A 44298-nucleotide genomic window follows, 5' to 3' on the forward strand; every position below is an offset into this window, starting at 1 on the left:
TTCAGGGATCACTCCGCCCCGCGCGGGGCGGGAGAGAACCGGGCGACGCCACAATCGCGATCAAAACCACGTGCCATCCCGGCCGGATGCCCGGACTTGTTCCGGGCCCCTCTTTACTCAGGAGCAGGCCCCGAGCCGGGGCCCACCCGCTGCTCCAGCTGGTCTTGCGGGTAGGTCCCGGATCTGCGCCCCGCTTATGCGGGGCATCCGTCCGGGATGACAAATGTAATTTACTTCATGTGGTTACAAGGAACTGCCACACCGCCACATCAACGCAAAGTCCGGCAATATTCCCCGCTCTGAACCGCGCCGCCATTGGTCACCGTCCGCGTCGTGAAATCGTAGCAGCCGGGCGTGTCGGACGGGGTGTAGCGGATATAGTGATCCTGGCCCTGATAGCGGTAATCCATGCTGCGGCTGCCATCGGGGTTTTCGGTGAAGACGAGGTTTTCGACCCCGCCCTGGGGTGGGCGTCCCGGCGCGGCGCCGCGGCCATCGGTGGCGGTAAGCGGGGGGACGCGCGGCAGGCGGTCGAAATCGGTGACGACGCCCATCAGGCATTGCACGATATAGGGCGCGTCCGCGGAGGTGTGGTAGCGATAGCCGAATTCCGCGTCGGGCTGGCCATTGCAGACATCCAGCGCGCCGTCGGGGATGGGTGAGCCGTCGGGGTTGTTGTCGCCATAGATCGGGAAACCGTCGAAGGCCCAGCCGAGCACGGCGTCATCGCCGGCATTGGCCATCTGCGCGATCATGCAGGTCGGCTTGACGTGGTAGTGATAATCATCGCCGCGCCCGGCATGGCCGCCGCAGACATCAAGCTGTTGGGTCTGCAGCGTGTCATGATGCGCCTGGTAGTGCGCCAGATCGGCCTGGCTCATCTCGCCGCCACCGGTGTAATCATAGATCGGCACGCCATTGACGGCGACGCCGAGCGCCGCGTCACGGGTCAGCGGTGTTGTGCCCAAGCTCGGCTCCAGCAGGACCGGGGCGGCATAGAAGGCCGGAACCGGGACCTGTTCATTGGTGCCGACAATGCCCGTCATCAATTCATGGTCCGGATAGGTGTCGGAGCTGATGATCGCATGGCCGTCGGTGCAGGTGACGGTGACGCTATCGTGAAACCCGGCCTCGGCGACGGAGCGGGCAATGGCTTCGCAGCGCTGCTGCGGCGAGGCGTCAGCGGCAAGGTCATGGTGATCATCATGCGCGAAGGCGACCGGCGCCGTGGCGACGGTCATGATCAGGGCAACAAGCGGCAGGGCGGAAAAGCGGGGCACGAAGCGGGTTCCTTTCATGGCGGTCTACTCGACGGTCAGGCGGCAGAGCAGCGTATTGCTCTGCTCGAGATCAGGGCCCCAGATCAGGCGCGCTGACGCGTCCCAGTCGATGCGGTCATAGCCCTCCTTGGGCCTCACCTCCTGTTCGGAATATTCGACCGCCTGCGGCCAGTCGCTGGCGTCGAAATCCGCCAGGTCCCAGCCCTGCAGTTCATCCATCGCCTCGAAGGCGCAGGCGCCCTCGCCTGCCACCGGATTGGCCTCGCTCTCGCAGGACTTGTCCAGCGGCGCGGTATGGATCACCAGGCATTGCCAGTCGGCATTGCTGACGGCGACCGGCTCGCCCGCCGCATCACGGATCTGCACGATCACGCCGCCATCACCCATCTGCTGCCGGCCGGTACCGATATATTCCAGACCGCTGTCATTCTGGCGGAAATCCATCGCCACCAGCGCGATCACAAAGGGCCGCTCGGCCAGGAAGCGAAAGCTCTCGGCATTGAAGGAGCGCTCGGTGGTGATCGGCACGCTGTCGACGGCGACCGGAACACCATCAATGCGCATCTCGAACCAGTTATCGGCCCAGACATCCGCGGAATAGGTCTCGGCGAGAAGCGGCGACGTGAAAGCCAGCTACAGGGCCGAGGCGGCGAGAAGACGTTTCATGGCGGGATCCTTGAGGGCTGTTTGTAAGTTAAACGCACCGGGTGGGGAAAACCGTCGATTGGGATGGGGGCGTTGGCGCAGCGGCGAATCGGTCCGGTTGTCGTTTTGCCAACGGATTATCGGGCCCGGCGAGGGGCCGGCCGCCGCCCTGACAGCCAGGCCGTCACCAGCCTCAGGCTTCCGCGCCCACCCGCCGCCGGTTGCCCCTCACCTCCATGCCCTTCGACAAGACCCTTCCGCTGGCATCGACGATCAGTCGCAGGGCGCGGGTCTGGTAGTGGAAGGTGAGTTGGAAACGGCCCTCATCCTCGCCAATGCCGGTGGCGCAACGGCTGGTGATCTCGCCGGCGCGCATCCTGGCCTGGACGCCGGCCTGGTCGAGCGCGAAGGCGGCGGCAATGAGATTGGCGTCGACGGTGAATTCGCCGGCATTGACGGTCACATGGCTCATGGCCCCTACTCCTGTCGCGGCTCAGCTACATTTCGAATAGCCGCAACTGGTGCAGGTGTTGCAGCCTTCCATCTTCACGATGGAGGGTTGATGGCATTTCGGGCAGAGCAGGCCCCGGTCCGGCATGCTGATTTCCTCGACCTCCGCCTTGCCGGCGGCAGCGCGTGCGCTGTCGGGCACGATCTTCAACGCCGGCGCACTTGCGCCATCCAGTGAGTCGAGATGGCGCTCAATGACGCCGCCGATAATGGCCAGCAGGCTGGGCTCGTAGCGGCCACCGACAAAGGCACCGCCCTGCGGGTCGAACACCGCGCCCAATTCCTCGGCAACGAAGCGGACATCGCCGCCGCGCCGGAAGACGGCAGAGATCATCCGCGTCAGAGCCAGGGTCCAGGCGTAATGGTCCATATTCTTCGAATTGATGAAGATCTCGAACGGTTTGCGCGAGCGCACAATCTCGCCATCGGCGCCGGCACTGTCCTCGATGATGTCATTGATGGTGACATAGATGGCGTGCTCGCTGTGCGGCCAGCGGATCTTGTAGGTCTGGCCCGGCAATTCCTCGGGCCGGTTGATGAAGCCGGCCGGCTTGCCCGCATCGGTTGGCGCGGGGGCAGCGGCCGGGGCCGCCGTCTTGGACAGGACCGAGCCGGTCACCTCATTGGGCCGGTAGGTCGTGCAGCCCTTGCAGCCGAGATCATAGGCGAGCCGGTAGACATCCTTGAAGGCTTCGAAATCGATATCCTGCGGCAGGTTGATCGTCTTGGAGATCGAGCTGTCGACCCATTTCTGCGCCGCCGCCTGCATCACGACATGCTCGCGCGGGCTCAGCCCGTCGGCCTCGACGAAATAGTCCGGCAGCGCAGTGTCCTCACCGAACACGCTGCGGAAGGTCAGATAGGCAAAATCCTGGATTTCCTCTTCGACATGCGAGCCATCGGTCTGCAAAACCTTGCGGTTGAAGACATAGCCAAATACCGGCTCGACGCCGCCACTGGTATTATTGGCGTAAAGCGAGATGGTTCCGGTCGGGGCGATCGAGGTGAGATGGCTGTTGCGGATGCCGTGCTCGGCGATCAGGGCCTGAACATCGGCATCGAGCGACTGGACCATCGGCGCCTTGAGATAGTGCTCGGCCTCATAGAGCGGGAATGGGCCCTTCTCGGCGGCCAGCAAGGCGCTGGTGCGATAGGCTTCATTGGCGATGGCGCCGAGCCAGGCATCGACGGCATCGACGGCTTGCTGCGAGCCATAACGGATACCGCACATGATCAGCGCGTCGCCCAGCCCGGTCACACCGAGGCCGAGCCGGCGCTTGTTGAAGGCTTCCTCGCGTTGCTGCTCGAGCGGGAAATTGCTGGAATCGACGACATTGTCCATCATCCGCACCGCGGTCGCGACGCAGGACTTCAGGGCCTCGAGGTCGAGATGCGCCGCGTCGGTAAAGGCATCCGCGACGAAACGGCTGAGATTGACCGAGCCGAGCAGGCAGGCGCCATAGGGCGGCAAGGGTTGTTCGCCGCACGGATTGGTCGCGGCAATCGTCTCGAGCCAGGACAGGTTATTGGTCTGGTTGATCCGGTCGATGAAGATCACGCCCGGCTCGGCATAATCATAGGTCGCGCGCATGATCGCATCCCACAGATCGCAGGCGCGAATGGTGTTGTAGACCGTGCCGTCGAAATGCAGCGGCCAGTCGGCGTCGGCGTCGACCGCTTCGATCAGCGCATCACTGACCAGGACGGAGAGATTGAAATTGCGCAGCCGCGCCTGGTCGCGCTTGGCTTCCACGAAGGCCAGCACATCGGGGTGATGATCGCGCATCACGCCCATCATCGCGCCGCGGCGTGAGCCGGCGCTCATGATGGTCCGGCACATCGCGTCCCACACATCCATGAAGCTCAACGGCCCGCTGGCATCGGCATCGACACCGGCGACGCGGCTGCCCTTGGGGCGGATGGTCGAGAAGTCATAGCCGATCCCGCCGCCCTGCTGCATCGTCAGCGCGGCTTCCTTGAGCATGTCGAATATGCCGCCGAGGCTGTCGGGGATGGTGCCCATCACGAAACAGTTGAACAGGGTCACATTGCGGCCGGTGCCGGCGCCCGAAACGATGCGGCCGGCGGGCAGGAAACGGAAATCCTCCAGCGCCTTGCGGAATTCGCGCTTCCAGTGGGCCGCCTTCTTGCCCTCACAGCGTGACAGAGCATGGGCGATCCGGTCCCAGGTGTCCGCGATCGTCTCGTCGACAACGCCGCTCTCACCGCTCTTGAAGCGGTATTTCATGTCCCAGATATCGGTCGAAATTTTCTGCAGGGCGATCATGGCGTTCTCGGTCAGATGTTGGATGTCAAAACTTCATGCGCCCGCAGATCCGGGCGCCGGACAGGGCTGTGAGACGATTCGTCGGGTGAAGAGTGAACGCGCCGGCCGGCGATTCCACCAGCGCCCATCATGCCGCACCCCGTGCACCGGCCGCCGGCCGGTCACGCTCGCCCGCTCACGGCCTGGCCCAATGTCCATTGGCGGCAGAAATGGTCGCAAAATGGGTGGCGACGACGGCACTCACGGCAATCAGGGAATCGGCATTCTCGGCATAATCCGGCCGCAGACGGTCACGGGTCGCCGCGTCGGCCTGGGTTTTCTTGACGGTCATCCGGGCCAGTTTGAGCGCCAGCTCATAGCCCTCACTCGGGGTCGCGGTCTGCAGGGTGGGAAGCCAGTTATCCATCGGGGGAATCTCCTGTTCAAAGGGCGGGGATTGATGCGTGCGCCAGCGGCGGCAAGGCCACTTCGGCGAGCGTGGAGCGGTCCAGCTCGGCCAGAAACGCCGTCTCGGCGCTGCCCAGGCGGGCCTTGAGACGGCATTGCGGGCTGATCGAACAGCTACCGCCATCGGCCGCGAAGCAATTGACCAGCGCCTGGTCGCTCTCCAGCACGCGGACAATATCGCCCAGGCTGATCTTGTCGGCGGCCCGGCCGAGCCTGGCGCCGCCACCGCCGCCGCGCCGGGTGACAACAATCCCGGCCTGCGCCAGGGCGGCCATGATCTTGGTCAGGTGATGGCGCGAGAGGTCAAACTCGCCGGCAAGCTCGGCCGTGGAGAAGGCGCGGTCCGGCTCCGACGCCATGCGCATCAGCGCCCGCAGGCCAAAATCGGTAAAGGAGGTCAGGCGCATCGGGTTACGACTCACAATTGGTATTTACAATACCTATTAGCAAGGTCTATCGATGATGCAAGTCCTCGATACGGAATCCGCCGCCATGCCCGCCCCTGTCTCGCCGCCCGTTTCCAGCGCCCGTCCGCAAATGACGGCCGATCTGATGGCCCGGACGGGTCTCGATGAGGCGATGCTGGAACGCCTCGTTCACGGCTTCTATGACCGCGTGCGCGCCGACGCGCTGCTGGGCCCGGTCTTTGCCGAACGTATTGATGACTGGGGCCCGCATCTCGAACGCATGGTGGAATTCTGGTCATCGGTCGCGCTGATGACCGGCCGCTATCATGGTGCCCCCATGCCCAAGCATCTGCCCTTGCCCGTGGCGGCGGAACATTTCGTGCGCTGGCTTGAGCTTTTCCGCCTCACCGCAGGCGAGGTCTGCCCGCCGGCCGGGGCCGACTGGGTGATCGAGCGGGCCGAACGCATCGCCACATCCATCCACATGAATATCGAAACGGCGCGGGACCGCGATGGCCGAGCCGCGCCGCCAACCCCGTCTGAACCGGAGAGACTGTCATGACCGAAGACCTGCCCCCCGACGACCCCGCCGCCCTGACCAGCTTCATCGAAGCGCGCTACCATGCCAGGCACCGCGAAGACCTGCCTGATCTGACCGCCATGGCGCTTCGGGTCGAGCGCGTCCATGCCGATGCACCCAAGGCCCCGCTGGGACTGGCGGCCATATTGCAGACCATGATTGGCGAGCTGGAGGTCCATATGAAGAAGGAGGAGTTGATTCTCTTCCCGGCCATACGCCGCGGCGGCGCCAGCGGGCTTGAAAACCCGATCGCCGTCATGCGCGCCGACCACAAGGACCATGAGGCAATGATCGCGCAAATTCGCGCCCTGACCGATAATCTGACCCTGCCCGAAGGCGCCTGCCGCACCTGGACCGGGCTGTATGAAGGCCTGGCGCGTTTTCTCGATGATTTCGACGCCCATCTTCAGCTTGAAAACGAGGTCTTGTTTCCGCAATTCGAACCGGCGACGGCCTGACACTGCGATGGGCATGGCCGCCGCGGGGCCATTTGCCGTGTCGATCGCGCATTGCGCCGCATCGCAAATTGTAATGGTGATTTTGCGGACGCAAATCGGGATCGGGCCAGGATTGCGCTTTGCCAGCCGGCCCGTCCAAACCGCCTCGTGCGGCTGCAGCGCCTGATTCTCGACGGCGCCCTCGCGCTCATCGCGGTCAACCGGTTTGCCTATGGCCTGCTGTGAACGCTGAGGATTGTCCGCGCGCTGCCGGATCAATATCGGCGCGGTCGCGATCACGCCGCTTGTATTTCGCGAATGGACGCCGGAAACCGTGATGGAGCGGGGTTTCTGGAATATTCCCGTCCCGGCATCCGGCCATGCCCTGCTGCCCGACCTGATCCTGTCGCCACTGGTCGGCTGGGATAGCGGCGGTTACCGCCTGGGCTATGGCGGTGGCTATTTCGACCGCACACTGGCGGCCCTGACACCGCGCCCGCCAGCGATCGGCATCGGCCTCGACGCCGCCCAGATCGCGACCATTTTTGCCCAGCCCAATGATATCGCCATGCAGGCCATCGTGACCGAGAGCGGGATCGCACCGCTGCAGTCCAGCGCCTGACGGGCTGGGCAGGTGACGAGCCATCATCAATCCGGACGCCAAGCCGGGCATACTTTGCCACTGCGCCTCGAACCCGCGGCGCGCTACCATTGGGCGCCGGGTTTCACCGGTCCACTTTTCAGTAGCGCGCGAAGTGAACAGCGTTCACTATGGCGCTTCACTTTCAGGATGCCCCGATGACCACCCCGCACGCCGCCAAGACCACCCCCGATGATCTCACCATCACCCCGCGCGATATCCATTTCGCGACCCAAGCCGCCCATAACAAGGCCTGGCTGGGCGGCGATCCGGTGGCGACGGCGGTGTTCAATGCGATGTCTTTGACCTTCCCTGATGGCGAGCGCCTGTTCATGGATGCGGTGCGCCACTACCGGGGCGAGCTCTCGGGCAAGCTGCTGGAGGATGCCCGAGCCTTCATCAAGCAGGAGGCGATCCATTCGCGTGAGCATGTCGCCCTCAATGGCGGGCTCGACCGGGATCACTATCCGATCGATGCGATCGAGGCAGAGATCCGCGACCGGATCCGCATCACCCGCGAGCGCGGGCCGATCGCCATGCTTTCGGTGACCATCGCGCTGGAGCATTTCACCGCGATGATGGCCGATGTGACGCTGGAGGATGGCAGCGTGTTCGAGGGCACGCATGAGGACATATTGCGCCTGTGGCAATGGCATGCGCTGGAGGAGAGCGAGCACAAGGCCGTCGCCTTTGACGTCTTCCAGCAGGTCACGCAAGACTGGACGCCGCGTCAGCGCTATTTTCTACGCACCCGGGTGATGGCGCTGGTGACCCTGCTCTTCACCTCGAATATCAGCCGCTATGCCTCGAAACTCCTGATCGCCGACGGCGTCAGCCCCTGGACAGCGCGGGCGCGGGTCTTGTGGTATCTGCTGTTCAAACCGGGCCTGTTCCGCAAGGGCTGGCGCACCTATTGGGCCTGGTACAGGCCGGGCTTTCATCCCTGGGACCATGATAATCGCGCCACGATTGCCGCCTGGCAGGACAGGTTTTCCCCGGAAGGTGCCGAGGCCGGGACCGCCTGATTAGCGCTTGCCCGCCCGCACCGTGCGTGCTGTGCTTTCCCGGCAGGCAGCACGGGGAGCGCCATGATGCGGATACTGGCCATTGTCGCGGCATTGATCGTCGCCATCGAACATGCCGGCTTTCTGGTGCTGGAGATGTTCCTCTGGCAGGAAGAAGCCGGGATGCAGGTCTTCGGCCTCACCGCCGAACAGGCCGCACAGACCGCCACGCTCGCCGCCAATCAGGGCCTGTATAACGGTTTCCTCGCCGCCGGACTGGTCTGGAGCGTGCTGCGCGGCAATCGCGAATTCCTGCGCTTCTTCCTGCTCTGCGTCATCGCGGCGGGCGTGTTCGGGGCGATGACGGCGAGCCCGGCGATCCTTTACGTCCAGGCGGCCCCGGCGGCGGTGGCGCTGCTGCTGAGCTTTGGCTGGAAGCCGCGGCGACTCAGTTTTCGCGGGGCGTAGCCGGGAGCCGGGATGGCCAACGGCCCGCAAAGTCCGGCGATTTTAATACAAACAACAACCAACTTCCCCCGGACCTGTTCCGGGGTCTGCCGGAGAGGAATCCAGCCAGGCTCCAATCCTCCGGCAGGCCCCGGAATTCGCTACGCTCCTCCGGGGAAAATAGTGTGTTGGTGTTGAGGGTTGTGCCTGACGGAAGCCGGCCAATGCCGGGCAGAGCCCCCCCTCTCACCCCTCAAGCCGCATAGCTCACCACCTCAAACTCGATGCCGTTGCCGTCGTAGAAATAAAACCGCCGGCCCGGCTCGTAATTGCCATGGTTTTCGCTTTGATAGCCGGCGGCGAGGACGCGGGCCTCGGTGGCGTCGAGATCATCAACGACGATGGCGACATGGTTGAGATTGGCCTGGCGGGCGGCGCTGCGTGCGTCGGCCGGCTCGGGCGTTCTGGCGCCGTAGAGCGCGAGATACTGGTCATCCGTGCCGACATGGACGGTGTGGCCGCCATTGGCCGAGGGGCCGCTCCAGCGGATGTGCCAGCCGAACAGGTCGCACAGCATGGCGGCGGTTTCGGGCGGGTTGGCGACGGTGAAATTGACGTGTTCCAGCAGGCCTGTCGTCATGGGGTTTCCTCTTCTGACGCGTGCAAATGCCGGCCCCCGATTCAAGCAATGGATTCGAGCGATGGGCCGGTCGATTTGCCAAGCCTAATTGCTCAACCTAAGTTGAGGTCAAGCTATTGTTTGCAGCGAGACCCGGGGGCGAAAACCATGCGTGCAACAGATCTGATTCCGATCGGCAAACTCGCCGCCCGGGTCGGCGTCTCCGTTTCGGCGGTGCGGTTCTATGAAGCCAGGGGACTGATCCGCGCCGGACGCAATGCCGGCGGCCAGCGGCGCTTTGTCCGCTCCGATGTGCGCCGCCTCTCCTTCGTGCTGATCGCGCAGCAATTGGGCTTCTCGATCCAGGAGATCGGCGAGCGCCTCGCCACCCTGCCCGAGGGCCGCACGCCCAATGCGGCCGACTGGGCGAAGATCAGTGCCAGCTTCCGCGACGCCCTGGAGGAACGCATCATGCGCCTCACCGCCCTGCGCGACCGGCTCGATGGCTGTATCGGTTGCGGCTGTCTCTCACTGGAAAAATGCGCCCTCTACAATCCGGATGATCGCGCCGCCCGGCTTGGCGCGGGGCCGCGATATTTGCTGGGGGATGCGCCGAAGATTTGAGCTTTGAAAGCGGCGGCGATCTCTCCCCTCAACATCAAATTTTGTCATCCCGGCCGGGATGACAAGCCATTTGATTTATTGAAGAAAACTGCTGGCTCCGCGCTCGTGAATTTCAGCCTTTAAACCCCATCGCGATCAAAAATGTCTCGGCGCTTTCTGAGCGGCTTGAGGCCGGTTTGAAATGGCGGACCTTGGCGAATTTTTGCTTGAGCTGTTCGAGCAGTTCGCCCTCGGCGCCGCCCTGGAAGACCTTGGCGATGAAGAAACCGCCCGGCTTGAGCGTCTCAAATGCAAACAGCGTCGCCAGTTCAACCAGGCCGACAATGCGGACATGGTCGGTATTCTTGTGGCCGGTGGTCCAGGGTGCCAGATCGGAGATGACGCCATCGGCGGGACCGCCCATCGCCGCCTTGACCATGTCGGGCGCGTCGTCCTCGGTGAAATCCTTCTCGAAAATCGTCGCGCCATCGATCGGGTCGATGGGGAGGAGATCGATGCCGATCACCTCGCTGACGCCCTTCTTGACGCAGACCTGCAGCCAGCCGCCCGGCGCCGAGCCGAGATCGACAATGCGCATGCCCGGCTTGATGAAGTGGAAGCGCTCATCGAGCTCGATCAGCTTGTAGGCGGCGCGGGAGCGATAGCCCTCCATCTGGGCCTTCTTGACATAGGGGTCATTGAGCTGGCGCTGTAGCCAGTTCTTCGACGAGGTCTTGCGGCCGCGCGCGGTCTTGACGCGCTCGAACATCTGTTTCGAGGCGCGGCTGTCACCGCCCTTGGTGACCGGCCCGCCGACCCGGCGGCGGCGTTTATTGTCGTCAACCGGCGGTGTATCACCGGCGGGCTTGTTGTCGTCTTCGTCCGAAGGTCCACTCATGTGCTGGTCTCTCCCGGCGATTTCTTCCTGCGGCGGCGTGATTTGTTACGGCGCATCAGATTGAGCAACAAGCCCTCGCGCAGGCCGCGATCACCGACGCGCAGGTTTTCCGCCGGCCACAGCTCGGCGACGGCTTCATAGATCGCGCAGCCCGCCAGGACCAGCTCGGCCCGGTCATGGCCGATCGTCGGCTCCTTCGAACGGCCCGCCAGATCGAGCAGGCGCAACCGGGTGCAGGCGGCCTCGGCCTCGGCGCAACTCATCCACAACCCATCGACCTTGGCGCGCTCATAGCGCGGCAGGCGCAAATGCACGCCGGCGATCGAGGTCACCGTACCGGATGTGCCGACCAGATGCGCCCGGCCTTCCGAGAAAAGCGAGCGCATGGAACGCGCGCCGCGCGGCGTCTTCATCAGCTGGCGCGCATAGGATTTCATATCATTATACCAGGCTTCGCGATCCTCGCGCTCGGGGAAACGCTCTGCCAGCGTAACGACGCCAACCGGTGTCGAGGTCCAGGAGCGCATCGGCGGACGGCCGCCGCTCTGCAGCCCGCCGCGCTCGCGCCAGGCGGCCAGATCGACCCAGGACAATTCGGTTGAACCGCCGCCAATATCAATCACCAGCGCCGCATCCTTCTCCTCATCGAGCAGGTCGAGACAGCCATGCAAGGCCAGGCGCGCTTCCTCCTCGGGGGTGATGAGGTCGAAGGCGATACCGGTCTCCGCCTTCACCCGTTCGAGGAATTCAACGCCATTGCTGGCCTCGCGGCAGGCCTGGGTGGCAATCGCCCGGTGGCGGATCTGGGCGTGACGGCCGAGTTTGTCGGCACAGACCCGCAAGGCATCAACGGCCCGGTCCATGGCACCCTCGGAGAGCACGCCATGCGCATTCAGCCCCTCGCCGAGACGAACGACGCGTGAAAACGCATCAATGACCTGAAACCCGCCGCTCGTGCGTTGTGCGAGCAGCATGCGGCAATTATTCGTACCCAGATCGATCGCGCCGTACACTGGAATGGTCGGCCGACGCCGTCCGCTCCGCTTGCGTGCGGCGGATCCAGTCCCCGGATCGTCCGGGGGCGAAGGCTCCGCCATGTCAGTCCTCTCGCCAGTACGGTGCGCCGGCAAAGGCTGGTGCAACACGATCTGGCCCAATTTTTTCTTCATGATCAGCATACGCGTCTTCCACAAGGCCGCAAGGCGGCGTAACGCAAGCGGGCCCCGACCGGGGGCTGGGCCCCCGCCGCACCGACTGCGATTGGCCTACAGGAAATTAACCGGCAAGGTTCAGAGTGTTGTGATGGAAATGCGAGAAGCAAAATTCGGGCTCGGCGATATCGTCCGCCACCGCCTCTACCCGTTTCGCGGCGTGGTCGTTGATGTCGACGCCGAATTTTCCAATACCGAGGAATGGTATGAGTCGATCCCGGCCGAAGTCCGGCCCGATCGCGACCAGCCCTTCTATCACTTGCTGGCCGAGAATGAGGACAGCTATTACGGCGCCTATGTCTCGGAGCAGAACCTGCTGCCGGACGCCGAAAACGGCCCGATCAGCCACCCGCAGATCGACGAGGCTTTCGAGGCCTTCGACGGCACCCGCTACATTCTGCGCGACCTGCCGCAAGTCTCCAATTAACCAGGCATAAACCCTGTTTTCACCGGGTTCGGGCCTGCTGCCCTCGCACGCCCCGTCTGGCCCGTGACTTGCTGTCATCGGGGTCTATGCCCGGATTGGCACATCCGGGACCGGAACGAGGAGCACGGCCGATGACTGACAAGCGGAATATGGGGATCGATACGCTGCGCGGCCTGGCCTGCGTCCTGCTGGTGGCCTTCCACGTCATTGGTGAAGCGCCCGAGCACGGCCTGCGTCTCGACTGGGATCACCCCTTCGCCATGTTCTCGGCCCTGTTCTTCCATCTGCGCATGCCGCTGTTCGCGATGCTGTCAGGCTTTGTCTATGCCTATCGTCCGATCCACCGCGGTGAAGGCGGCAAATTCCTCACCGGCAAGGCGCGCCGCCTGGTCCTGCCCTATCTGTTCGCCGCCACGGCCTTCGCGGTGGTCAATACCGTGCTCGGCGGCGCTTTCGCCGTGCCGCTGGGCGAGTTCTGGCAGGTCTATCTGGAACCCTATGCACATTTCTGGTTCCTGCACTCCATCCTGACGATCTTCCTCGTCATCGCCGCGCTGGACTGGATCTGGCCGCGCGCACCACTGCAGGTCGCGATCGGCTTCCTGGTGGTCACATCCCTGCTTTTCCTCACCCCGTTCGGCGGCGAGATCAAACTCTTCTCCTTCTTCCAGACGCCCTATCTGGCGCCCTTCTTCGCGCTCGGCCTGGTGATCAACCGGATGGAAATGGCCAAGGTCGAGGGGCTTTCGCGCCAACTCGTCTCGACCGTGCTGGTCGGCGGCCTGGTCACGATGTTCGCGGTGCACGCCTATATCGTACTGTCAGATCCGGGCCATGAACTGCTGCGCCGCGACTTCGTCGCGCTGGGCCTCGGCCTGTGCTTCTCCGGTGCGCTGATCATGCACCGCTTCACGATCGCGCCGCTGGCCTGGGTCGGCCAGTATTCCTTCTCGATCTATCTCTACCACATGTTCGGCGCGCTCGGCCTGCAGATGGTCTATAATTTCATCGGCATGCCCGACGCCTCGCTGGGCCTGGCGCTCGGCATGATTGCCGGCCTTGGCGCACCGATTGTGTTCCAGATCGTGACACTTCGTGTGGGTGGCGTCGCGCCCCTGCTGGCGCTGGGACTGAAGTCACGCCGCAAGGCAAGCCCGCGTGCCGCCGCCATCCCGCGTCCGGCCAGCGCGATCTGACAGCGCCGGCAAACGACATGAAAAAGGCCGGGACCGGTAACGGTCCTGGCCTTTCTCATTGATACCGGCTGCGTCAGGGCTCAGGCCTTGACGACTGTCTGTTCAATCGCGCCGAAGATGAGATGTCCGTCGGCATCCTTCATCGAAATGCGGACCGTATCGCCATATTTCATGAAGGGTGTAGAGGGTTTGCCGGTCTTGATGGTCTCGATCATGCGGATTTCCGCGATGCAGGAATAACCGACCCCGCCTTCACTGACCGGCTTGCCGGGGCCGCCATCAAGCTTGTTGGACACGGTGCCTGAACCGACAATCGTGCCGGCGGTCAGCGGGCGCGTCTTGGCCAGATGAGCGATCAGCTGGCCGAAATCAAAGGTCATGTCGGTGCTGCACTCGGCCTTGCCGAACAGTTCGCCATTGTATTTTACCAGCAATTCGCCCTTCAGCTTCTTGCCATCCCAGGCCGTGCCGAGCTCGTCGGGCGTGACCGCAACGGGTGAGAAGGCCGATGGCGGTTTGGACTGGAAGAAGCCGAACCCCTTGGCCAGCTCGCCCGGGATCAGACCGCGCAGGGACACATCATTGACCAGCATCACCAGACGGATCGCCTTGGCGGCTTCGTCGGGCGAGCAACCCGCCGGGGCATCGCCGGTGATGACGGCGATCTCGCCTTCCATGTCACAACCCCAGGCCTCGTCGCCGAGCGGGATATCCGCGCGCGGCGCCAGGAAGGCGTCAGATCCACCCTGATACATCAGCGGATCGGTCCAGAAGGTGGCCGGCATTTCCGCATTGCGGGCCTTGCGCACCAATTCGACGTGATTGACATAGGCCGAGCCATCGGCCCACTGATAGGCGCGCGGCAGCGGCGACAGGGCGTCGCGCTCGTGAAAGCGTTCCGACGGCACCGTCTCGCGCTCAAGCTGCTCGGCCAGCGAGCGCAGTTCCGGCTCGCAGCGTTCCCAGTCATCGAGCGCCGCCTGCAGGGTCGGCGCGATCAGGCTGGCATCGGTGCACCAGGCCAGATCCTTCGATACAACAACAAGCTTTCCATCGCGATGGCCGTTTTTGAGCGAGGCGAGTTTCATGTGCGTTGACTTCCCTTCTTGTGAATTCCCAAAGGCTTGCCTGCGGCCAGTGTGGCCCAAGCCGCGTCAGTTCGCCAGCACTGGATGCGGCATGCCTCCCGCGCGTGGCGAGGCCGGAAACAGGCCATAACTCCATTGGATGACCGCATCGAGCGCCGGCCCGAGCGCCGCCGCTGCCTGCTCAGCTTCCGCAGCCCGGCGCTCGGCACTATAGGCCTGCGCCTGATCCTTGGAGTCCCGCGCGAAGATCGGGCCCGACGCCATCTGGCGTGCGTGCTCGCCGCCCAGGCCAAGGCCAAGGAAATCATCAACCGCAATCAGGGCCGGTTCGGGCGCGTGCAGAAAACGGTCGCCATCGAGTGAGGCGACATGTTCGGGGCCATGTGTGCGGGCCGCTTCGAGAAAGCTGGCCACCTGCATGTGCCAGACCAGGGCTGCGATCTGAAGGTCGGTAAGCTTGAGCAATTCGCGCGGCTGTGTCCGGGCGATCGGATGGCCATCCATCGCGAAAATCGTGAATAATTGCCGCGCAAAAGCCCGCCCCGGTTCTCCCTTCTTGGCGATCGAGAGGAGGAAGGCACGCAGCTCGGAATAGAGCAGCAAATGCCGCGCATCCGGCAGGAGGGCAGCGACATCACCGATCAGATTATTGACGGTATTGGTCGGCTTGATCGTGACATGTTCGCGCCGCACGAAGGGGCGTGCCAGGAGCGCCAGCACCGGTCCAAGCTCGCGCTGCAGCGCCTCGGCACCCTGGGTGCGTTTCATATTGGCCAGGCTCATCAGCACGGCCGGCTCTCTCAGGCTGAGATTGCTGCCAGGCTTGTCGAGGCAGCGCGCCAGCAGGGTCGAGCCGCAAAACGCCGTGTGCCAGATGAAGCGCGGCGCCCGTTTCGGTGCCACGAGGCTGGCGAAATCGCTGACGGGGTGTGCCGCCTGCGCGGCTCCCGACCGGTCCCAGCGATCATCGAGAAAGGCTTCCTCGACCAGCGCCTTGCGGCTGATCCGGCTCAAGCGCAATGCATGGCTATTGGCGTCGTGCGCATCGGGAAACCAGAGCGGATCGGCGGCGATCTGCGGTGGTTTGCTCACGGCGCCACCGGCAGGAATACACCATCATCACTCATCCATTCCAGAATGCCCGAAGCGATCGAGAAGCGGGCACCGTGCAATTGCATGCCGCGATTCTTGATCGCCTCCGTGACAAAGGGGAATTGGTGCAGTCGCCGGACCGAATGCTCCACCGCCAGCAATTCCATATGGTCACACACCATTGCCAGATTTGCATCGCCAACCTTGGCGATCACCTCGGCGCGAGCCGGTTCGAGCGGCTCCAGCCAGGGGCCGAGAAACTGGCTCTCCAGCTTTTCGAGCCCGATGGCGCAGGCCTCGATTCCGCCACACTGACCATGGCCCATCACCACGATATGCTCGACCGCCAGGCGCCCGACTGCGAATTCAAGCGCCGCGGAGACGCCGTGGCGCCCACCATCGAGATCGATTTGCGGCACGAGATTGGCGACATTGCGCACAACGAAAAGATCGCCCGGATGGGCACCGAAAATATGCACCGGATCGACGCGGCTGTCGGAGCAGGCGATCACGAGCGTGTGGGGTTTCTGGCCCGCGCTCAGCGCCTGGTAGAGCGCGCGTTCCTGCGGATAGCTCTGGGCCCGGAAGCGGCGATAGCCTGCGGCGAGTTTGGGTGGAGGGCCTTGGGTCATCAGTCCTCATTTCGGCTCTGCGCCCCGCATGCGACGGGGCTGGCGGCGATTGTTCACAGGCCTGGCACAGCACTGCAGACGGCGCGAACCGATGTTTTACTGGCAAAACCGAGTTTTTAGAAGACAGCTGTGTCAGCACAAAAACGGGCCGGAGCGGTGGCTCCGGCCCGTTTTCAGGCGGTGATGTGGCCCGTGGCCCGTAGAGGGGCGTTCAGGCCTAGTTACATTGTGCGAGCGCAAGATTCGCCCGGACTTCATCTTCATTGCCGGCCAGGGCTGCGGCAGCCGTGAAATCGAGGCTCGCAGCGGCATGATCGCCGGCCAGCCATCGGGCCGCACCGCGATTATTGACCGCACGCCAGGCGTCCGGCGCAAGCTCGACGGCCGCATTGCAGGCCTCGGCGGCCTCAGCCAGATCGCCATTGGCCGCATAGGCATAGCAGAGATTGCTCAGAGCGGCGCCGCGATGACGCGGTGAACCGCGGGACTCCGCCAGGTCATTGCCGAAATGGATCGCCTCACGCCAGTCGCTGCGGCTGAGGGCATTATACTGGGCCCGCACGGAACCATTCGCAGTTCTGTGGGCCGCGAATTGTGGCTCGGCATCGCAGGCCTGGGCCTGGGCACCAGCCGTTACGCCGGCGAGCATCACGGTCGCGAGAAGGATTGAACGAAACATTGGAAACTCCATTTATGAACACTGTTCAGTTTGCAAACTAAGTTCTTCGAATGGAATTGACGAATTCAGGATCATCGATATACGTATTTGAATGGAAGATTGGTCCGACTATCTCGTCTGCCTCGCGATTTCCGAAGCAGGCAGCCTCACCGCCGCGGCGCAGCAGCTCGGCGTCAGCCAGCCAACCGTGACCCGGCGCCTGCAGGCGCTGGAACAACGGCTTGGCGAACCGGTGTTTGAACGCGAGAACGGGCAATCGCGATTGACGCCCCTTGGGCAGAAAATCATCGCCCATGCAGCGCGCATGCGCGAAGAGGCCTCGGCCATTGAGCGCGCCGTCATCGCCCAGGACCAGAGCCTGTCGGGGCTGGTCATCATTTCTGCCTCTGAAGGCATTGGTGCCGACTGGTTGCCGCGCGCCCTCGCCAGCTTTCACCACAAGAACCCCGGGATCGGTATCGAGATATCGATCAAGAATCACCCGGCCAATCTCGCGGACCGCGAGGCCGATATTGCGCTGCGCTGGAATGGACCGGGCAGCCAGCAGAGCCTGGTCGGCCGCCGCGGCGCGACAGTCGGTGCCGGTCTCTATGCCTCAAAGGCCTATCTGGAACGGAAAGGCTGCCCGACCCGTGTCGAGGACCTCGCCGACCACACGTGTGTTGGCTGGTCGATGGGCGATTATTTCGGTTGGCCGACCACCGATGAGGGCGCACCGGTCGTGCCCAATCATGTTGCCTTTCGCGCCGGCAGTCCGGCCACCCATGTCCGCGGCATTGAGGCCGGGTTCGGGATCGGCGTAACCTCGCACCGGCTGGCGCGTCAGCATCGCGGGGTTGAGCGCGTCCTGCCGGATTTCAACTCATCGCTCGATCTCTGGGTGGTGGCGCATGAAACCGTGCGCAAGAGCGCGCGGATCCGCGCCGCCTTTGATCACATCATCGAACAGATGACCGCCGACAATGCCTATTTCAGCCGCGGCGCGGCTTCGGTGCTGTGACGGCGGCGGGTCCTATTCCTCATCGCCATAAATTGCCACCAGCGCGTCGCCGCCAGCGCTCAGGCGCGCGCGGTACATGCCCGGCGTATTGAAGCTCCAGGCAATCTCGCCGCCCGGTGTCAGGGCCACGATCCCGCCATCGCCGCCCATCGCGGTCAGCTCGTCCTGGATTACCTGATCGGCGGCCGCCTGCAGGGCCATTCCCTCGAATTCCACCAGGGCGCAGATCCGGCTGGCCACGGTCAGACGGATGAAATACTCGCCTGTTCCGGTCGCCGAAACACCGCAGGACTGATCATTGGCATAGGTGCCGGCACCGAGGATCGGACTATCGCCAACCCGGCCCCAACGCTTGGCGGTTGTACCCCCGGTCGAGGTTCCGGCCGCGATATGACCATCGGAATCAAGCGCGACGACGCCGACCGTTCCAAAGCGGTGCTCACGGCCATCGCGCAGCAAGGCGCCTTCGTCGACCGGCTCCGGGGCCGGTGCCCCCTCGGGACGCGCCGGGATGGGCAGTCCAAGCCGCCCCAATTCCCGCTCCAGCGAAGCCCAGCGCCGCTCGGTAAAGAAATGGGCCGGGGCAACAAGCTCCAGCCCCTGCTCGCCGGCAAAGGTCTCCGCGCCCTCCCCCTGCAACATCACGTGCGGCGAATGCTCCATCACGGCGCGCGCCAGCGAGATCGGGTGACGCACCGAGGTCACGCCGGCGACCGCGCCGGCATTGAGGTCACGGCCATCCATGATCGAGGAATCCAGCTCATTGCGGCCTGCCGCGGTAAAAACCGCTCCGCGTCCGGCATTGAACATCGCATCGTCCTCGAATTCGCGGATGATCGCCTCCACGGCATCGATCGCCGTACCGCCGGCCTCGAGCACGCCCTGCCCGGTGGCCAGCGCCCGCGCCATCGCCGCGCGATAGGCGGCATCGGTTTGCGGTGTCATTGCACCGCGCTCGATCACGCCAGCGCCGCCATGCACGACCAGCGCCCAGCGCGGCGCTTCGAGGGCCAGCGCGGCGGGTGCCGCGAGGGCAGCGGCCAGGGCCGCAATCAGGAAATGACGCATGTTATTAAACTCCCCATATCACCGTCAGCTTTGCCTCAATCGAGCCGGCATGCAAGCGGCCGCCGGTGATCAGAGGGCGGCGCGCGCGGTGCACAGGGGCCGCAATCCCTGCAGGCTCGGTTGTGGCCGCAGCCAGCTGGCACCGCCGAAGTATAATTGCACGCCCTGCACCACCCAATCGCCCTGGCACCAGACCTGCTGAAAGCGGCCCGTGCAACGCCCCGCCTGTGCTGTCACTTCCTCGCCGGCGCGGGTGTAGAAGCGCACCGCCATGATCCGGCGATCACCTGATACACACGCGCCCACCCCTTGCACCGCCTCGCCGACGCCCAGCACGGCGACGCCCGAGCGCGCAACCTGGCGGCCGGTAACCCGCCCCGAGCAAAAACGCGCCGTACGCGGTGGTGCGCCGCGAAAGAAGGCGCGCACCTGGCACAGACGATTATCCCGGGTCGTCAATTGCAGGGCGTACAGGCCCTCGGCATCTTCGCTGAGCAGCGTCTTGCTCTGGCGCGTCTCCAGTCCGAGCAGCATGGACGGGGCAGCGGGATCGACCGCGCCGCCACTGAAGCTGGCGAGAAACAGGAGGCTGGCAATCAGCAAGAGACAACTCCACGGCAGATATCCGGTCACTCAAGCATAGGCGCATGATCACGCCACGTCGCCGGTCTCGCGATCACAAGCGCGTGCGCGCATCCGGCGGGCCGCGTCAGCTATCCATCCGGATGCGCACCCGCGCCCGTGAACGCCGGCCCTCATGATCAACCACTTCGACCATGTAAAAGCCCGGCCCGTCAGGATACCAGACCGCATCGCCGAGTGCATTGCGCCCGACCGGTTCTCCATCGGCATACCAGCTCACCGCGCTCTGGCCTTGTGCCGCCAGCACGAAGCCGCGCCCGCGACGTTCGGCCCAGACCTCGGAACCGTCCGGCGGAAACAGGATTTGCGGCGCCGGATCGAGCTGGAAATGCGCCAGGGTGAGCGGCGCCGGCGGTAGTTCGCTTTCATCGCGGCCGGGCTGTGCCGGAGCCGGCTCCAGGCTCTCAATCAGGTCGTAGACGCGAAAGAGAAGCGGCAATGCGCCCTCGCGCCCCGTCACCCCCTCACGCGGGACGCCATCGGCCCGCCCGGTCCACACCACCACCGTATAACGACCTGAAACACCCGCCGACCAGGCATCGCGAAAACCGTAGGATGTTCCAGTCTTGAAGGCGACTTCCGGAGCCTCCATCGTCAGGCTCGCCGGCATGCGGCCGCCCGGATGCGGTGCCCGGCGCAATATGGTCAGGATTTCGTGCGCGGACTCCGGGCTGACCAGGGCAAAGCCGGTCCCGTCTTCTGCCGCGTCTTCGGTTTCCAGCCAGCGCAGCGGCCGGGCATGGCCGCCATCGCCGAGCGCCGCGTAGAGCACAGCCAATTGGCGAACACTCAGCCCGGCACCGCCCAGCGCCACGGCCAACCCGTCATCGCGATCCGCGCCGTGCGGGCGCTCCGGCCGCGCTCCGGCAAAACCCAGCGCAGCGGAGAACCGCCGCGCGCCGACATCATCGAGCGTTGTGACGGCCGGGATGTTGAGTGAGTGCTGCAAGGCTTCGGCAATGGTGACATCACCGCGGAAGCGGCGGTCGAAATTGTCGGGCTGATAACCGGCGAAGCGCCGCGGCAAATCAGCGATACGGGTATCCGGCGCGGCCAGGCCATCATCGAAAGCCATGGCGTAGATAAAGGGTTTGAGGGTCGAGCCGGGCGAGCGCGGCCGCGTCGTCAGATCGATCCAGCCGCCGGGCCGCTCGCGCCCGGCCGAACCGACGGCAGCTCGCACGGCGCGGCTTTGAGTTTCCACAACCATCACCGCGATCTGGGCCGAATTATCGCCCATCGGGAGATTGTCGCGCACTTGCTGTTCGAGCGCCCGCTGCAAACCGGCATCGAGAGTCGACACCATATCGGTGCGATCGCGATATTGCCGCGCCAGTGTCTCGGCAACCTGCCAGGCATCGCCGGGAAAAGCGCGGCGCTGCGGTGCAGGATCCTGGGCCGCATCGGCCTGCGCCGTCGACCGGGCCAGCCCCACCCCGGCAAGCCGGTCGAGCACGCGTCCCCGGGCCGCGACGGCCGCTTCGGGATGACGGTCGGGACGGCGCGCCTCGGGCGATTGCGGCAGGGCGATCAGGAGCGCGATCTGCTCAATGGTCAGCGCATCGGGTTCGCGGCCGAAATAGGCCCAGGACGCCGCCCTGATCCCTTCCAGATTCCCGCCATAGGGTGCGAGCGTCAAATAGAGTTCGAGGATTTCACGCTTGGTCAGGCGCAATTCCAGCTGTACGGCGCGCGTCATTTGCAGGAATTTGGCAGTGAAGGTGCGCGGACGCGGCTCCAGCAGACGGGCGACCTGCATGCTCAGCGTCGAGGCGCCCGACACGATCCGCCCGGCCCGCACGCCCTCCCAGGCCGCCCGCACCACAGCTGCGGGATCAACCCCGGGATGATGGTAGAAACCGGCATCCTCATAAGCCAGCAAGGCGGTGATGAAATCCGGATCTATGCCATCGAGATCGGCCGCCAGCCGCCAGCGTCCATCGACGACGGGAAAGGCGCGCAACAACTCGCCATCCCGGTCACGCACCAGCTGCGAGCGCCCCTCGGTTCGCTCCAGCGGCGGCGGAAACGCCTCATCGAGCGCCAGGAGCAGGACAAGTCCGGCCAGAAGGCCGGCGACCATCCAATATGTCCGCCCCAGTCCCAGCATGAATTAATCACGCGGCCGGATGATCATCTGTCCGGTTTCGCTGCGGGCGAACACGTCTGGCCGGTACATGTCTTCCACCACGGCACCGGGCATTGTGTATTGCCCCGGTGTCACGGCCCGGACGATATAGGCCAGATGCGAGGGCCGACCGGTGCGCAGATCGATGGCGGCGACAAAACGGTCATCGCGCGCCTCGGCGATCCGCGGATCATCAATTGCCCCGAGCCAGGGATAAATGCCGTTCGGACCGGCATCTTCAGGCCGGATGATGGCTTCGATCTCCAGCCCTGCCGGCAGGAGGTCGACCAGGATGGCCGGCACGGTGCGCTGTTCACTCGGACTGAGCATGACATCGATGATCAGACGGTCGCCCTGGACCAGCTTGGTGAGATCGACTGATGTCCCGTCCATGGCCCGGACCTGTTTGGCAATCGCAATCTGCTCCGCCACCGCGGCCGGCGCTTCAAGCGTTTCACCATGCGCGATCTGGGTCACCCAGACCGGATTGGCGCCGCGATTGGCAAAACCGACCGTGCCGGTCAGCTCACCCGGGGTGAGAAGGAATTCCCGCTGACCCGGCGTGCCCTGGCTGGTGCCGCTTTCAATTTCCAGGGCCTGCGTGCCCGCCGACAAGGCCTGGGCCGCCAGCAGAAGGAAGGCCTTCTCCTGGGTTGTCAGGCGTCCCGGCTCCGGCAGTTCGAGCGCGACACGCTCGGCCAGCCGGCCCACCACTTCACTTTCACCGGCCTCGGCGGCCAGCGCCAGCACGCCGGCCAGATCGCGCCGGGAGGTCTGATACCAGTCACCGGGATTGGAATAACCCAGCGCCGCTTCCGCGTGCAGGAAAGCATTATGCGAACGCGACCGGTCACCGATCAGGAAAAGCGCCGCGCCGATCTGGGCGCGGGCCAGCGGGCTGGTAATCGCATCCAGCCGCTCGTCATGCATATACCGCAGACGCGAGCGATCGACCCGGCCCGCTCGGGCCAGAACATAGAGCGCGTAGGCAGCACTGCGATCAGACAGGCGTTGCGCCGTATCGGTCTGACCGACCCAGCGATAGACCGTCGATTGATAGCCCGGGGCCCGCCACAATTCCTGCGAGGCGACATGTTCGAGCGCGCCATAGGCCCGCTCCAACGCCGCATCGGGAACCGTGTAACCGGCCGTTTTGGCGCGTGAGAGAAAGTCGACCACATAGGCACCCAGCCAGGGGGTCGCGCCGCGATCACCAACCCGCCACAGACCGATGCTTCCATCTGCCGCCTCACGGCTCAGCAAGGTCGAGATCGCGTCCTGGATCTGAAGGCGGGACTGGTCGAACCCGTCCGTACCGGACAGGGCGGCCAGGTCCTGGGCGTAGAGCAGTGGCAGGGCCCGGCTGGTGATCTGTTCGGTGCAGCCATAGGGATAGCGGCTCAGGGAGCGCAGCAGGGCGTGTTCGTCCAGCGGCGTCGCCGAGAAACTGACCGATACCTCGCTCGAACCGGGCAGGAAAGCCGCCAGGGTTGAACTGTCGAGCGACCAGCTGGCGCCGGGCTCGACACGGCCCCGCATCACGTCAGAGGACGGCAACCAGGCCGAGCGCACTTCGATCGGGTAGCTTCGCGAAACAGCAAAGCCGGCTGGTCCGTCGACGCTCAATCCGACATCGCCAATACCCGCATCGGCTCCATTGACCGGATAGCGGCGGTCAATGCGGGCACCAACAGCCAGTTCGATCTGGTCGTCGCTCGACGCGGTAACGGCGCCGGACGCGTTGATCGCGGCGGCATAGACGCCGGCTGTGCCTTCGACATTGTCTATGGTCAGCGTTGTCATACTGGAATCGCCCGGTGCCAGGAAGCGCGGCAGGATCAGTTCAGCGGGCACTTCATCGCGCACGGTCAGCGGCTGTGAAGCCTGGCCCAGTCCGGTGCCCGACCAGGCGACGGCCATCAGGCGCAGTTCGCCATTGAAGTCGGGTATGTCCAGCGTCACCGTCGCATTACCGGCGCGATCAAAGGCGATCGGGCCGGAGAACAGGGCCACGGTGCGGGTCGGCACAACGGTCAGGCCGGCACCGCCAATCTGGTCACCGCCGGTGCGCACAGGCGCGGCAGCCCCCTGATTGGGATCAAGCAGACGGCCATAATCATCGAGCAGATCGACCGCCAGGGATGAGCGGCCGAAATACCAGCCGACCGGATCGGGTGAGGCAAAACGGGTCAGGGCGAGAATGCCCTCATCGACCGCCGCCACCGTCACCCAGGCACCGGCACGAACCGGACCCGTCGCGGTAACCGCGATGTCGAGCGTCTGGCGCGGACGCGCCACCTCCGGCGCATCAAGGCTGAGGGCGAGCTCGCGATCGCCGGTATCGACGGCGAGATAAGTCACGCCGACTGCGCGGCGCGGCCGTGGCTGGGCCACGGGATCACGCGGGGTGAAGACGGAGACCATGGCATAGGCGCCCGCCCCCCATTCCTCGGTCACGGCGAAGCTGACTTCAGCGCCCTGCTCGGGCACGGAGATGGATTGCGTGGCCAGGACGCGATCGCTGGCAATCACGATTTCGGCTTCACCCGCATAGGGCGGCAAAATGCTGATCGTCGCCATCTCTCCCGCGGCGACGGGCTGGTCGGGTCCGGCGAGGCGGACACGGTCAGGCGCATCATCGCCGGTCGAGGACGTCCGCCCCCAGCCAACCCAGAAATGGGTACTGGACGAAATTCCGGATTCAATGTCGGTCACGACAAGCTGGTAATCGCCCCAGGACAGGGCGGCGGTAACGATTTGCGAGACTGCGTCGGCCGACAGCGCGGCGACACCGTCTTCGACGACGACGGCGTTCTGGGTCCGGCGCCAGCGCCAGCTGCCACCCTCTGTGCGGTACCAGTCATAATTCCAGTCGGTGCGAATGACCTGCCACTCGACCCGGGCGGCGCGCATCTCACCCAGCGCATCGAGGCCAACCAGATCGAAGGTCGCCGCGCGGTCATTGCCGAGGCGGCCATCGAACTGGGCATCAAGCCCGAGATAGAGGTCGCGCGGACGATAGGGAATACGCACATCATCGGCCACCGGGCGGCCGCCCGGCTCGATTGCGGAAATCACGGTGCGAATTCGCAGCGGCGCATGGCTGCCCTCACCCTCGCCTTCCGGATCAATCCGCAGCACGGCATGGCCGGCCCCGTCAGCAATCGTGTCCTGCAAGTCGTGGCTGGTCTCGCGAAAGCTCTCATCATAGCGGCCGAAGGAGAAGCGGGCATGATCCGGGAAGGGATTGGGATCTAGCTCGATGCGGATCGTGCCCTCGACCGGCAGACCGGCGCCTGGCGCGCCATAGAGGAAGCGGACATCGGCCTCGACATCGCGCACTTCACCGGCACGCATCGGCATGGCGGTATCGGCGCTCAGATCCAGCGCAATGCGCTGCGGCACGAAATCCTCAACCGAGAAGCGCGTCTGGGCGATCAGGCCATAACCGTCGAGCATGGCATCAAGGCGCCATTCGCCGCGCGCGGATTCGCGCGCCAGGTCATAATCCCAGAACACGGTGCCGCCGATCGGCGCACCTTCAAAGCGCTGACGCGCGGCCTCGATGCCATTGGGGCCGTACAGCACCAGATCGCCGGAACGATTGGAGATCGACACGGCCTGGGCATCGCGCAACATGGCGGCGATATGGACCGGCTCACCGGGCCGGTAAATGCCGCGATCAAGATAGAAATAGCCGTCCGCGCCTTCGCTGCGATCACGGCCGGCAATGTCCTGCCCGCTCAGATCAACCGGATTGCGTTGCAGGTCGAGCACGGCAAAATCATTATTCGCACCATAGGCCATCAGCAGGCGGGGCGTATTGCCATCCTCACCACGCATCAAGGGGCCGGCGAAACGGGCGCGCCCGGCCGCATCGGTCGTCGCGGTACCGAGAATTTCATTGCTGCGCGCCACCAGTTCGACGCGCACGCCGGGCACGGGCCGGGCCGTCTGCAGGGAGCGCACGACATAATCAATACCGTCGCGTCCGCGATAGGCAGTCAGGGCCAGATCGGTGATGACGAGCCAGCGGCTCGAGCGCGCCGGAACGTGAAAATCATCCTCGGCCTCGGCAGCATCACTGACCTGGATGTAATAGGCCCCGGGACGCAGGCGACCAATGGCTTCGGCGAGCGGGAAGACGGTCGTGACGGGCGCGTTCAGCGCACCAGCCGTGTCCATCTCGCCCTGCCACAGACGTTCGGCAACCGGAAATGGGCTCTCATCGCTGTCCTGCCAGTCATACTCGTCAAAGCCGGCGGTGAAGCCCGATGTGATCGAGCGGAAGGCCAGCGCCCGGTCGGTAACACGCCAGAGCGCCACCGCGACCGTGTCGACATTGACCGTCTCTATCGCCAGGCCATCGGCTTCCAGTCGCGGCAGGATGACACCGTCGCCGGCAATCCCGACATAGGCGGGGCGATCCCCGAAATCGACCTCGATCTGCTCGTCGGCACGCAGCGCCTGGCCATCAGCACCGGGCAGTCCCGAGCGCAGCGTGACCGTCTGCCCCTCACCGAAGGCCAGACCGCCCAGGCACAAGGACTGCCCGCTGACCGCGATCGCGACCGGACGCTCGGGCTCGAGGGCGACATAGGGCTCGTAATCGGCCTGGGGATCGAGCGGAAGGGTGAAGCCGAGGCAGAGGCGCGGCGCATCGCCGCTGACATCAACCTGGTAACGCAAAAAGGCGAAATCGGTGGCGGTCCCATCGCCGGCGGCGCGTGCCGCATCGGCGGACCGGCTGTCGAGCGGCGGCCCCTGGACGCTCGTGTCTTGTCCGGAACACCCGATCAGACCTGCAGCCAGAACCAGGGCCGCAGCCCCCATACGCCAGTTCAACATACCGATAACTCCCCATCCCCGAAGCTTTCAATTATAGGACCAAACGGCAAACTTCGCACCCCATATTCCGGATTCTCAAGGAAATATTTGCCAAACCTGCCAGTAGGCTAGCCCAGTTCGATGCCGCAGAATGCGGCCAGGGCGCGCCAGGGAATGGCCGCCGAGGCGACGCCCAGTGCCACAAGCACCAATCCGACGCCGCGGCGCAGCCCCGGCCGCTGCGACAGGCGCATCAGCGCCTGGGCGCCAAAGGCCGCCCCCACCACCGCCGGCACAGTGCCGAGTCCGAAACCGGCCATGATCGCCGCGCCGCCGCCGGCCGAACCGGACAGCATGGCGTAGAATAGCGCCGCATAGACCATGCCGCAGGGCAAAAGCCCCCAGAGGAAGCCTGCCAGTACCGGACTTGCCGCCGAAAATGCGCGCCCCAGGGGCGCACGCAGGATCGAGACAACACGTGTGCCGATCCGGTCCATCCCGGCCAGGCTCGGCGCCCATCCGGCGACCGACAGGCCGATATAGACCAGCGTCACTGCCCCGGCCCAGCGCAGGAGGAGATGCGCCTCGGCGCGGTCGAAAGAGAAATACACGCTGGACCCGACCAGGCCGATAATCGCGCCGGCCAGCACATAGGCACTCACCCGCCCGAGCTGGGCCAGCAATATGGTGCGGGCTCGCGTCGAGGTCTCGCCATCCGGCGACAGGCTCAGCATCAGCCCGGAAGCGATGCCGCCGCACATGCCGGCGCAATGCAGGCTGGAGGCAAAGCCGGCCAGAAGTCCACCGGCGAGACTCAACTGGGTGAGCGGGTCCATGACGGCGTCCTGACGCGGCTGATGGGCAAAACTGTGGTCAATCCGACAATAGGCCCAATAAAAGTGTGGCATAAATAGGCGAACCGGGAAAACATGGCAGCACGCATTCGGGAGGGCATGAAATCATGGTCACATTGCAGAAAGTCCGGCGCGACGCGCCATGGAACTGGCTTAAGGCCGGCTGGGCCGACATGATGCGGGCACCCCGCGTCAGCCTCAGTTATGGCCTGATTTTCGTCGCCATTGGCGCGCTGATTACCGGCGGCCTCTGGGTTCTCAATCTGGGTGCTGTCGCCCCCGTGGCCCTGAGCGGCTTTGCGCTGATCGCCCCGGCGCTGGCCATCGGCATCTACCAGGTCAGCCGCGCGCTTGATCGCGGTGAGGTCCCGCGCTTTCGCGTCATCATTTCGCGCTTTCCCGACCGCATCACTCAGATCGCCTTTCTCTCCCTTCTCCTGCTCCTTCTATTGATGGTCTGGCTCGAGATCGCGCAATTCATGTTCGTCATCATCGCGCCGGGCACGCCGCTTTCGCCCGGACCCTTCCTGGAATTCTCCCTGTCCGAACCGGCCGGCATGACCTTGCTCGTGCTCGGCACCATTATCGGCTCGCTTCTGGCCGGCATCGCTTTCGCCATTTCGGCAATCGCCTTTCCCATGCTGGTCGACCAGGATGTCGATGCCGTGACCGCGCTGGTCGCGAGTGTCACCGCTGTGCGCCGCCAGCCCTTCGTCATGTTCACCTGGGCCTGGCTGATCGGTTTCATGACCGTGGCCGGCACCGCTTTCTTCCTGATCGGGCTGGCACTGGTCTTCCCGTGGCTGGCCCATGCCAGCTGGCATGCCTACAAGGATTTCGCGCCCTTGCCATCGACCTCGTCCTCAGCCTCAGTCGGCTGAGGCCGCGGCTGCAGCGGCTTGTCATCATCGATCAGGATGCGCTCTCCGGCACCATCGAGATCCTCGAACTGGCCCGATTTCAGGCTCCACAGAAAGCCGACCAGTCCGAGAAATCCCAGACCGAGCGCAATGGGGATCAACCAGATCAGTGCATTCATCGGCGTGCGAGCCTCAAGGCGTTGAGCGTGACCAGGATTGACGAACCTGACATCGCTATCGCGGCAATCAATGGCGTGACCATTCCCATCACAGCCAGCGGCACGGCGATCATATTATAGCCCGCCGCCAGGGAGAAATTCTCCAGCACACGGCGCCGGGCCGAGCGCGAGATATCGAGCGCTGCGAGGCAGCCGGTCAACTTGTTTCCCTGCAGCACAAAATCTGCCGCGGCCTGGGAAATCTCCGCCGCTGCGGCCAAGGAGACCGAGGCATCGGCAGCTGCCAGGGCGGGCGCGTCATTGATGCCGTCGCCGATCATCAGCACGCTGCCACCTTGGGCCTTGAGTGCTTCGATGCGGGCGATCTTGTCCTGCGGTTTCAGCTCGGCGGTCCAGTCCTCAATTCCCAGCTCGCCCGCGATTGCAGCGACCGGACCGCTTCGGTCGCCGGAAAGCAGTTCAATCCGGCAGCCACGCCGGCGCAAACCGTCAATCGTCTCGCGGGCATCGCCGCGCAACCGGTCCTGGAAACGGAAACGGACCGGCTCCCCCTCATCGACGACCAGCCAGGCTTCCGAGTGCGGATCGCTCGCCGCCTCAATCCCCAGCCAGCGAGCCGAGCCGAAGCGCAAGCGCTGCCCGTCCTCGATGCAATCCAGGCCGCCGCCGGCAATCTCGCGCACATTCCGTGCTGCCGGGCCCATGCCGGCGGCATCGGCGACGGCGCGCGACAAGGGATGATGGCTGGTCCGTGCCAGACGTGCGGCGAGCTCCAGCATGCCGGCCGGCAAAGCCTCCGGCTCGACCAGGCGTGGACGGCCCTCGGTCATTGTGCCGGTCTTGTCGACCACGACCGTGTCGATCCGCGCCATCCGCTCCAGTGCATCACCGGATTTGACCAGCACACCCGCCTTGAACAGGCGTCCGGACGCGACGACATGGACGGCCGGCACGGCCAGTCCCAGGGCGCACGGGCAGGTAATGATCAAGACCGCGATGGCGTTAATAATGCCGATCCGCAAATCACCGCCCAGCACCGCCCAGCCAATCACCGTCGCCAGCGCCAGCGAATGCACCAATGGCACATAGAGTCGCGCCGCCTGGTCAGCCAGGCGAACGAAATGTGAGCGGCTTTGTTCGCCGGCCTCGACCATCCGGGTAATCTCGGCAAGCAGGGAATTATCGCGGTCGGCGCTGGCGCGCATCACCAGCTTGCCGTCCAGGTTGAGCATGCCGGAAAAGACCTGCACGCCGGGCCGCGCCTCGACCGGCGCGGTTTCGCCGCTGACCAGGGAGCCGTCCAGCGCGCCCTCGCCCTCGATAATCACCGCATCAACCGGGACCCGGTCGCCGGCAGCGAGGATCAGATGGTCGCCGGCACGCACATCGCGCGCCGGAATGGCTTCCATCGCTCCATCACTGCGCAGACGATTGGCGGTCGCAGCCTGCATCGCCGCCAGCCCGCGCGCGGCCTGGCTGGCCTTGGCGCGCAGCCGCATGTCGAGAAAGCGCCCGATCAGCAGGAAGAAGAGCAACATGGCCGCGGCGTCGTAATAGGTCTCGCCATGGCCGATGAAGGTCTCATAGACCGAGAGCCCGCAGGCCAGCAGCACGGCGAGCGAGATCGGCACATCCATATTGACGTGGCCATGCTTAAGCACGGACCAGGCCGAGCGGAAAAACGGTTGACCGGAATAGGCGACCGTGGGCAGCACGATCAGGGCCGAGATGCGGTGCATCAGGGACTGCATCGCCTCGCTCATTTCCAGCCCGCCGGACCAGACCGAGATCGAGAGAAGCATGACATTCGCCATCGCAAAGCCGGCAACCGCCAGCGCGCGCAGCAGACGCCGCTCATCCTCCTTCTGGGGATCGCTGTCGGCTTCCGGCTCATAGGGCGTAGCCGGATAGCCAATCTCGCCCAGCTTGGTAATGAAACCGCGCGCCGCCGACGCCTCACCGCGCCAGACCAGGGCCAGGCGGCCGGTGGACAGGTTCAGCCGCGCCTGCTCGACCCGCCCATCGGCGAGCAGGCCCGCCTCGATACGGGCGATACAGCCGGCGCAGGTGGCCCCACGCACCAGAAGATCAAGATGCGAACGGCCATCGACCCGGCGCACGAAGGCCTGGGGATCGGCCTGGCCCGCAGCGGGGCCGGGCATAGCAGCGGTCAGGGCAGCCACAACTCGTATTCCACCTCGAACGGCGCATCGCCGCTATTATTCACCCGCACCCGCCAGCGGCCGGCCGTCTCGCATTCCAGCTGTGCCCGGTACAGGCCATCCTGCCCTTCGGCAAAGACCAGCGGGCAGGCAGTAGTGGTGTCCGGGTGAACCATTTCGCCGCTCAGCGACAATCCGGGAACCGGGCGATCCTCCGCGTCGGCCACCGCCAGAACCAGTCGGCCGTCCACGGCATTGAAGCTCGCCGTCCAGCCCAGTTCGACCTGGCGGCGGCGCGCTTCGAGCGTATCATTGTAATTGATGCCCTGCACGTAGGAGCGCGGCACATCCTCGCCGGGGAAAGTCTGCAGGGCGAGCGTGATGAAAGTCGCATTGACGCCGATCGTGACCCCGAAAAACACCAGGATCATCACCAGCACGTGCCAGCCGCGCAGCGGGTTGAGGAAGGATTTCATTCCGCCAGCCCCGTTACAAGAACCGAACGGGTCTGTGCGCTTTCGCCGGTCGCCGGGTCCAGCACGCGGAACATGATATCCTCGCGCGGCACATCCACCGCGCCCGGCGGCAAGGTCAGATAAATCACGAAGTCACGCGTCCGGTCGGCCTCGATATTCAAATGCATCGGGTGCTCGTCCGATGCACCCAATACCCGCACGATCAGCTCCGGGTCGCCCTCGACCACCAGCTCCAGCACGCGCGGCGCATTGGCTTTGTTGACCACTTTGATGGTGTAGCCATTGCGAATCGCGCCATCGGACAGGCGGACATAATTGGGATTGCGGTCGCGCGCGGCATTGAGTTCCAGCTCGCTGCGATTGAGCAGGCCCGCCAGCATCACCGCCGCCACCGCAGCCAGCGCCACGGCATAGACCAGGGTGCGGATGCGCACGAAGCGATAGCGTGGTTTCTCGCCGGCCTGGAAGCGGTCGATATTGTCGTCGGTCTCATAGGCAATCAGCCCGGTGGGGCGATCGACCTTGAGCATGACATCATCGCAGGCATCAATGCACAGGGCGCACTGGATACATTCCAGCTGGGCACCGTCGCGGATATCGATGCCCATCGGGCAGACGGCGACGCATTGCATGCAGTCGATGCAATCGCCGCGATCATCCCAGGGGTCGTTTTTCTTGTGCGCGCCGCGCGGCTCGCCGCGATCAATGCGATAGGTGACGTTGAGCGCTTCGCGATCCGTCATCGCTGCCTGGATGCGCGGCCAGGGGCACATATAGGTGCAGACCTGCTCGCGCATCGTGCCGGCGAGGATATAGGTGGTGAAGGTCAGGCCGGCGAAGAAGAGATAGGCCGACATCTCGGCCTGGCCGGTGAAGAAATTCGCCAGCGTGTCATAGGCATCATGGAAATACAGGATCCAGGCCCCGCCCGTGGCCGCCGCGATCACCAGCCAGACAGCGTGCTTTCCAGCCTTGCGCCAGACCTTGTTCAAGCTCCAGGGCGCCCGGTCGAGCTTGATGCGGGCATTGCGGTCGCCTTCGAAGGCGCGCTCGACCATGATGAAGAGATCGGTCCACACGGTCTGCGGACAGGCATAGCCACACCAGACGCGGCCAAACAGCGCCGTCACCAGGAAGAGCGCCAGCGCCGCCAGGATCAGCAGTCCGGTGATGTAATAGACTTCCTGCGGCCAGATCTCGATGAAGAAGAAATAGAAACGCCGGCCGGCGAAATCGATCAGGACGGCCTGGTCAGGCGCATCGCCGCCGCGATCCCAGCGCAGGAAGGGCACGAGATAATACACCGCCAGCGTAACGGCCATCACCACCCATTTGACGAAGCGGAACTTGCCGTGCGCCAGCTTGGGATAGATCGGCTCGCGCTTCTTGTAGAGCTCGCGTTCGTCGGCGGCGTTGACCGCCTTGGCTTTCGATCGGGTGATCCCGGGCGCCGCCATGCTCCGTTTTTGGGTATCAGACATGGCGGCGTTAAATCCGGTTGGTGGGGTTTAGGCGATGCGACTTACTGACCCGTGGGACTGCTTGCCGCAGCCTCGCCGCCGCCCAGCAGGTAGACATAGGCTGCCAGCGCATCGATCGTGGTGTCATTGAGCCGGCCTTCCCAGGCTGGCATGACGCCATAGGGACCGCGATAGATCGTGGCGACGACCTGTTCGCGCGTGCCGCCATAGAGCCAGTCCCGGTCGATCAGATTGGGCGCGCCCTGGCTCCGGTCACCGGTGGCATCGGGCATGTGGCAGCTGACGCACTGGCTGGCATAGGTGGCGCTGCCCCGGGCGACCGCGTCAGCGGGACGGTCCTGCCCCGACAGGGAGAGGACGTAATCGGCGACATCGCCGATCTCCGAGCGGGTCAACAAGCCATCGCGGCCATAGGCCGGCATTTGCGAGAAATGCGTATCGGTGTGCTCACTGCGGACACCGAAGCGGATCGTGGTGCGGATTTCGTCATAGCTCCCGCCCCACAGCCAGACATCATCATTGAGATTGGGGTAGCCGACAAAACCCTGGGCGCCAGAGCCATGACAGGTCGAGCAATAATTGCCGAACGCGGCATCGCCAGCCGCACGGACAAAGCCGAGCAGATCAGGATCATCCTCGATCGCATCGATCGAGGTACCGCGCAGACGATCGAAACCCGATGCCCGCGACGCTTCCAGGTCAAGCATCGCGGCGGCGACATTGGCACGCTCGGAATTATTGCTGAGCCCGCGCGTATGGTCGCTGCCACTGCCCGACAGACCCGGCAAGGCGGGGATTGCCGGCAGGAAGACCATATAGACCACACCGATCACGATGCAGGCATAGAAGGTATACAGCCACCAGCGCGGCAGCGGCGTGTCGAGTTCCTTGATCCCGTCCCATTCATGGCCGGTGGTTTCGGTTCCCGAATGCGCGTCGGTTTCGCGGTTTTCCTCGTGATCAGACATGGGCCTGGTCCTCGCTGGCACGTTCGATAATGGGTTCATCGCTGTCATCAAGGGGCAGGCGTGCCGCCTCGTCGAAGCGTTGCTGGTTTCTGGGCCACAGCGCATAGGTCAGAGCGCCGGTGAAGAGCGCGACGAACAGCAACATGCCCCAGGTCTGCGCGAAACTCGCGAGAAGAGAATACATCATGCGCCCCTATCTCAGATTTTCATCGGCTTCGGCCTCATAGGTGGAGAAGTCCACCATGGTGCCGAGCACCTGCAGATAGGCCACCATCGCATCGAGCTCGGTCACCCGGTCCGGATTGCCGTCGAAATCACGCAGCGTCGCACCGGGATATCGGGCCAGGAAGCCGTCATAATCCGATGCATAGGGATCGAGCTGGGTGGCGATATCGGCCACCGCGGTTTCGATCATCTCGTCGCTGTACGGCACGCCGACGGCCCGGAGGGCGCGCAGATTGGCGGCGACATTGTGATAGTCCAGCGTCGACTCCGCCAGGAAGGCATAGGCCGGCATGATCGATTCCGGCACCACCGAGCGTGGATCGCGCATATGATCGCGATGCCATTCATCGGAGTATTTGCCGCCGACACGGGCGAGGTCCGGTCCGGTCCGTTTCGAACCCCACTGGAAGGGGTGGTCATACATGCTCTCGGCCGCCAGCGAGTAATGACCGTAACGTTCGACCTCATCGCGCAGCGGGCGGACCATCTGCGAATGGCAATTATAACAACCTTCACGGACATAGATGTCGCGTCCCAGCTGCTCCAGCGGCGTGTAGGGCCGCATGCCGTCGACTTCCTCGATCGTTGAGTCGAGATAGAAGAGCGGCGCAATCTCGACAATGCCGCCGATCGAGACCGTGACGAGAATACCGACGGTAAGGATGAGCGAGTTCTTCTCGAACAGCTTTTTGTGGAGTTCGCTCCACAGGCTTTTGCCCTTTGACATAGCGATCTCCCCCTAGGCCGGAATCTGCGCGGGTTGAGGCGATACCGACTCATCCGCTTCGGTCACATCGCTGCGTATGGTGCGATAGACATTGTAAATCATGATCAGCGCACCGGCGAGATAGAGCAGGCCACCAACCGCGCGGATGATGTAGGAAATATGCATCGCCTCGACGGTTTCCACGAAGGAGTATTCCAGGAAGCCGAGCGAGTTGTAGGCGCGCCACATCAGACCCTGCATGATGCCGGCAACCCACATCGAGGTGATGTAGAGGAGGATGCCGAAGGTCGCGATCCAGAAGTGCCAGTCGACCAGCGCCTTGGAATACATGCCGGCCTTCTTCCACAGCCACGGCACCAGGCAATACAGCGCGCCGAAGGAGACGAAACCGACCCAGCCGAGTGCACCGGAGTGCACGTGGCCGACGGTCCAGTCGGTATAGTGGGACAGCGCATTGACGGCGCGGATCGACATCACCGGACCTTCAAAGGTCGACATGCCGTAGAAGGCGACCGAGATCACGAGCATGCGTACCACCGGATCGGTGCGCAGCTTGTCCCAGGCGCCCGAGAGCGTCATCAGACCGTTGATCATCCCGCCCCAGGACGGCATCCACAGCATGATCGAGAAGGCCATGCCGAGCGTCTGCGCCCATTCCGGCAGCGCCGTGTAGTGCAAATGGTGCGGGCCGGCCCAGATATAGATGAAGATCAGCGACCAGAAGTGGATGATCGACAGCCGGTAGGAATAGACCGGCCGGTTCACCCGTTTCGGGATGAAATAATACATGATGCCGAGGAAGCCGGCGGTGAGGAAGAAGCCCACGGCATTATGGCCGTACCACCACTGGGTCAGCGCATCCTGGACACCGGAGAAGAGCGAATAGCTGTGCGAACCGAAGAAGCTGACCGGGACGGCCAGATTATTGATGATGTGCAGCATCGCGATGGTAACGATGAAGGCCAGGTAGAACCAGTTGGCGACATAGATGTGCGGTTCCTTGCGCTTCCACAGCGTGCCCAGGAAAACCAGCAGATAGGCGACCCAGACCAGGGTCAGCCAGATATCCGCATACCATTCCGGCTCGGCATATTCGCGCGACTGGGTGATGCCAACGAGATAGCCCGACGCGGCCATGACGATGAAGAATTGATACCCCCAGAATACGAACCAGGGCCAGATCCCGCCGGCGATGCGCGTGCGGCAAGTGCGTTGAACCACGTAGAATGAGGTCGCGATCAGGACATTGCCGCCGAAGGCGAAGATCACCGCAGAGGTGTGCAGCGGGCGCAGCCGGCCGAAGCTCGTAAATCCCCAATCCTCGATATTGAGGATCGGGAAGGCGAGCTGGAAGGCAATGATCACGCCGACCAGCAGGCCCGCGGCCGCCCAGAACAAGGAGGCGATCACCCCGGCCTTGACCAGATTCTCGTTGTATTCGCGCTCGTCGGTCTCAACCCCGCCGCTCGTCACACTGCCGACAAGCAGGAGGATGCCTGTCAGGAAGCCGCCCAGGATCAGCCAGGACTGCCCCTTCATGGCCGCATCCGGCGCAAACGCGGCCGCAAACAACGCCCATAGGGCCCCGAATACGGTGATCAAGAGAACGATGACGGTGCTGAAATCCAGCCCGCTGCGAGTAAGTGTCTGCGGCGATTGCATCAATGCCCCCGAAATTTGGTCAGCCCGTGGCCTGTTTATCGCGCGATTCCACAAAATCTGTATGGCAATTTGTCACGCCTCGACCTGAGCAGTGGAAAACACATGATTTCACACGCCGTCCAGAGCGTCGAGCAGGGCCGATAAATTATTCACCGGCAAGCGGTTACCGCCCCCGCGCGTCAGTAATCGGCGAATTCCACCTTGAAGCCATTCTGCCGCAGCGCCGCATGCACCCGGTCCATATGGGCCGCGTCCTGAGCCTCCAGTGAAATATCGATATAGGTCACCTTGGCCGGCAGGTCGGAGAAGGTCTTGTGATAGGCGACATCTGTGACATTGCCGCCGGCTTCCGAGATGATGTGCGAGACCGAGGAGAGCTGGCCGGGCACATCAATCAATTCGATCCGGAAGCGCGCCAGCCGCCGCGAACGTGCCAGATCACGCAGCAGCAGCGAGGATAGCAGCCGGGTATCGATATTGCCGCCGGTCAGAACCAGGCCGACTCGTTTGCCGTGAAAACGATCCGGATGTGCCAGCACCGCGGCCAGCCCCGCTGCGCCAGCCCCTTCGGGCAAGACCCGCAGCCGCGTCAGAAACAGATTGAGCGCCCGTTCGATCGCGCGCTCATCGACCAGCAGGACATCATCAAGCATGGCCGTCATCACCCGCCGTGTCAGCGCGCCAGGCTCGCGCACGGCGATACCTTCGGCCAGCGTCATTCCGCCCACGGGCCGCTCGCCGCCGTGAAACAGATTGTGGAAGGCTGGAAACAGATCCGCCTGCACGCCGATGATTTCAATCTCCGGCTTGATTCGCTTGGCGCTCAGCGCGACCCCCGAGGCCAGCCCGCCGCCGCCGATCGGTACAATGATCACGTCGAGATCGGGCTGGTCCGCGAGCATCTCCGTCGCCACCGTCCCCTGCCCTGCCATTACCAGCGCATCATCGAACGGATGCACCAGAACTGCACCCTCAGCCGCGCAATAATCCCGCGCCAGCTGGCTGGACGCATCGAAATCGGCCCCCGCCAGCTGAACGGTGGCACCAAGGCTGCGCGTCGCATTGACCTTGATCGCCGGCGTGCCGACCGGCATGAAAATCATCGTTTCAATGCCGAGCAATCGGCCATGCCGGGCCACGCCCTGGGCATGATTGCCGGCCGACGCCGCCACCACACCGCGCGCCCGCTCGCCTGCGCCCAGGCTCATCAGCTTGGCATAGGCGCCGCGTTCCTTGAAGGAACCCGTCGCCTGTAGATTCTCCAGCTTCACCCGGATTTCGCAGCCGGCCAGCTCGCTCAGGGCTTCGGCGCTCTGGCAGGGCGTATGCAATATCCCGCCCATGCCGCGGGCATGGCAATCGCCGACAAACTCGAATTCGGCAGAAAATTCATCGGTCATGGCGGGCTCACTTGGGGAGGGTCTGGAAGGGATACCGGGGCGAGGACACAAAAAACCCCGCCCGGTCGGAGCGAGGTTCGGTCTGCGGCGGCATCTCGGCGATGTCAGGCAGGGGCGAGCGGCGCTCCGGTCAGGCTATGGCCGATGATAATCAGAATCAGCGCGGCCAGGCCGAGCAGACGGATACGGATCCGGTTCCTGTCTGCGAGGGAAAGGGCGATAGCGCGTGTCATGATCGGTCTCGATGGCGTGATACCCGCACACTGGCCGCGATTGGATGAAATGTCCAGCAAATCGCGCGACAGAGCCTGCGCCTCAACTGAAATCAGCCGATAAGCGCCAAATTCGCAAAAATCGTGCGCCCGCGATGCCGGCTATTCCGCCGCTTCCAGCGCCGCAGCCTGTTGCGCCTTGTCGCCTGCCCGGCCAAACTTCATGGCCCCATCCTCCAGCTTGCCGAAGCGGATGGTCAGCATGTCCTGGACATAATTCTGATAGGTGCGCCAGGGCGATTTGACGCCCTGTTGCGGCAGATGCGCCATCGCCCGCTGGACATAGCTCGAGGAGAAGTCGAGCATCGGCACAGTCTCCAGATCCGCCGGCGGCGTCGGCACGCAGTATTCATAGCCCTTCGCCGACATGTGATTGAGCAGGCGGCAGACACGCTCGCACGTCAGGTCGATCTTCAGCGTCCAGGACGCATTGGTATAGCCAAAGGCGATCGCGAAATTGGGAACATCGCTAAGCATCATGCCGCGATAGGTGACCTTGTCAGCGGCGCGGACCATGGCGCCATCGACGCTGAGCGTCATGCCACCCAGCAATTGCATTTCCAGCCCGGTCGCCGGGATGATCAGATCGGCCTCGATCTCCTCACCGGATTCCAGCTTGATCCCCGTTTGGGTAAAACGCTCGATCCGGTCGGTGACGATCGAGGCGGAGCCATCGGCCAGCACGTCAAAGAAATCCCCGTCCGGTGCCAGGCAGAAGCGCTGATCCCAGGGATTATAGCTCGGCGAAAAATGCTTTTTGACGTCGAAATCACGGCCAAGACGGATGCGGATCGCCTTGAGGACCTCGCGCTTGACCAGGTCGGGATAGGATTGGGAGAATTGATAGATATAGATATTGAGCAGTACATTCTTCGCCCGCGTCACCGAATAGGCGATCTTCTCGGGCAGGATCTTGCGCATGAAATCGGCGAAACCATCACGCGACGGCCGTGCCGCTATATAGGTCGGCGATCGCTGCACCATGGTCACATGCGCCGCCGCCCGAGCCATCGCCGGCACCAGCGTCACGGCCGTCGCGCCGGAGCCGATGATCACGACCTTCTTGCCGGCATAATCGACATCCTCCGGCCAGAGCTGGGGATGGATAATCGCGCCGGAGAAATCCTCCATGCCGGCAAAATCCGGCATATAACCATGCTCATAGCGATAATAGCCCGAGCACATCATCAGGAAATTACAGGTAAAACTCGTTCGTTGCCCGTCTTCGCCGCGCTCCGTGCGCACCGTCCAGCGCGCCGTCTCGCTATCCCAGTTGGCATGTGCAACCCGGGTGCCGAAATGGATTTTCTCTTCAATGCCGTTGCGCTGCGCGGTGTCGGAGACATATTCGCGGATCGCCGGCCCATCGGCAAACACCTTGCCATCGGTCCAGGGCCGGAAGGCAAAGCCGAACGTGTACATGTCGCTGTCGGAGCGAATGCCCGGATAGCGGAACAGATCCCAGGTCCCGCCGATCGCATCACGCGCCTCCAGGATCGCATAGCTTCGGTCAGGCGACCGGGTCTGGAGATGATAGGCCGCAGCAATGCCGGAAATCCCGGCCCCGACAATCAGGACATCATAGTGTTGGTCGGACATGAATGCGCTCCTGCGGCATTGACGGGCGGGCCAGACTGGAAGACCGAGGCAAAAGTGAACACTGTTCGCTCGATTGGCGCAAGCGCTGCTTTGTGTCGGCGGCAAGCGCGGCCTATCCTTGGGCATCCAGCGCCCGGAGCCACCATGCCCCTGCAGAACCGAGTCACGCCGTTCGGCGAAATCATCGCTCATCCGGCGCGCGGCGGCCTGATGGGCAATCGCGGCTGTCTGCACGATGCGCATCGCCAACTCGGCACCCGGCGCTGGGCCCACCAGGCCTGGGTCAGCTGCCGCCTTGACTTCAAGCACTGGCATCGCACCATCATGAAGCCGGGCGTCTATACCGAGCTCTTCTTCACCGATGAGGCCGTCGCCCTGGCCGCGGGTCACCGCCCCTGCGGCATGTGCCGCCATGATGATTACGTCGCTTTCCAGCAGGCCTTCGGCCGCGCCCGGCCCGAGCTGGGCGAGCGCCCATCGCCCGGCGCCATGAACCGTCTCCTGCATGCCGATCGCGTCCACTCGCGTAGCCGGAAGCAGATCACACATTCAGACGATTTCGAAGCCCTGCCAGACGCGGTCTTCTTCACCCTGCCCGGACAGAGCGAGGCGCTCGTCCGTCGCGACGGCCAGACCCTCGCCTGGAGCTTTGACGGTTACAGCCTGCGCGATATCCGCCCCACCGGCGCCGTCACCGTGCTGACGCCCCGCGTGACGGTGGATGTGATCCGGGCCGGCTATCGCGTCACCAGCGCATGACACGTCGCCCGGCCATTGCTGCGACGTCGTCAGGCGTGCGATAACGACGCCGCACCGCAAACGGAACCAGACCCCATGACAGACGCAGCACTCGCCGCACTCGGCTGGTCAGACTATTTCGCGACCCAGCTCGAGCCGGGCGAGATCGAGGCAACGCCGCCGGCGCGATTGTGCGACGTGCACCGCGACCGGGTCCAGGCGATGACGCCCGAAGGCGAGATCACCCTGACCCTGCCGGGCGATATGCAGGTCGGCGATCTGGCCGTCGGTGACTGGGTGTTGGTCGACCCGGACGAGAACCGCATCGTGCGGGCGCTGGAACCGCGCTCGGTGCTGCGCCGCCGCGCGGCCGGTACCGTGCTGATGCACCAGTTGATCGCCGCCAATGTCGACACGCTGATCATCGTCACCTCCTGCAATGCCGACTTCAATCCGGCCCGGCTCGAGCGTTATCTCACCCTGGCAGCCAGCAGCGATACCGAGCCATTGATCGTTCTGACCAAGGGCGATCTGGTCGACAATGCCGATGATTATGTCCGCCAGGCCGAGGCCCTGTCGCCGCATGTCAGCGCCATCACGCTCGATGCCCGCGACCCGGCCGCCCTCGACCGGCTGTCGCCCTGGCTCCAGCCCGGTGCCACAGCCGCCCTGGTCGGCTCGTCCGGGGTTGGCAAATCGACCATTCTCAACGGGCTGACCGAGGAGACCAGCGAGACACAGGGCAATCGCAAGGGCGACAATAAGGGCCGTCACACCACCACGGCGCGCAGCCTGCGTCCGACCCATTCCGGTGCCTGGCTGATCGATACGCCGGGCATGCGCTCGCTCGGCATGAGCGAGAGCGGCGACGGGATTGACCGGGTCTTTTCCGATCTGACCGAACTGGCGACGACCTGCAAATTCTCCGACTGCGCCCATCAGTCCGAACCGGGCTGCGCCATCCAGGCCGGGATCAAGTCAGGCGAGATCGATCCGGACCGCTTCCGGCGCTGGGAAAAACTCCTCGCCGAGGACCGCTACAATTCGGAAACCCCGTCGGAAGCCCGCGCCCGCAAGCGCGGCTTCACCAAGAAGGTCAGGGCGAGCGTCCAGGGCAAGCGCGGCCGCCAGGGGTAAATTCGCGCATGCCCAAAACCGGTAAAATGCGCTAACGTCCCGGCTGGAGCTTGATTTCCGGGGGGCATGTCATGCGCAATATTCTCATCATTCTGGGCCTGATCATCCTGGCCGCACTGGCGCGGATGGCGTTCGTCATCATTCCCGCATCGGGCATGATGGCCGAGCTGACGCCGGTGACACCGGGCCAGTGCTCGGCGCTGGGCATCGGGCCGGGCACGGAGGATGTCACCATCGACCCGTCCTCCGGCCTTGTCTTCGTTTCCAGCGATGACCGGCGCACCGGAGCGCGCGGCGGGATCTACGCCTTCGACCTCAATCAACGTGACAGCGTGTGGGAAGTCTCCGGCGATGCGCCGGCCGATTTCCACCCCCATGGCATCAGCCTGTGGACCGGCGCCGATGGCCACCAGCGCCTTTTCGTCATCAATCACCGCGCCGGTTTCGATACGGCGGACGGTGCTCACGCGGTCGAAATTTTCGATGTTGGCGAGAATGGCATGCTGAGCCATGTCGAGAGCATCAGCCATCAGGCCCTGCTTTCGCCCAATGATGTGCTCGCCGTCGGCCCGCGCAGCTTCTACGCCACCAATGACCGCGCCTATCACACCGGCATGATGGCCAGCCTGGAAGCCTATTTTGGCCTGCCGCTCTCGAGCGTCTCCTATTTTGACGGCACACAAGGCGATATGGCCGCCCACGCCATCGCCTATGCCAACGGCATCAACATCTCCGCCGACGGCACGGAAGTCTATGTTGCCGAATTGCTGGCCCGCCGGGTGCGGGTCTATGACCGCGATGTGGAGAGCGGCCAGCTGAGCGCCAACCGCGCCCTTGCCGTGCCGACAGCGCCGGACAATATCGAGATCGACGAGCGTGGCGATCTGTGGATTGGCGGCCATCCGCGGGTGTTCGATTTCGTCGCCCATGCCGCCGATGCCAATGCCATGGCCCCCGCCCATGCCGTGCGCCTCAACCCGCAAACCGGCGAGACCGAAACGGCCCTGCTGGCGATGGATGGCAGTCTCAACGCCTCAAGCGTCGCCGCGATGCGCGATGGCGTGCTGATCGTCGGCGCCGTGTTTGACGGCCATGTCCTGATCTGCGGCAGCGATTAACCCTGGCCGGACAGCCCGCCTGCAAGGGCGGGCCATCGCTCACAGGCGACGCCGTCATGATCGGCATCCAGCCATGGCCAATAGCCCGGCTCACCGCGCCCCGCCGGCGCCAGTTCCATGGCACGGGCCGTGTCGCAATCCTTGCTGGCAACGAGATGACGCAATGTCACCGGCACCGGCCAGGGGCTCAGGCTCGCTACCGTAAACCAGGCCAGCCCCAGCACGGCGCCGGTCACCACAAGCCACAGGCCCCAGGCCCGGATGATGTGATCAGCGCGCCGCCGCCGCATCGCCCGGTTTGACACAGCGCGAAACCGGCTCCTCAGACGCCGGGCATGAAGGTCCCGATCCGGACGCAAGCAAGCCTCCTCTTTCACCATCGCGCCAGGCAAACGGCACAGCGCGCCCGGCCCGTCAGGATTGTGATGATCACCCCTGCCCGTTAAAAATCCCTATTGCCGCGCCCGTCGCAGCAAATCTCCCGCGCCCGGCCGCCGCCGTCCACTGAGCCCATGCCGCCAAATGCATGGCCCAAATACATACCCGAGGGTCGATTTTCGAAAAAACCGCCTTACCTATGGGCTCAGCTTTCATCGCAAGGATATCCGCATGACCTCGACCGACGCCCTGTTCAAGCCCTTCTCGCTGGGCTCGCTGCAGCTGCCCAATCGTATCGTGATGGCCCCAATGACGCGCTCCAAGAGCCCGGGCGGCATTCCGGGCCAGCCCGTGGTCGATTATTATCGCCGCCGCGCCGAGAACGCGGTCGGCCTGATCATCACCGAGGGCACGACGGTCGACCGGCCCGGCGCCAGCTTCGATCCGGCCATACCCAATTTTCACACACCCGAAGCCCTGGCCGGCTGGAAGCGTGTCGTCGACGCCGTCCATGGTGCCGGCGGCAAGATCGCGCCGCAGCTCTGGCATGTCGGCCTGGCGCGCAAGCCGGGCACCGGTCCGCACCCCGAAGCCCCGTCCGACAGCCCGTCCGGCATCATGCCCGGCGGCAAGCAGGTCGGCGAGCCGATGAGCGCGGAAGACATTGCCGACACCATCGCCGCCTTCGCCAAGGCGGCCAGGGCGGCTGCCGAACTCGGCTTTGACGCCATCGAACTGCACGGCGCCCATGGCTATCTGCTCGACCAGTTCTTCTGGGAAGGCATGAATCAGCGCGATGACCGCTATGGCGGCGGCCTGGTGGAGCGCACGACGCTGGTGCAGGAAATCGTCCGGGCCGTGCGCGCGGAAATTCCCGCCGACCTGCCGCTCATCCTGCGCTATTCGCAATGGAAGCAGCAGGATTACAACGCCAAACTGGCCACAACGCCCGACGAACTCGGCGCCTTCCTCGGCCCGCTATCGGACGCCGGCGTCGACATCTTCCACGCCTCGACCCGCCGCTTCTGGCTTCCCGAATTCGAGGGCTCCGACCTCAACCTCGCCGGCTGGACCAAGAAGCTGACCGGCAAGCCCGCCATCACCGTCGGCTCGGTCGGCCTCAACTCCGACTTCATCGGCGCCTTCATGGGCGAAAACTCCCCCGCCGCCTCGCTCGACGGCCTGATCGAACGCCTCGAACGCGACGAATTCGACCTCGTCGCCGTCGGCCGCGCCCTGATCTCCGACCCGGAATGGGCCGCCAAGGT

At 64.3% G+C, this 44298-nt stretch carries 44 protein-coding genes; 14 read left to right on the forward strand and 30 right to left on the reverse strand.

The features are described from left to right. Positions 1 to 269 precede the first annotated feature (269 nt). The 6 genes from AAC023_RS02650 to AAC023_RS02675 all read right to left on the reverse strand — a co-directional run bounded on the left by AAC023_RS02650 (position 270) and on the right by AAC023_RS02675 (position 5576). Positions 270 to 1298: a YHYH protein gene (locus AAC023_RS02650; protein WP_339737843.1), complete on the reverse strand. Its 1029-nt coding sequence runs from the start codon at positions 1296 to 1298 to the stop codon at positions 270 to 272. Between the two features lie 6 nt (positions 1299 to 1304). Then, the gene (locus tag AAC023_RS02655; RefSeq protein WP_339737845.1) at positions 1305 to 1844 is read right to left on the reverse strand and encodes a hypothetical protein; all 540 of its coding nucleotides are present in this window, start codon (positions 1842 to 1844) and stop codon (positions 1305 to 1307) included. A 274-nt stretch (positions 1845 to 2118) separates the two neighbouring features. Beyond that, positions 2119 to 2397, reverse strand: coding sequence for a DUF6522 family protein (locus AAC023_RS02660; RefSeq protein WP_339737847.1), 279 nt, complete (start codon positions 2395 to 2397; stop codon positions 2119 to 2121). A gap of 21 nt (positions 2398 to 2418) precedes the next feature. Then, the gene (locus AAC023_RS02665) at positions 2419 to 4722 is read right to left on the reverse strand and encodes an adenosylcobalamin-dependent ribonucleoside-diphosphate reductase (protein ID WP_339737849.1); all 2304 of its coding nucleotides are present in this window, start codon (positions 4720 to 4722) and stop codon (positions 2419 to 2421) included. A gap of 175 nt (positions 4723 to 4897) precedes the next feature. Continuing rightward, entirely contained in the window at positions 4898 to 5128 is a 231-nt protein-coding gene (locus tag AAC023_RS02670; protein WP_339737851.1) for a hexameric tyrosine-coordinated heme protein, read from the reverse strand. A gap of 16 nt (positions 5129 to 5144) precedes the next feature. Next, positions 5145 to 5576: an Rrf2 family transcriptional regulator gene (locus tag AAC023_RS02675; RefSeq protein WP_339737853.1), complete on the reverse strand. Its 432-nt coding sequence runs from the start codon at positions 5574 to 5576 to the stop codon at positions 5145 to 5147. A gap of 52 nt (positions 5577 to 5628) precedes the next feature. Here AAC023_RS02675 and AAC023_RS02680 point away from each other — a divergent pair, with 52 nt between their 5' ends. The 5 genes from AAC023_RS02680 to AAC023_RS02700 all read left to right on the forward strand — a co-directional run bounded on the left by AAC023_RS02680 (position 5629) and on the right by AAC023_RS02700 (position 8705). Beyond that, complete coding sequence (locus AAC023_RS02680) at positions 5629 to 6138, forward strand: group III truncated hemoglobin (protein ID WP_339737855.1); 510 nt, start codon at positions 5629 to 5631, stop codon at positions 6136 to 6138. Beyond that, complete coding sequence (locus AAC023_RS02685) at positions 6135 to 6614, forward strand: hemerythrin domain-containing protein (RefSeq protein WP_339737857.1); 480 nt, start codon at positions 6135 to 6137, stop codon at positions 6612 to 6614. Before AAC023_RS02680 ends, AAC023_RS02685 begins: the two co-directional genes overlap by 4 nt. Positions 6615 to 6849: 235 nt before the next feature. Then, on the forward strand, positions 6850 to 7215 hold the full coding sequence (locus tag AAC023_RS02690; RefSeq protein WP_339737859.1) for a 5-formyltetrahydrofolate cyclo-ligase: 366 nt from the start codon (positions 6850 to 6852) through the stop codon (positions 7213 to 7215). Between the two features lie 176 nt (positions 7216 to 7391). Further along, the gene (locus AAC023_RS02695; protein ID WP_339737861.1) at positions 7392 to 8258 is read left to right on the forward strand and encodes a metal-dependent hydrolase; all 867 of its coding nucleotides are present in this window, start codon (positions 7392 to 7394) and stop codon (positions 8256 to 8258) included. A gap of 63 nt (positions 8259 to 8321) precedes the next feature. Next, positions 8322 to 8705, forward strand: coding sequence for a DUF1304 domain-containing protein (locus AAC023_RS02700; protein WP_339737863.1), 384 nt, complete (start codon positions 8322 to 8324; stop codon positions 8703 to 8705). Positions 8706 to 8937: 232 nt separating this feature from the next. Here the strand turns inward: AAC023_RS02700 and AAC023_RS02705 are convergent, their stop codons facing one another. Next, the gene (locus AAC023_RS02705; RefSeq protein ID WP_339737865.1) at positions 8938 to 9324 is read right to left on the reverse strand and encodes a VOC family protein; all 387 of its coding nucleotides are present in this window, start codon (positions 9322 to 9324) and stop codon (positions 8938 to 8940) included. Positions 9325 to 9471: 147 nt separating this feature from the next. On the opposite strand from AAC023_RS02705, the gene soxR reads away from it, so the two are divergent. Then, positions 9472 to 9927, forward strand: a complete 456-nt coding sequence (gene soxR, locus AAC023_RS02710; RefSeq protein WP_339737867.1) for a redox-sensitive transcriptional activator SoxR — start codon at positions 9472 to 9474, stop codon at positions 9925 to 9927. A gap of 112 nt (positions 9928 to 10039) precedes the next feature. Here soxR and AAC023_RS02715 read toward each other — a convergent pair whose 3' ends face one another. Further along, the gene (locus AAC023_RS02715) at positions 10040 to 10804 is read right to left on the reverse strand and encodes an RlmE family RNA methyltransferase (RefSeq protein ID WP_339737869.1); all 765 of its coding nucleotides are present in this window, start codon (positions 10802 to 10804) and stop codon (positions 10040 to 10042) included. After that, positions 10801 to 11778, reverse strand: a complete 978-nt coding sequence (locus tag AAC023_RS02720; RefSeq protein WP_339737871.1) for a Ppx/GppA phosphatase family protein — start codon at positions 11776 to 11778, stop codon at positions 10801 to 10803. Before AAC023_RS02720 ends, AAC023_RS02715 begins: the two co-directional genes overlap by 4 nt. A 328-nt stretch (positions 11779 to 12106) precedes the next feature. Between AAC023_RS02720 and hspQ the strand changes: the two genes are divergently transcribed. Next, entirely contained in the window at positions 12107 to 12442 is a 336-nt protein-coding gene (gene hspQ / locus AAC023_RS02725) for a heat shock protein HspQ (protein WP_339737873.1), read from the forward strand. A gap of 131 nt (positions 12443 to 12573) precedes the next feature. Further along, a complete protein-coding gene (locus AAC023_RS02730) occupies positions 12574 to 13638 on the forward strand; it encodes an acyltransferase (RefSeq protein WP_339737875.1) in 1065 nt (354 codons plus the stop codon). Positions 13639 to 13718: 80 nt separating this feature from the next. On the opposite strand, the gene AAC023_RS02735 is transcribed toward AAC023_RS02730, so the two are convergent. From AAC023_RS02735 to AAC023_RS02750, 4 genes are all read right to left on the reverse strand, one after another. Beyond that, a complete protein-coding gene (locus tag AAC023_RS02735; protein ID WP_339737877.1) occupies positions 13719 to 14726 on the reverse strand; it encodes a fumarylacetoacetate hydrolase family protein in 1008 nt (335 codons plus the stop codon). 66 nt (positions 14727 to 14792) lie between these two features. Further along, positions 14793 to 15818, reverse strand: a complete 1026-nt coding sequence (locus tag AAC023_RS02740; protein WP_339737879.1) for a hypothetical protein — start codon at positions 15816 to 15818, stop codon at positions 14793 to 14795. Then, the gene (locus tag AAC023_RS02745; RefSeq protein ID WP_339737881.1) at positions 15815 to 16450 is read right to left on the reverse strand and encodes a carbonic anhydrase; all 636 of its coding nucleotides are present in this window, start codon (positions 16448 to 16450) and stop codon (positions 15815 to 15817) included. Before AAC023_RS02745 ends, AAC023_RS02740 begins: the two co-directional genes overlap by 4 nt. Before the next feature lie 217 nt (positions 16451 to 16667). Further along, a complete protein-coding gene (locus tag AAC023_RS02750) occupies positions 16668 to 17129 on the reverse strand; it encodes a tetratricopeptide repeat protein (protein WP_339737883.1) in 462 nt (153 codons plus the stop codon). A gap of 91 nt (positions 17130 to 17220) precedes the next feature. Here AAC023_RS02750 and AAC023_RS02755 point away from each other — a divergent pair, with 91 nt between their 5' ends. Further along, positions 17221 to 18129 carry a LysR family transcriptional regulator gene (locus tag AAC023_RS02755; RefSeq protein ID WP_339737885.1) on the forward strand — a complete coding sequence of 303 codons (909 nt, stop codon included), beginning with the start codon at positions 17221 to 17223 and terminating at the stop codon, positions 18127 to 18129. A 12-nt stretch (positions 18130 to 18141) separates the two neighbouring features. Here AAC023_RS02755 and AAC023_RS02760 read toward each other — a convergent pair whose 3' ends face one another. The 5 genes from AAC023_RS02760 to AAC023_RS02780 form a co-directional block, all read right to left on the reverse strand. Continuing rightward, entirely contained in the window at positions 18142 to 19197 is a 1056-nt protein-coding gene (locus AAC023_RS02760; protein WP_339737887.1) for an isoaspartyl peptidase/L-asparaginase, read from the reverse strand. Positions 19198 to 19266: 69 nt separating this feature from the next. Further along, positions 19267 to 19830, reverse strand: coding sequence for a hypothetical protein (locus tag AAC023_RS02765; protein ID WP_339737889.1), 564 nt, complete (start codon positions 19828 to 19830; stop codon positions 19267 to 19269). Positions 19831 to 19906: 76 nt separating this feature from the next. Next, complete coding sequence (gene pbpC / locus AAC023_RS02770) at positions 19907 to 21922, reverse strand: penicillin-binding protein 1C (protein ID WP_339737891.1); 2016 nt, start codon at positions 21920 to 21922, stop codon at positions 19907 to 19909. Between the two features lie 30 nt (positions 21923 to 21952). Continuing rightward, the gene (locus tag AAC023_RS02775; protein ID WP_339737893.1) at positions 21953 to 26815 is read right to left on the reverse strand and encodes an alpha-2-macroglobulin; all 4863 of its coding nucleotides are present in this window, start codon (positions 26813 to 26815) and stop codon (positions 21953 to 21955) included. A 107-nt stretch (positions 26816 to 26922) separates the two neighbouring features. Further along, a complete protein-coding gene (locus tag AAC023_RS02780) occupies positions 26923 to 27630 on the reverse strand; it encodes a sulfite exporter TauE/SafE family protein (protein WP_339737895.1) in 708 nt (235 codons plus the stop codon). A 125-nt stretch (positions 27631 to 27755) separates the two neighbouring features. On the opposite strand from AAC023_RS02780, the gene AAC023_RS02785 reads away from it, so the two are divergent. Next, the gene (locus AAC023_RS02785) at positions 27756 to 28529 is read left to right on the forward strand and encodes a DUF2189 domain-containing protein (protein ID WP_339737897.1); all 774 of its coding nucleotides are present in this window, start codon (positions 27756 to 27758) and stop codon (positions 28527 to 28529) included. On the opposite strand, the gene ccoS is transcribed toward AAC023_RS02785, so the two are convergent. From ccoS to AAC023_RS02840, 11 genes are all read right to left on the reverse strand, one after another. Continuing rightward, positions 28475 to 28687: a cbb3-type cytochrome oxidase assembly protein CcoS gene (gene ccoS / locus AAC023_RS02790; protein WP_339737899.1), complete on the reverse strand. Its 213-nt coding sequence runs from the start codon at positions 28685 to 28687 to the stop codon at positions 28475 to 28477. The genes AAC023_RS02785 and ccoS overlap by 55 nt on opposite strands. Next, positions 28684 to 30849: a heavy metal translocating P-type ATPase gene (locus AAC023_RS02795; protein WP_339737901.1), complete on the reverse strand. Its 2166-nt coding sequence runs from the start codon at positions 30847 to 30849 to the stop codon at positions 28684 to 28686. The genes ccoS and AAC023_RS02795 overlap by 4 nt, the downstream gene beginning before the upstream one ends. Before the next feature lie 8 nt (positions 30850 to 30857). Then, a complete protein-coding gene (locus AAC023_RS02800) occupies positions 30858 to 31325 on the reverse strand; it encodes a FixH family protein (protein ID WP_339737903.1) in 468 nt (155 codons plus the stop codon). Further along, positions 31322 to 32806, reverse strand: coding sequence for a cytochrome c oxidase accessory protein CcoG (ccoG, locus tag AAC023_RS02805; protein ID WP_339737905.1), 1485 nt, complete (start codon positions 32804 to 32806; stop codon positions 31322 to 31324). The genes AAC023_RS02800 and ccoG overlap by 4 nt, the downstream gene beginning before the upstream one ends. Before the next feature lie 41 nt (positions 32807 to 32847). Continuing rightward, positions 32848 to 33774, reverse strand: a complete 927-nt coding sequence (gene ccoP / locus AAC023_RS02810; protein ID WP_339737907.1) for a cytochrome-c oxidase, cbb3-type subunit III — start codon at positions 33772 to 33774, stop codon at positions 32848 to 32850. Continuing rightward, on the reverse strand, positions 33767 to 33961 hold the full coding sequence (locus AAC023_RS02815; RefSeq protein WP_339737909.1) for a cbb3-type cytochrome c oxidase subunit 3: 195 nt from the start codon (positions 33959 to 33961) through the stop codon (positions 33767 to 33769). The genes ccoP and AAC023_RS02815 overlap by 8 nt, the downstream gene beginning before the upstream one ends. Before the next feature lie 6 nt (positions 33962 to 33967). Beyond that, positions 33968 to 34726, reverse strand: coding sequence for a cytochrome-c oxidase, cbb3-type subunit II (ccoO, locus tag AAC023_RS02820; RefSeq protein WP_339737911.1), 759 nt, complete (start codon positions 34724 to 34726; stop codon positions 33968 to 33970). Between the two features lie 12 nt (positions 34727 to 34738). After that, entirely contained in the window at positions 34739 to 36388 is a 1650-nt protein-coding gene (gene ccoN, locus AAC023_RS02825; protein WP_339737913.1) for a cytochrome-c oxidase, cbb3-type subunit I, read from the reverse strand. Between the two features lie 179 nt (positions 36389 to 36567). Continuing rightward, a complete protein-coding gene (locus AAC023_RS02830) occupies positions 36568 to 37788 on the reverse strand; it encodes a threonine ammonia-lyase (protein ID WP_339737915.1) in 1221 nt (406 codons plus the stop codon). A 104-nt stretch (positions 37789 to 37892) separates the two neighbouring features. After that, positions 37893 to 38021: a hypothetical protein gene (locus AAC023_RS02835; protein ID WP_339737917.1), complete on the reverse strand. Its 129-nt coding sequence runs from the start codon at positions 38019 to 38021 to the stop codon at positions 37893 to 37895. Positions 38022 to 38162: 141 nt separating this feature from the next. Next, positions 38163 to 39659 (reverse strand): NAD(P)/FAD-dependent oxidoreductase, encoded by a 1497-nt coding sequence (locus AAC023_RS02840; protein ID WP_339737919.1) that lies wholly within the window; start codon positions 39657 to 39659, stop codon positions 38163 to 38165. A gap of 144 nt (positions 39660 to 39803) precedes the next feature. Here AAC023_RS02840 and AAC023_RS02845 point away from each other — a divergent pair, with 144 nt between their 5' ends. The 3 genes from AAC023_RS02845 to AAC023_RS02855 all read left to right on the forward strand — a co-directional run bounded on the left by AAC023_RS02845 (position 39804) and on the right by AAC023_RS02855 (position 42652). Beyond that, positions 39804 to 40418: a hypothetical protein gene (locus AAC023_RS02845; protein ID WP_339737921.1), complete on the forward strand. Its 615-nt coding sequence runs from the start codon at positions 39804 to 39806 to the stop codon at positions 40416 to 40418. A 75-nt stretch (positions 40419 to 40493) separates the two neighbouring features. Continuing rightward, positions 40494 to 41534, forward strand: coding sequence for a ribosome small subunit-dependent GTPase A (rsgA, locus tag AAC023_RS02850; RefSeq protein ID WP_339737923.1), 1041 nt, complete (start codon positions 40494 to 40496; stop codon positions 41532 to 41534). A 71-nt stretch (positions 41535 to 41605) separates the two neighbouring features. Continuing rightward, a complete protein-coding gene (locus AAC023_RS02855) occupies positions 41606 to 42652 on the forward strand; it encodes an SMP-30/gluconolactonase/LRE family protein (RefSeq protein WP_339737925.1) in 1047 nt (348 codons plus the stop codon). Here the strand turns inward: AAC023_RS02855 and AAC023_RS02860 are convergent. Further along, the gene (locus tag AAC023_RS02860) at positions 42649 to 42942 is read right to left on the reverse strand and encodes an excalibur calcium-binding domain-containing protein (RefSeq protein ID WP_339737927.1); all 294 of its coding nucleotides are present in this window, start codon (positions 42940 to 42942) and stop codon (positions 42649 to 42651) included. The genes AAC023_RS02855 and AAC023_RS02860 overlap by 4 nt on opposite strands. 319 nt (positions 42943 to 43261) lie before the next feature. Between AAC023_RS02860 and AAC023_RS02865 the strand changes: the two genes are divergently transcribed. Next, positions 43262 to 44298, forward strand: a 1037-nt coding sequence (locus AAC023_RS02865; RefSeq protein ID WP_339737929.1) for an NADH:flavin oxidoreductase, incomplete at its 3' end; no start/stop codon positions are given.

The sequence above is a fragment of the uncultured Maricaulis sp. genome (assembly GCF_963976135.1).
Classification (GTDB): domain Bacteria; phylum Pseudomonadota; class Alphaproteobacteria; order Caulobacterales; family Maricaulaceae; genus Maricaulis.

Excerpts from the sequence above, each read along its gene's own strand:
- AAC023_RS02650 (WP_339737843.1), bottom strand. The coding sequence starts at position 1,298 with ATGAAAGGAACCCGCTTCGTGCCCCGCTTTTCCGCCCTGCCGCTTGTT.
- AAC023_RS02655 (WP_339737845.1), bottom strand. The coding sequence starts at position 1,844 with ATGCGCATTGATGGTGTTCCGGTCGCCGTCGACAGCGTGCCGATCACC.
- AAC023_RS02660 (WP_339737847.1), bottom strand. The coding sequence starts at position 2,397 with ATGAGCCATGTGACCGTCAATGCCGGCGAATTCACCGTCGACGCCAAT.
- AAC023_RS02665 (WP_339737849.1), bottom strand. The coding sequence starts at position 4,722 with ATGATCGCCCTGCAGAAAATTTCGACCGATATCTGGGACATGAAATAC.
- AAC023_RS02670 (WP_339737851.1), bottom strand. The coding sequence starts at position 5,128 with ATGGATAACTGGCTTCCCACCCTGCAGACCGCGACCCCGAGTGAGGGC.
- AAC023_RS02675 (WP_339737853.1), bottom strand. The coding sequence starts at position 5,576 with ATGCGCCTGACCTCCTTTACCGATTTTGGCCTGCGGGCGCTGATGCGC.
- AAC023_RS02680 (WP_339737855.1), top strand. The coding sequence starts at position 5,629 with ATGATGCAAGTCCTCGATACGGAATCCGCCGCCATGCCCGCCCCTGTC.
- AAC023_RS02685 (WP_339737857.1), top strand. The coding sequence starts at position 6,135 with ATGACCGAAGACCTGCCCCCCGACGACCCCGCCGCCCTGACCAGCTTC.
- AAC023_RS02695 (WP_339737861.1), top strand. The coding sequence starts at position 7,392 with ATGACCACCCCGCACGCCGCCAAGACCACCCCCGATGATCTCACCATC.
- AAC023_RS02700 (WP_339737863.1), top strand. The coding sequence starts at position 8,322 with ATGATGCGGATACTGGCCATTGTCGCGGCATTGATCGTCGCCATCGAA.
- AAC023_RS02705 (WP_339737865.1), bottom strand. The coding sequence starts at position 9,324 with ATGACGACAGGCCTGCTGGAACACGTCAATTTCACCGTCGCCAACCCG.
- soxR (WP_339737867.1), top strand. The coding sequence starts at position 9,472 with ATGCGTGCAACAGATCTGATTCCGATCGGCAAACTCGCCGCCCGGGTC.
- AAC023_RS02715 (WP_339737869.1), bottom strand. The coding sequence starts at position 10,804 with ATGAGTGGACCTTCGGACGAAGACGACAACAAGCCCGCCGGTGATACA.
- AAC023_RS02720 (WP_339737871.1), bottom strand. The coding sequence starts at position 11,778 with ATGCTGCTCGCACAACGCACGAGCGGCGGGTTTCAGGTCATTGATGCG.
- hspQ (WP_339737873.1), top strand. The coding sequence starts at position 12,107 with ATGGAAATGCGAGAAGCAAAATTCGGGCTCGGCGATATCGTCCGCCAC.
- AAC023_RS02730 (WP_339737875.1), top strand. The coding sequence starts at position 12,574 with ATGACTGACAAGCGGAATATGGGGATCGATACGCTGCGCGGCCTGGCC.
- AAC023_RS02735 (WP_339737877.1), bottom strand. The coding sequence starts at position 14,726 with ATGAAACTCGCCTCGCTCAAAAACGGCCATCGCGATGGAAAGCTTGTT.
- AAC023_RS02745 (WP_339737881.1), bottom strand. The coding sequence starts at position 16,450 with ATGACCCAAGGCCCTCCACCCAAACTCGCCGCAGGCTATCGCCGCTTC.
- AAC023_RS02750 (WP_339737883.1), bottom strand. The coding sequence starts at position 17,129 with ATGTTTCGTTCAATCCTTCTCGCGACCGTGATGCTCGCCGGCGTAACG.
- AAC023_RS02755 (WP_339737885.1), top strand. The coding sequence starts at position 17,221 with ATGGAAGATTGGTCCGACTATCTCGTCTGCCTCGCGATTTCCGAAGCA.
- AAC023_RS02760 (WP_339737887.1), bottom strand. The coding sequence starts at position 19,197 with ATGCGTCATTTCCTGATTGCGGCCCTGGCCGCTGCCCTCGCGGCACCC.
- pbpC (WP_339737891.1), bottom strand. The coding sequence starts at position 21,922 with ATGGTCGCCGGCCTTCTGGCCGGACTTGTCCTGCTCCTGGCGCTCGAT.
- AAC023_RS02775 (WP_339737893.1), bottom strand. The coding sequence starts at position 26,815 with ATGTTGAACTGGCGTATGGGGGCTGCGGCCCTGGTTCTGGCTGCAGGT.
- AAC023_RS02780 (WP_339737895.1), bottom strand. The coding sequence starts at position 27,630 with ATGGACCCGCTCACCCAGTTGAGTCTCGCCGGTGGACTTCTGGCCGGC.
- AAC023_RS02785 (WP_339737897.1), top strand. The coding sequence starts at position 27,756 with ATGGTCACATTGCAGAAAGTCCGGCGCGACGCGCCATGGAACTGGCTT.
- ccoS (WP_339737899.1), bottom strand. The coding sequence starts at position 28,687 with ATGAATGCACTGATCTGGTTGATCCCCATTGCGCTCGGTCTGGGATTT.
- AAC023_RS02795 (WP_339737901.1), bottom strand. The coding sequence starts at position 30,849 with ATGCCCGGCCCCGCTGCGGGCCAGGCCGATCCCCAGGCCTTCGTGCGC.
- AAC023_RS02800 (WP_339737903.1), bottom strand. The coding sequence starts at position 31,325 with ATGAAATCCTTCCTCAACCCGCTGCGCGGCTGGCACGTGCTGGTGATG.
- ccoG (WP_339737905.1), bottom strand. The coding sequence starts at position 32,806 with ATGTCTGATACCCAAAAACGGAGCATGGCGGCGCCCGGGATCACCCGA.
- ccoP (WP_339737907.1), bottom strand. The coding sequence starts at position 33,774 with ATGTCTGATCACGAGGAAAACCGCGAAACCGACGCGCATTCGGGAACC.
- AAC023_RS02815 (WP_339737909.1), bottom strand. The coding sequence starts at position 33,961 with ATGATGTATTCTCTTCTCGCGAGTTTCGCGCAGACCTGGGGCATGTTG.
- ccoO (WP_339737911.1), bottom strand. The coding sequence starts at position 34,726 with ATGTCAAAGGGCAAAAGCCTGTGGAGCGAACTCCACAAAAAGCTGTTC.
- ccoN (WP_339737913.1), bottom strand. The coding sequence starts at position 36,388 with ATGCAATCGCCGCAGACACTTACTCGCAGCGGGCTGGATTTCAGCACC.
- AAC023_RS02830 (WP_339737915.1), bottom strand. The coding sequence starts at position 37,788 with ATGACCGATGAATTTTCTGCCGAATTCGAGTTTGTCGGCGATTGCCAT.
- AAC023_RS02835 (WP_339737917.1), bottom strand. The coding sequence starts at position 38,021 with ATGACACGCGCTATCGCCCTTTCCCTCGCAGACAGGAACCGGATCCGT.
- AAC023_RS02840 (WP_339737919.1), bottom strand. The coding sequence starts at position 39,659 with ATGTCCGACCAACACTATGATGTCCTGATTGTCGGGGCCGGGATTTCC.
- AAC023_RS02845 (WP_339737921.1), top strand. The coding sequence starts at position 39,804 with ATGCCCCTGCAGAACCGAGTCACGCCGTTCGGCGAAATCATCGCTCAT.
- rsgA (WP_339737923.1), top strand. The coding sequence starts at position 40,494 with ATGACAGACGCAGCACTCGCCGCACTCGGCTGGTCAGACTATTTCGCG.
- AAC023_RS02855 (WP_339737925.1), top strand. The coding sequence starts at position 41,606 with ATGCGCAATATTCTCATCATTCTGGGCCTGATCATCCTGGCCGCACTG.
- AAC023_RS02860 (WP_339737927.1), bottom strand. The coding sequence starts at position 42,942 with ATGCGGCGGCGGCGCGCTGATCACATCATCCGGGCCTGGGGCCTGTGG.